Here is a 55591-nt window from a genome sequence, read left to right on the forward strand (position 1 = left end):
CTCGGCTCAGTAGTCGGACTCGGCAGCAAGCACTTCGGCGAGGAACGCGTCTGCGCCGATGCGCTGCAGTCGACTCTTCGCGAACGTCCGCACCCGCTCTCGCACCGCAGGCGTCTCACCGACGTCGACGCCGATGGTCACTGCCGTTTCGCGCCAATCACGGTTCCACGCAGCCGTTTCCGTCACCGGAACCTGGTGTTCGTCGAGCAGCTCCACTGTCGCGCTGCCCGCGCTGTCCAGCTGGCCGACACCGCGGATTCCGCCGGATTCGACCCGCACGGTGATCCCCTCCGGCGAGCGGACACCCGCGAGTTCCGTCCGCACGACCGCCGTCGCGACGGCGCCGTCGGCCTGAACCCGCCAGTCGACGGTGCCCTCGGCGGCGTCGAAAACGCGCGGAGGCACCGCGGCCCAGCGCACCGATGCGATGCCCGTCGCGATCGCCTGGCCCGCGCTGCCGGCCTGAGCAGCACCGGCGACCAGTGCGTAGTCGTTTCGCATGCCGGCCTGCGCCGCCACGACGGGCGTCTCGAACGCGACGCCGGTGTCGGCGGCGAGTTCGGCGCAGGCGGCGACGAGCTCGCCGACTCGTGGATCTCCCAGCCGCGCCACCGCATTCAGCACCTCGGCGTGGGGCGCCAGCAGCTCCCCGACGTCCGAGTCGAGCGTGCCGTCGGCGAAGTAGTCCTCGGCCGCGGCGGTCAGCAGCGCCAGTTCACCGGCGAGCAGCGCATCGTCGAGTTCGGCGATGCCGTCGCGATAGCTCGCCGGCCACCAACGCCGCAGCCAGTGGCCTAGCGCCAACCGGCGGAGCGGCCGAAGCGCATCCGCGTCGAGTTCCACACCGTCGATCTCCACGCTCCCGTCGGGCTCCGCTGCCAGACCCGATGCGATCGCGGCGTGCCCGGCCTCCCCGGCAATCCGCCAAAGCCATTCCGCCCGAACAGGATCGGTGAAGGAGACATGTACTGCGGCATCGGGATCGTCCACCGTCCAGGACAGCACCGCCCCCGACACCTCGAGAACGGCGGTCAACGGAACCGCGTCGCGTGCCGTCGCGGTGGTCCACAGCCCCGAGTCTTCGACGAACCTCATCGGATGTCCCGCGCTTCGAGCATCGCCTTGATGCGCTGGCGGTGATCCAGGCTGACCGAGCGCGACACACCTTCGAGGAGCTCGCGCACCTCGTCGACGTCGGAGCACGGTTCCTGCCACACGTCGCGGCCGTGCAGGCGCGCCCACAACCGGCTCAGATAAGGGCGGCAGAACGCAGCGAGCTCATCGACGATTCCCTGCTGGCGCGGGTGCACCGCGGCTCCGTCGGCCAGGTAGCGCCGCGCGTGCAGCACGTAGGCCTCCTTGCGCAGCCGGGCCTGGATCTGGCGGGCCAGATCGGTGCGACACTGCGCCGTCTCGTCCAGCGGTGCGAGGTCGACGGCGACGTCGATACCGGCGATGAGGGTGGCCTGCTTGTCCTCACCCATCAGCCCCCACGGAGCGCACGAGCGGTCGACCTCTTCGGCGCACAGCAGCGGAACATCGGGAAGCTCGTCGCGCGCCAGCGCACGGCGCAGAGTGGCCCGCACCCGCTCGACGACACTGCGGTCGAGGGGCCGCCCGCCCTCGGCTCCGATGATCGATGGAGGTGGCTGCGGCTCAGCCGAACTCAGCCCCAGCGCCACGATCGACCACGGCAGGCCCGCACCGTCGCCGCGGGCCGCGGCACCCAGGTTGTACGGCGTCGCATCGGCGATCAGAGCCGACCACACCCGCTGGCGGGCGACCTCGGCGTTATGCCCGTCGGCCCGACCGAGCACGGTGCCCAGCCCGGCGAGGAACGGTCCGGTGATCTCCGTCCCCGCCTGGACGTCGAGCCAGCTGTCGACCACTTGGGCCGACAGCGCCGCGACGACGTCCTCGTCGTCGATATGGCGGTTGAGCACCTCGATCGCGGTCCGGTCGCGGTCGGAGTGGACCTCCCGCAAGATCGCTTCGGCGGCGCCGTGGTCGTCCTCCCCCGGCGCGCCCCGCGTGACGGCGAGCTCGAAGCACAGCGGAAAGTACAGCTCCTGGGCGTTGCCGGTGGTGATGCGCAGTCTGCGGCGTCCCCGCTTGAGCAGATCGAACCACTGAGACGTCGCGCGCAACGTGTCCGACTGGCCGACGATCGCGTCGTGCATCTCTGCGGCGATGTCGGCTGTCACGAAGGGTGCGGAGTATTTGGTGTTCGATCGCAGTCGCAGGACCAGCGGATCGATGATGCGTTTGACGGTGCGGCTGAGGGGTCCGCCGTCGTCGGCGCTGAGCACATTGACGCCCGGGCCGATCGCCCGCCACGCACGTTCGATGACCGCGCGGCGGGGCAGCCGCACCGCTATCGACGTATCGGTTCCCGTGCTCACCGGATCAGGATAGAAGTTGGGTTCGGTAGCCGTGGGCCTCATCGACGCTGATGGCATGCCCAGCTTGTTGACCCTGATGTTCTTCAGCTTCCTTTTCGCCGGTACAGCGGCAGTGCTGCTGATGCCGACCAGCACGGTGATCAAGTCCCGCGGAGTGGTCGTCGGGCTGCGTCTGACGGGCGATTTCACGTCGGACTGCCACGAGGTGGAACTCGACGTCATGGTCAGTCGCCCCGAGGGCGGGCAGTTCCCTGCCCGCGAGACCACCATGATCCCTGAGATGTCCCTTCCGGACTTCACGCCCGGCAGCATCATCGACATGTATTACCGCCCTGGAGACGAGTCCTCGATCGCGGTGCGCGTGCCGCGCGGCCGGTGACGGTCATCGCGCACCGTCGACAGCGAAGCTGACCAGCGCGGCCCAGTACAGCGGACTTGCGGCGAGATCCCCGTCGCGCCAACGGTTCAACTGCCCACGCTGCCACGCGTTGACCGCGCGGCCCGCATCCTGCGCTTCGTGAGCGGTGTCGACGGCGATGACGGCGTCGGCCATGGGATCCGAGGAATCGGTTGCGGCACTGCAGAATTGCCGGTATCCGGCAGCTGTCGGCAGGGACCAGAGCGTGGCGGTGACGAGTTGGGCGCCGCCGAGGATCAGTGCTGCCACGAGGCCGGTGGCTTCATCGAATCGGTAATCGCCGCCCGACGAGCAGGCCAGCAGCGCCGCGCGTGGCGGGATCGGCAACTGGGCGGACATCAGATCGCCTGCAGAGAGTGGGGTCTCGTCGGCGAGGTGCACAGCCGCACGGTCTGCGTGGCCCACATCGCCGTCCGCTGCGGTCGCGTGCCCGACGAACAGCAGCCGGCTCGGGGCGTGAGTCAATTGGGTCGCCAGCCAGCCGCGGTCGGCCCGGCTGGACCGGAACAGCTCGACGGTCGCATCAACCTCGGGAAGTACGTCCCGGTGCGCCCTCAGCTCGGCGAAATGCCGTGTCAGACTGCCCTGGGGGTCGGGTCGGCCCAAAACCGATCCCAGGGCGGAGTCGGGGCGCTGCCCGGGCACCCGGGGGTCCAGGACGAGAAGTGCCGCGCCGTCGCGCCGTTCGACCCAGCTGAAGGATGCGCGAGGCGCATTGGCGATGTTCGGCGGGGCGGCGAGCAGGATGTCGGCCAGTTCGATGAGCCGGCGCGCGGGGTCAGCGGGGTGTGCGAGCAGTGCCCACGGCACCTGGGCGAGACGGCCCGTAGGGGCGACGAACAGCGCCGGGTGTGACTGTGCGGCGATCAAGTCCCAGCCTTGAGCCGGGATCAGATGCTCACCGAGAACATCGGCGAGGTTCTGCTCCGCGGCGGGGTCGGCGAAAGAGCCTGCGGTGAGTGCGCGTTCGAGTGCCTGCCGGACATCCTCGGCTGGACGCGGATCGGGGAGCGCATCGGAAAGTAGGCCAAGGGCGGTCGCGAGCGCGCCCTCCTCGACGACCCAGGCGACCGTGGCGTCCGGCTGCCCGACCACACGCAGACTGGCATAGGTCGCTACGCCGACGTCGGCGTAGCGCAGCACCAACGTCCGGGCGGTCATGGCCAGGTGCTCCACGCCGGCTCCGAGGAGGTCACGTCCCGGCCATAGCGCGCGTGCGCCAGGTCGCGGTATTTCACCAGGACCGGGTCGGCATCGGGATGCATGCGAATGGGAGGCAGAGCGCCGAGCTTCGTGAGCGTGGCGCCCGCCACGGTTCCCGGTCCGGAGGCGACCAGGGCGTACTCGTCGGCATCGTCGACGGGAACCGCGGCGGTTGCCGTGTCCGCCCAGTCGGCAGTGTGCGGCGACTGCGGAACACTGAAAGTCCCTCGTGCGCCGTGATATTCGATCAGTTCACTGAGAAGATCGGTGTTGCCCCATTCCCAGGCCACCGCGAATGCACCCGCGAGCAGTCGCGACGACACGTGCGTCGCCCAGCGCATCCGGGCATCCGCGTCGCCGATCGCGTAGCGCACCGAGTCGACGGCCAATGCGGCGGGCACTTTGAGTTCAGCGGCCTGCGCGAACTTCTCGTCGGCGGTGTCCGGGTTCGCCATCGCGTCGGCGCGCAGGATCGACCCCAGATGGTCGTCGAGTCTCGCGTACTGCAGCCAGCTGTGCCGCGGCCAGCTGTCGAGTAATTCACGGGCGGCCGTGGCCCGCTGTGTGGCAGCGGTGAAATCGCCTCGCAGGATGTCCACCCAGCTGCGCTGCACGAGAATTCGGTGGATGTGCAGGGGCTTGTTGATCTCGCGCCAGTGCCGCTCGGCGTGGCCGAGTCGCTCGTCGGCATCGTCGAGTTCTCCCACGGATATCGCGATCAGACCGAAGTAGAGCCAGCTGCGGGACACATCGTGTGCGCGGTTGCCCTCCGCGATCGCCGGATATGCCTGGTGCACCAGATCTTGTGCGTGAGCCCGGTCCCCCGCAGCCCAGGCAGCGGTGGCGCGTTCCAGTTGCGTTCGCGCCGTGGCGAGTTGCCACTCGCGGGCCTCGGCCCGGGCTCCGGCGCGGCGCAGCCACGGCTCGGCCTCGGTCAGCCGCCCGGTCTCGACACAGAAACGGCCGTACCCGATGCCGGCGAGGACGCGGAGGTTGTCGTCGAGATCCGTGCCGTTCCCGGGTCCGTCGACCGCGTCGAACACCTTCTCCCACAATGGAAGTGACTGCACATGAAGGTCATCATCGCAGAGCGCGACCGCACAGAGGATCTGCGCGTGGGTGACCAGATAGGCGTGTTCGCGATCGAGGTCACCGAACGTTCCGGGCTCGCCGGTCAACGCTTCCAGATGCATTGCAGCGGTCTCGTGTTCGCCGTGCGCGGCCGCCATACCCGTGTGCAGGAACAGGGCGCGGCGACTGTACCGGGAGATCATGTGGTCGATTTCGGCGGCCGACATGGTGACCTGTGCGGCCTCGTCCGGACGTTGGCCTGCTCTGATCTCGCGATAGATCTTCAGGCAGTCTTCGATTCTCTTCACGCCTTCGGTCACCCCGTCATAGGCCGTGCGGACCAGGTAGAGCTCGCCGAGTTGCGCGTACACCTCCAACATCAGGTCGTCGCGGTCGGCTTCCTCGATGCGGGGCATCAGAGATAGCAGGATGTCTTTGGCCGCCTCTTCTTTGGCGGCGAGGGCCAGCTGGCGTGCCCGTTCGAGGTCGTGCTCGATTCCGGGATGACCGGCACCGGTGGTCATCGCGTAATCATAGGAAGCGGCGGGCGTGTCGGGCACGCCCGCCGCTTCTTGACCTGACATGGCGTCAGCTGCAGGTCACCGTGACCGTGAACGGCTTGGTGATCATGCCGGCCATCGGATTGCTCATGTCGGCGCCGACCGCTTCGCCGGTGATGGTGTAGCTGTCTCCGTCGACGGCGACCTCGGCCTTACCGGACTGCGCGCCCATTGCGTTGGCGACGGCGAGGGCGTTGCCGTCGACCACCATGCCGAGCGATTCGACGACCGGCGTCGCCTCGTCCGTCATGACGATGCCCAGGCCCTGCTGACCGCCGATCGCGCCGCTGGCGACGGTGATCTTACCGGCCTGCTTGACGCAGGTCACCGAGTTGAGGTCGAGACCGGCCAGATCGGCGCCGTCGACCTCGACCTCGGTCTTGCCGCCGTCGGCGACCGTGGAGGTCTGCGAGCTCTCGCTTGAGCTCGAGCTGGACGTGCTGTCGGCGGTCGTGCCCTTGTCGTCCGAGCAACCCACCAGCATCGCGGCGCCTGCGGCCAGACCGACCACGCCTGCGAGTACTCGCTTCATGATGTTTCCCTTCGTCTTGCTTCGCCCCAGTGGCGTCGTCGGGGTGAAGTCAATCCGGGGGCCGTGGCTACCGATCCCAATTTTCGGTCCGCTGTCGGTGCGCGCCGGTACGGTTCCTTCTCGATGCGGACCTTCACGATCGACGAACGGCGTGCCCGTTTGGCGCGGCGCCACCAGCTGGTTTCGGGTGTCGACGATGCCGATTCGGTGAGCGCGCTGACCGCGCAGCTGGTCGGGCTGCATGCCACCGATCCGGCGACGCCGCATCTGTCGCTGTGGGCGCGGCTGCCCGGTTTCACGACAGCGGATCTGACGTCGGCGCTCCATGACGAGCGCTCGGTCGTCAAGCATCTGGCGATGCGGCGCACCCTGTGGGTGGTGCATCCGTCGGATCTGCCGGCCATCCAGTCGGCCGCCAGCGATCGGGTGGCTGTCAACGAGACGCGCAGATTGGCCGCCGACGCCCAGAACGCCGGTGTCGCTCCCGACGGCGCGGCGTGGCTGGAAACCGCGTGCGCGGCGGTGCTGCGCCATCTCGGCAACGAGGGGCCATGTACCGCACGCCAATTGCGTGAGGCGGTCCCCGAGCTGACGGGCACCTACAACCCGGCTCCCGGCAAGGCCTACGGCGGTGAAGGGCATCTGGCGCCGCGGGTGCTCACTGTGCTGTCTGCGCGTGGCCACATCGTCCGGGGTCCGAATGACGGCGGCTGGACCACGTCGCGACCCCGCTGGGTGGCCGCCGGGGACTGGCTCGGGCACGCCGAACCTGTCGACCCGGAGAAGGCCCGCGCCGAGATGGTCAGCCGTTGGCTCTACGCGTTCGGCCCGGCCACGGTCACCGACGTCAAGTGGTGGTTCGGGAACACGCTCGGCTGGGCACGGCAGTCGCTCGCCGACATCGGCGCAGTCGAAGTCGATCTCGCGGGGACGCCGGGCTTCGTGCTTCCGGGTGACGACGAGCCGGAGCCCCCGACAGCGCCGTGGTGCGCACTGCTTCCCGGTCTCGATGTGACCACGATGGGGTGGTTCGACCGGGACTGGTATCTGGGGCCGCACCGCAGCCAGGTATTTGATCGCAATGGCAATGCGGGGCCGACGATTTGGGTGGATGGGCGTGTGGTCGGCGCGTGGCGTCAGGACGTGGACGCGCGGGTCGAACTCGCGCTCCTGGAAAATGTCGGCAGGCAGCACACCAAGGTCCTCAAGGCCAAGGCGCAGGAGCTGACGGCGTGGCTGGACGGAGTGCGCATCAATCCGCGGTTTCCCTCGCCCCTGAGCAAGGGGTCGCCGTAACACGCCGAAATTGCATTGCGGACTGTGCTTTTCGCGCGATCACGGCCCTGGACGCAATCTCGGCGTACCCGAGTTAGGCGCTGACTTTGCGCCTGCTCCGCGGCCTCGGCTTGGCCCGTTGCACACCCAGCGTCTCGGCCAGGAAGTGTCCGGTGTAGCTGTCCGGGTTGGCTGCGACGTCCTCCGGAGTTCCGGTCGCGACAACGGTGCCGCCACCCGATCCCCCCTCGGGACCCATGTCGATGATCCAGTCCGACGTCTTGATCACATCGAGGTTGTGCTCGATGACTATGACCGAATTACCTTTGTCCACAAGCCCGTTGATGACGCCGAGCAATTTGCGGATGTCCTCGAAATGAAGGCCGGTGGTCGGCTCGTCGAGGATGTAGACGGTCCGGCCGGTCGACCGCTTCTGCAGCTCGGACGCCAGCTTCACGCGCTGGGCCTCGCCGCCCGACAGCGTCGGCGCGGGCTGCCCCAGCCGCACGTAGCCCAGACCGACGTCGACCAACGTCTTCAGGTACCGGTGGATCGAGCTGATCGGCGCGAAGAACTCGGCCGCCTCCTCGATCGACATGTCGAGCACCTCGGCGATGGTCTTGCCCTTGTAGTGAACCTCAAGGGTTTCACGGTTGTACCGGGCGCCCTGGCACACCTCGCAGGGCACGTACACGTCGGGCAGGAAGTTCATCTCGATCTTGATGGTGCCGTCGCCGGAGCACGCCTCGCAGCGTCCGCCCTTGACGTTGAACGAAAACCGGCCCGGCTGATACCCGCGGACTTTCGCTTCCGTCGTCGCGGCGAACAGCGTGCGGATCTTGTCGAAGACGCCGGTGTAGGTCGCCGGGTTGGAGCGCGGCGTGCGGCCGATCGGAGACTGGTCGACGCGCACCAGCTTGTCGAGGTGGTCGAGACCGTTGATGCGGGTGTGCCGACCGGGCACCTGACGGGCGCCGTTGAGCTTGTTGGCCAGCACGGAGGCCAGGATGTCGTTGACCAGGGTCGACTTGCCCGAGCCCGAAACACCCGTCACCGACGTCAGCACACCGAGTGGGAATGCGACGTCGATCTCGCGCAGGTTGTGTTCACGGGCGCCGACGACGGTGAGCTGGCGCTTCTTGTCGACGACGCGGCGCATCGTCGGGACCTCGATCTCCTCCTTGCCGGACAGGTAGGCGCCGGTGATGGATTCGGGGTTCTTCAGCAGGTCCTGGTAAGTGCCGCTGTGCACGATCTGACCACCATGCTCACCGGCGGCGGGGCCGATGTCGACGACCCAGTCAGCGTGGGCGATGGTGTCGAGGTCGTGTTCGACGACGATCAGGGTGTTGCCGAGATCGCGCAGACGCACGAGCGTGTCGATGAGCCTGCGGTTGTCGCGCTGATGCAACCCGATCGAGGGTTCGTCGAGCACGTAGAGCACGCCGACGAGCCCGGACCCGATCTGCGTGGCAAGCCGGATGCGTTGTGCCTCACCACCGGACAGTGTGCCGGCGGCGCGGGACAACGACAGGTAGTCCAGGCCGACGTCGAGGAGGAAGCCGAGCCGCGACTGGATCTCCTTGAGGACCTGGCCGGCGATCGCCGCCTCGCGGGTGCCCAGCGTCAACGCGTTGAGGAACTCCGCACAGTCCGCGATGGACAGTTCGGCGACTTGCGCGATTGACTTCGGACCGAACTTGCCCGCTGTCATCGACACGGCGAGGATCTCGGGCTTGAGGCGGGTGCCTTCGCACTCGGGGCACGGCACGTCGCGCATGAAGCCCTCGAGCCGCTCTTTCATCTGCTCGGAATCGGTCTGTTCCATGCGGCGATGCAGGAACGCCATGACGCCTTCGAAGTCGGCGTAGTAGGACCGGGTGCGGCCGTAGCGGTTCTTGTACCGGACGTGCACCTGCTCGTCGCAACCCTCGAGGATCGCCTTGCGCGCCTTGGCCGGGAGCTTCTTCCACGGAGTGTCGACGTCGAAGCCGATCTGGTCGCCGAGTCCCTTCAGCATCCTGGTGAAGTACTCGGCCGTCTGCCCCATGGCCCATGGCGCAATCGCGCCTTCGGCCAGTGTCAGGTCGGGATCGGGGATGACGAGGTCGGGGTCGACCTCTTTCTTGATGCCGAGGCCGACGCACTCGGGGCAGGCGCCGTAGGGCGAGTTGAACGAGAACGACCGCGGTTCCAGGTCGTCGACCGCCAGTGGGTGACCGTTCGGGCAGGCGAGCTTCTCGGAGAAACGCTGCTCGCGGTGCGGGTGGTCGTCTTCACGGTCGACGAACTCGAGCACGACGATGCCGTCGGCGAGGTTCAGAGCCGTCTCCACCGAGTCGGTCAGCCGTTGTTTCGACGACGCCTTGACCTGAAGCCGGTCCACGACGACCTCGATGTCGTGCTTTTCCTGCTTCTTCAGCTTCGGCGGATCGGTGAGCGGATACACCACACCGTCGACCCGCACGCGGCTGTAGCCCTGCGTGTTCAGCTTGTCGAACAGGTCGACGAACTCGCCCTTGCGGGTGCGCACGACCGGCGCGAGAACCTGGAACCGCAGACCCTCGTCCATCGCCAGCACCTGATCGACGATCTGCTGCGGGGTCTGCTTGGCAATCCGCTCCCCACACACCGGGCAGTGCGGCGTGCCGGCCCGGGCGTACAGCAGACGGAGATAGTCGTAGACCTCGGTGATGGTGCCCACGGTGGACCGCGGGTTGCGGTTCGTCGACTTCTGGTCGATCGAGACAGCGGGAGACAGTCCCTCGATGAAGTCGACGTCGGGCTTGTCCATCTGACCCAGGAACTGACGCGCATAGGCCGACAGTGATTCGACGTAGCGGCGCTGTCCCTCGGCGAAAATCGTGTCGAATGCCAGCGAGGACTTTCCCGACCCCGACAACCCGGTGAACACGATCATCGCGTCGCGCGGCAGGTCGAGGTCGACTCCGCGCAGATTGTGCTCCCGGGCACCCTTGACAACTAGGCGGTCAGACACCGATGCCCCTTCTGATTCTCAAACTCAGCCCGCTTTTCGTTCGCCGGGCGCACTTCAGGCCCAATGCTAGGTGCCCCCACCGACAAGTCCTGGACAAGTCCCTGCCAAGTCCCGGCCGAGCGCTCTGGAGCAGGCAAGTAACGTGACTCACCATGACGGTCGTCGACGACAACTACACCGGCCATGTCGAAGCGCACACCGCAGCGCGGCGGGCACTGCCCGGTGCGTCGATCGTCAAAGTTTCGGTGGGCCCGATGGACAACAACGCTTACCTGGTCACGTGTTCCCAGACCGGCGAGACGCTACTCATCGACGCGGCCAACGAACCCGCGATTCTGCTTGAGCTGATCGACCGGTATGCGCCGAAGTTGTCGTTGATCGTGACGAGCCACCAGCATCAGGATCATTGGATGGCGCTGCAGGATGTCGTGGACTCGACCGGCACACCGACCGCCGCCCACAGACTCGACGCCGGGCCGCTGCCCGTGACGCCCGACCAGCTGCTCGCCGGCGGTGACACCGTCAACATCGGCGAGCTGACATTCGACGTCATCCATCTTCGCGGCCACACCCCCGGGTCTGTGGCCTTGGCGCTGGGCGGTCCTGCCACCGACGACCGGGTGCACCTGTTCACCGGTGACTGCCTGTTCCCGGGCGGCGTCGGCAAGACCTGGCAAGAAGGCGATTTTGACCAACTGCTCGGTGATGTGAGCAGCAGGGTGTTCGACGTCTTCTCCGATTCGACCGTCGTCTATCCAGGGCACGGCGACGATACGACGCTCGGGACCGAGCGCCCTCATCTGGGCGAATGGCGTGAGCGGGGTTGGTGAAGCCCGTCAAGTGAAGGAAGTCAGAAAGGGATCATGAGCAGCGATCAGTTCAACAAGGCGCAGCGCGGCGCCGGGTTCATTGCGGCACTCGACCAGAGCGGCGGCAGCACGCCCAAGGCCTTGAAGTTGTACGGCATCGGCGAGGACGCGTACTCGGGCGACGAGGAAATGTTCGACAAGGTGCACGAGATGCGGACACGCATCATCACCAGCCCGAGCTTCGACGGCGACCGCGTGCTCGGCGCCATCCTCTTCGAGGACACGATGGACCGCCAGATCGAGGGTCGCGACACCGCCGACTACCTGTGGAACGTCAAGCAGGTCGTGCCGTTTCTCAAAGTGGACAAGGGTCTGGCCGACGAGAAGGACGGCGCCCAGGTGATGAAGCCCATCCCGGGTCTGGACGAACTGCTGGCCCGCGCCCGTGACAAGGGCGTGTTCGGTACGAAGATGCGGTCGGTCATCAAGATGCCTGGCGCCGGCCTCGACGAGGTTGTCGCGCAGCAGTTCGAGATCGGCAAGCAGATCCTCGCCGCGGGCCTCATCCCGATCATCGAGCCCGAAGTGGACATCCACAGCCCGGAGAAGGCCAAGGCCGAGGATCAGCTGAAGGCAGCGATCCTCTCCGAACTCGGCAAGCTCGGCGACGGCCAGGACGTGATGCTCAAGCTGACGCTGCCCGACGTCGACAACCACTACCGGGAACTCGTCGAGCACCCGAAGGTGCTGCGGGTGGTTGCGCTGTCCGGCGGCTACAACCGCGACGACGCCTGCGACAAGCTCGCCGCCAACCAGGGCGTCATCGCCAGCTTCTCGCGCGCCCTGACCGAGGGCCTGACGGCCCAGCAGAGCGATGAGGAGTTCAACGCCGCACTGGACGCCGCGATCACCGCGATCGCCAAGGCCTCCAACTCCTGACAGCAGAAACCCTGGGTCGGCTGTGCGCCGGCCCAGGGTTTTCGCGTTTCGTGGTCTTCGGTCTTTCGAGCGCTCCGTCAGGACGTGTGCACGATGAGCACGTCGGTCTTGGACCGACGTGCGACATTCGCGGGCACGGAGCCCAGCAGGCGGCCGGCGATCGTGCTCAGACCGACGTTGCCGACGACGAGCAGATCGGCGTTCACCTCTTCGGCCAAGTCGACGAGGGCGTCGACGGGTGCACCGACGACAGCCTTCTCCTCGATGTTCTCGGCCCCTGCTTCCTTCGCACGGTCCTTGGCCTCGCGCAGGATCGCGTAGATCGGCGCGTTGCCCGACATCTTGTAGCCCTCGTCCTTGAGCACATCAGCAGCTCGCGCATCCTCGCTCTGCGGGAAGTACGCCGTCGCCACGATGAGCCTCGCGTGCGCGCCTGCAGCGATCTGACCGGCGCGGTCCACGGCACGCAGCGACGAATCAGATCCGTCCGTACCAACCACCACCGTCTGATAGCCGGTCATCAAATTCCTCCCAGGGTCGGTTGCAACGCCATTCGAGACAGTAACCCGCTCAGAGCCGAACATGTATGCGATTCACCACACACAGGTTGCATTCGCCCAGGATCGGCGCTCTGACGCGATGGCAGCGTCACGTTGAGCACCGCGACGTGATGGCGGGTACACAACGCGGAATCGCGCACTGTGCCAAGAAGAATCGCCGTCGCCTCGAGTTGAAGCGGGGTCAGCTCAGCGTTCCGAGGACCTTGCCGGCCGCGAAGGTGGCTGCTTCATTCACCATTCCGTTCCACGGATAGGCGAAGTGGGCGAAGAAGTTGTTGCCTTTCGAGCAGTACGGGTCGCCTTCCGCGCACAGGTCGATCGCCTTGCTGCCGTACAGCGGGCTGATTTTCGTCAGCGGGCCGAGCGTCGAGATGTCACGGGATGGGTTGCCGAACACGGCGATCGCGGTGACATGGTTGACCATGGTGTCGGGCAACGGCGCCGGCGTGAAGAACCAGATCGTGCGTTTGCCGATGGTGATCAGGTCGATCACGCCCGCGCCCTGCGACATTCCACCGAGCACGATTTTGGTCTTCGGGCATGTGCCGGCGATGTACTGGACCTGTTTGTTGGCGTCGAGGGCGCCCTGGCTGGTGGATTTCGAGAAGTTCCAGTTCGCCGGATAGTTCACCGCATACACGGCGACGGTCTTGCCGGGCAGCTTCTTCTTCAGCGCCGTGACGAACTGCCTTCCCACGAATCCGATTCCCGGCGAGTCGGCCGTTCCGCGCGCGAACACCACCTCGACGTGAGGGCATTCCGCAGCTTCAGCAACGGGGGCGGTGGCGGTGGAAAACGACAGAGCCCAGGCTGTCACCACCGCTACGACTAGGACACGGGCCACCTGGCGTGCGAACACCTGACAAATTTGACACATGCCTAGCAAAGTTGAACCATGCCGCGACGCAACGGTGATCGAACAGATGCCGATCTGTGTTGAGACAAAATGTGTATTGGCGCCTGCGTGTGGATAATCCTCCGCGGCCGGTCAGTGCGCCGCGCCGATTTCGACGAGGAGTACCCCGACGACGATCAGTGCGATTCCGCCGAGCATTTTCCGGGTCAGCGGTTCGTCGAACAGCAACCGCGAGAACAGCGCTGTGAGTGCTACTCCGGCGGCGGCCCATATTCCGTAGGCGATTCCCAGCGGCATCCCGTGCCGCAGTGACGCCCACAGGAGAGTGAACGCGACGACGTAGCCGACGACGACGATCGCATAGAAGGACGTGCGACCGCGGGCGGCGACCCGGAGGGCGAGCGTGCCACTGACCTCGCAGACGATCGCTGCGATCAGCAAGAGGTACTGGATCATTCGGAGTCCACGTGGGAACCGGTCTCGACGAGGACGACGCCGCCGATGATGCAGATGAGGCCGGCCACCATGACGACGGTCAGGGCCTCGCCGAAGATCACGGCAGAGAGGACGGCCGTCAGGGCCACCCCGGTTGCTCCCCAGATGCCATATGCCACACCGAGTCCCATGCCTCTTCTGAGCACGAGAGCCAGAAAGACGAACGACGCCAGGTAGCCCAGGACCACGACGACATAGAGAGCCGACACGGTCGACGAACCCTTGAGCGACAGTGTCGCTGCCACCTCGCTGGAGATGGCGAGCAACAGCAAGATCCACGTCATCACTTCTCCCCCAGCAATTCCAGAGCGACCGAAAGAACTTGCGGCCGTTCGGCCTTGCTCAACGGGAAGGTGTTGGAGGAGTCAGCCAGCCAGACGCCGTCGGCGAGCAGGCGCGCGGCGTGCAGGCGCGCCTGCTCGACTTCGGAGACATCCGCGGGGACCTGCACCCAGCGCTGAAACCGCGTGGTCCATCGGGCCAGCATGCGGTCGGAGAGTTTCGGATCGCTGAGCATCACCAGGTCGGAGGGGCGGTGCGGACTCTGCAGTGACCACCGGACGTACGCACCGAGGCGCTGACGGGCAGATGCCTGCTCGACAGGCACGTCGAGATACGTCGACAGTTCGGCCTCTTGGGAGTCGACGACGTGGTCGACGAGAGCGTCCATCAGAGCCGACTTCGTCGGAAAGTGGTACATCAGACCGGGTTTCGTGAGACCGGCGGCCTGGGCGACAGAATCGAGCGAGACGGTCGCTCCGTTGTCGAGCAAGGCTCGGGCGGTGTCGAGGATCGACGTCGCAGACGACGGACGTCCGCGCTGAACAGCTGTCGGCACGCGCGTTACTTTACCATCCGGTTGGTAAAGTAATGCACGCGCGCAGCGCAACTGTGCGAGCGAGTGACGGGATTCGAACCCGTGTAGACGGCTTTGCAGGCCGGTGCCTAGCCACTCAGCCACACCCGCACTACAAAGAAGGCTGTCAAACGGCGGCGGCACGGCACAGGGTTGCGCTCGCGCTGATCGTTATCCCGAGCGGACGGGTCGCCCGGCCCGGAACGACGCCACCGCAGCCGAGGCCGCGAACACGGCGAACGTGGCGAACAGGACTCGGGCGGCCGTGGCTCCCCCGGTGTCCGTGACGTTGACGACCACCCCGGCCAACGCCGCCCCGAACGCCGCGGAGATCACCTGCACGGTGTTGATCGCCGCTGCCGCAGCCGGCCCCTCGGCGGGATCGTCCACCTTGCTCATCGCCCACGCCGACAGGTGCGGCCACGCCATACCGACACCGGCTCCCGTGACGAACATTCCCACCGCCCACACCGCGACGAGCACCCACGAGGCATTGTCGTGCATGGTGAGCGCGCCGACGGCCAGTCCCGTCGCCATCACCAAGGGTGCTACCGCGACCGTACGCACGATCACCCGTTCCCGGCTCAGCGACGCACTGGTGATCTCGGCCGTCGTCCAACCGATCGCCAGGCCCGCCCCGAGAAAGCCCGCAGCCACCGGCGTCAGATGTGCGAGTCGCTGGCCGAACAGCGGGACATACATGTCGACCATCGTGGCGGCCATCAGCGCGCCCAACGTGAGGTAGATCCACTTCAGCGGGCCCGTACCGAAGGCACTGGGCGGCAACACAGATGCTTTCGCGCGCCGGTCCACGACGACGAAGATCCCGACGAGGACGAAACCGGCGGCGACCAGAGCCGCCGTCGCCCGCGCGTCATGCGGAATGCCCGCGATGCTCACCAGCAGGGCGGCCGCGCCGAGGAGCAGCAGCGACCAGATCGGGATCCGGATCCGCTGAGCGGGCCCGTCGTCGAGATGTTCAGCCTCGTTGCGTGCAGGCAAAGCCAACGGAACGAGCACCGACATTGCCGTGGTCATCACCACCAGGACTCCGAAAGCCCAACGCCACGAACCATATTGAGCGAAGAGGCCGCCGGCGGCGGGACCGACCAACGTGCCGACACCCCACATCGCCGATACCAATGCCGACGCTTTCGTCCACAAGTTGCTCGGCAGCGCCGTGTTGATGACCGCGTAGCCGAGTCCGGCGAGCATTCCGCCGGCCGCCCCCTGAATCGTCCGGCCGACGAGCATCACCTCCATTGACGGCGCCACAGCACACCCGAGACTGCCCAGCCCGAAAACGCTGAGACCCAACAGGTAAGCCCAGCGCGGGCCCAGCCGCATCAGCACGGAATGCACGGTGGTCGCCGCCATCACCGACCCGACGAGATAGACCGTCGTCACCCACGCGTAGAACCGCTGGCCGCCGATCTCGGCGACGGCGCTGGGCATCAGGCTGATCGTCAAGAATTCGTTGGTCGCGTACAGGGCCACACCACCGGCGAGCACCAGAGAAGCACCGAGGTTCCTCGGGCCGAGGAGCTCCCGCCACGTACCGGTCGCGATGCTCGTGCTGTCGGTTCCTGCGTCGGTCACGACGACGACCGTAGGACCTCAACAGCGGTTGAGATCAAGTTATTTGAGCCCGGCGGCATCCATGCCACGGAGTTCCTTCTTCAAGTCCTGGATCTCGTCGCGGATCCGAGCGGCCAACTCGAACTGTAGATCGCGTGCCGCCGCCATCATCTGAGCCGTCAGATCCTTGATCAGGTCGGCCAGTTCCGCGCGTGGCATGTTCTTGGTGTCCCGGCCCTCGAAGACGCCCGCGCTGACCGCACGGCCCGGCTCACCCTGGGCGCGCCTGCCGCGCGAGGCGTTGCGGCCCGACCCGCCCACCTCGACGGCCTCGGTGTCGTCGGCCTCGCGGTACACCTGGTCGAGGATGTCGGCGATCTTCTTGCGCAGCGGTTTCGGGTCGATCCCGTTTTCCACGTTGTAGGCGATCTGCTTGGCGCGGCGGCGTTCGGTCTCGTCGATCGCCTGCTTCATCGAGTCCGTGATCTTGTCGGCGTACATGTGCACCTCGCCGGAGACGTTGCGCGCCGCGCGGCCGATGGTCTGGATCAGGCTTCGCGGGGACCGCAGGAACCCTTCCTTGTCGGCGTCGAGGATTGCCACCAGGGACACCTCAGGAAGGTCGAGGCCCTCGCGGAGCAGGTTGATGCCGATGAGCACGTCGTACTCCCCCAACCGCAGCTGGCGCAGCAGCTCGACACGGCGCAACGTGTCGACCTCGGAGTGCAGATACCGGACCCGGATCCCCATCTCCAGCAGATAGTCGGTGAGGTCCTCGGCCATCTTCTTCGTCAGCGTCGTCACCAGAACACGCTCGTCACGTTCGGTGCGCGTGCGGATCTCGCCGATCAGGTCGTCGATCTGACCCTTCGTCGGCTTGACGATGACCTGCGGGTCGACCAGCCCGGTGGGGCGGATCACCTGCTCGACGAATTCGCCTCCGCTCTGCGCCATTTCGAAGTTCCCCGGCGTCGCCGACAGGTAGACCGTCTGGCCGATGCGGTCGGCGAACTCCTCCCATGTCAGCGGTCGGTTGTCGACGGCCGAGGGCAACCGGAAACCGAAATCGACGAGGTTCCGCTTGCGCGACATGTCACCTTCGTACATACCGCCGATCTGCGGCACGGTGACATGCGACTCGTCGATGACCAGAAGGAAGTCCTCCGGGAAGTAGTCGATCAGCGTGGCGGGCGCCGTACCCGCACCACGGCCGTCGATGTGCCGCGAATAGTTCTCGATGCCGGAGCAGAACCCGACTTGGCGCATCATCTCGACGTCGTAGTTGGTGCGCATCCGCAGCCGCTGCGCCTCCAGCAGCTTGCCCTGCCCCTCGAGTTCAGCCAGCCGCTCCTCGAGCTCGGCCTCGATGGTCGAGATCGCGTGCGCCATCCGCTCGGGCCCCGCCACGTAGTGGGTGGCGGGGAAGATCCGCAGCGAGTCGACCTGCCGGATAACGTCGCCGGTCAGCGGATGCAGGTAGTAGAGCGCCTCGACCTCGTCGCCGAAGTACTCGATCCGGATGGCGAGTTCCTCGTAGGCCGGGATGATCTCGACGGTGTCGCCGCGCACCCGGAACGTCCCCCGCGTGAACGACATGTCGTTGCGCGTGTACTGCACGTCGACCAGCAGCCTCAGCAGCCCGTCGCGGGGCACCTCGTCGCCGACCTTGAGCTCCACGGAGCGATCCATGTAGGACTGCGGCGTGCCGAGGCCGTAGATGCACGACACCGATGCGACCACCACGACGTCGCGGCGGGACAGCAGATTCGACGTCGCGGAGTGCCGGAGCCGCTCCACGTCGTCATTGATCGAGCTGTCCTTCTCGATGTAGGTGTCCGTCTGCGCGATGTACGCCTCGGGCTGGTAATAGTCGTAGTACGAGACGAAGTACTCGACGGCGTTGTTGGGCAACATCTCTCGAAGCTCGTTGGCGAGCTGTGCGGCGAGCGTCTTGTTCGGCGCCATCACCAGCGTCGGCCGTTGGAGACGTTCGATCAGCCATGCGGTGGTCGCGGACTTGCCCGTACCGGTGGCACCCAACAGCACCACGTCGCGCTCACCCTCGCGGATACGGCGCTCCAGCTCGTCGATGGCGGCGGGCTGGTCCCCAGCGGGCTCGTACTCGCTGACCACCTCAAAGCGCGCACCGGAGCGCACCACCTCGTCCACAGGGCGGTACTCCGAGTGCGCAACCACCGGATACTCAGTCGCGAAAGCCATGTTCACCAGGGTAGAACCCAACGCCGACATCTTCTGTTCCGCGAGGCCTTATTCTGAGCGCATCCACCCACCCAAGCACGAGATCTTCGACGTCACGGCACGTACCAACACCGATCCGAAAGGCATCGTTCGTGCGGTCGACGTGTACACGGTCCATCCGTGGGGGCTCTACATGGCCCGGCCGACGCCCGGGCGCGCACAGTTCCACTACATCGAGTCGTGGCTGCTGCCGTCACTGCACCTACGCGCGACGGTGTTCCATTTCACTCCAGGCCACGAGCGCGACCAGGACTTCTACCTCGACGTGGGCGAGTACACCACCGACGGCGACCGCTGGCACGGTGTCGACCATTACCTCGACTTGGTCGTCCGCACCGGCCGCGACGTGCAGTTAGCCGATATAGACGAGTTGCTGGAGGCCGTCTCGACGGGCGTCCTGAGTGCCGATGCGGGAGAACGCGCTATCCGGATCGCGACCGCCACAGTCGACGGTCTCGCCAGGCACGGTTACGACCTCAACCGCTGGCTTGCAGGTAAAGGCATGGTCCTGACATGGCGCGACGCATAGACTCCCCATGTGAGCGCGAGTAGACGAACGCGGACCGCCGGCGCGGCGATCAGTGCTGCGGTGGTTGCTCTGGCGAGTATGCAGGTGTTTCCTGCCACCGCGCTGGCCCAGCCCGAACCTCAGCCGGAGGTCGAGACCCAAGCGCCCGAGTTGCTGCACAACATCACCTACCGCGCCCGCGTCGACGGGGTATCGCGCGGCGCGACGATCACCTACAAGGCCGAGGGAGATCAGATCCTGTTCGCGGAGCCGACGATGGTGCCGGGTCGCGTCTTCGAGGCAATGGCCGTACTGCCGGCGTCGGGGATCGCGAACATGCGGGTGTCGATCGAATGGCCGTACTCGGCGAATCTGCACTGCGAGATCCTGATCGACGACGCACTGGTCGCCCAGGCGGACGACTTCATCGCGCCGCGGGTGCTGCCCCAGCGCGAAGATCCCGACTACGGTGCGCTGACGTGCGAGGCGCCGGTTGCCGGGGTCGCCAACCCGACTCCTGCCGATCCGGCGGCGCTCCCGCCAGACCAGCCCGTCGAACCCCTGCCGGTCACACCGCCCGCTTAGGCGGGCCGCCACCCAGTGGTGTCCGCCCACTGCCACGCTCGCCGATACGCGTCGACAAACCACGGCTCCTTCGCCTCGGCATAGTCCGCCATCGTCGCATGGTTCTGCTGGGCCACCCGCCGTTTGAGGTCGAGATACTCGGTCGCCACATCGGGATTGGCACTCACCCAGTCGACGAACAGCAGCGCGAATTGCTGTCCCGGCCAGCCGTCGACACGCACGTGCACGTTGGTGGGTCGTCCGGGGTCCGCCGAGCAGAACAGCCGCTTCTGCCAGCGCTCGCGATCGTCGGTGTGGGCGGTGTCCTCGATATACGGGGACCGGACGTATCCGGCTGCCAGCAGCGGCTCGGTCAGCTCGTCGGCGACGTCCAGCGAGGCGACGGTGACCTGGATGTCGATGACGTCCTTGGCGTCCATCCCGGGGATCGCGGTGGACCCGATGTGGTCGATGCGCGACGCGCGATGCCCGCACGCGGTGCGTAACCGAGCGAGGATGCGTTGCGCCTCGGCCGGCCATTCAGGGTCGGACGGAACCAGCCGGGGCGCAGAGCGGGCGGGCTCCCCCGCCGTGATGTTGTCGGCGAACGGCTGGATCCGGTCGTGCCACAACGCCCGAGCCTCCTCGACCAACTCCTCTGAACTGCCCGAGTTGTCGAGCCAGATGTCGGCGACTGCCCGGCGCTCTTCCTCGGTGGCCTGGGCTGCGATGCGGGCCCGCGCATCGTCCTCGGAGAAGTTCCGGTATTCGATGAGCCGCTTGACCCGCAGGTCAGGATCGGCGTTGACGACGATCACCAGCGGGAACATCGGGGCCATCTGCGATTCGACCAGCAACGGGATGTCCTCGACGATCACGGCGTCGTCGGCAGCCGCGTCGATGAGCTCCGAACGGCGCTGTCCCACAAGAGGATGCACGATGCTGTTCAATGTCTTGCGCTTTTCGTCGTCGCTGAACGCAATCGCGGCCAAGGCCGGCCGGTTCAGTGCGCCGTCAGGCGACAGGATCTCCTCGCCGAACGCCCCCACGAGGCTCGCCAAGCCCGGGGTCCCCGGTTCGACGACTTCGCGGGCGATGACGTCGCCGTCGACGACGATGCCACCGAGCTGACTGAACGTCGACGACACCGTCGACTTGCCCGCCCCGATTCCTCCGGTCAATCCAATGCGCAGCACGGCCACAGTCTGTCAGGAGGCTTGAACGACGAACGCCCCGACCCAAAGGGGTCGGGGCGTCCGTTCTACGAACTGCTAGGCGTTGCCCGCGAGCTTCTCGCGCAGCGCGGCAAGCTGGGCATCGCTGGCCAGCGATCCACCACTCGACGGCGCCTCGGAACTCGACGACGCACCGTTGCTACCCGCCGGCTTGGCAGCCTCGGCGGCCTCGGCAGCGGCGAACTTCTCCATCTGGGCGGTGTGCATCTTGTGGCGACGCTCGGCCTCGGCGTACCGGGCCTCCCACTCGTCACGCTGCTTCTCGAAGCCTTCGAGCCACTCGTTGGTGTCGGCGTCGAAGCCCTCGGGGAAGATGTAGTTGCCCTGGTCGTCGTAGCTGTCGGCCATGCCGTACTTCCAGGCCTCGAACTCGTCGGAGTAGTCCTCGTTGGCCTGCTTGAGGCTCAGCGAGATCCGGCGACGCTCCAGGTCGATGTCGATGACCTTGACCATCGCGTCGTCGCCGACCTGGACAACCTGGTCCGGGACCTCGACGTGGCGCTCGGACAGCTCGGAGATGTGCACCAGGCCCTCGATGCCCTCTTCGACGCGAACGAACGCACCGAACGGGACGAGCTTGGTGACCTTGCCCGGCACGATCTGACCGATCGCGTGGGTACGGGCGAAGTGACGCCACGGATCTTCCTGAGTCGCCTTGAGCGACAACGAAACCCGCTCGCGATCCATGTCGACGTCGAGCACCTCGACGGTGACCTCGTCGCCCACCTGAACCACCTCGGACGGGTGATCGATGTGCTTCCAGGACAGCTCGGAGACGTGCACCAGGCCGTCGACGCCGCCGAGATCGACGAAGGCGCCGAAGTTGACGATCGAGGACACGACACCCTTGCGGATGGCGCCCTTGGTGAGCTGGTTGAGGAACTCGCTGCGCACCTCGGACTGGGTCTGCTCCAGCCAGGCGCGGCGCGACAGCACTACGTTGTTGCGGTTCTTGTCGAGCTCGATGATCTTGGCCTCGATCTCCTTGCCGATGTACGGCTGCAGATCGCGGACGCGACGCATCTCGACCAGCGACGCGGGCAGGAAGCCGCGCAGGCCGATGTCGAGGATCAGGCCGCCCTTGACGACCTCGATGACGGTGCCCTTGACGGCCTCGTCCTTCTCCTTGAGCTCTTCGATGGTGCCCCAGGCGCGCTCGTACTGAGCGCGCTTCTTGGACAGGATCAGGCGGCCTTCTTTGTCCTCTTTGGTGAGAACGAGAGCTTCGACCTCGTCGCCGACGGACACAACCTCATTGGGGTCGACGTCGTGCTTGATGGAGAGCTCGCGGGAAGGGATGACGCCTTCAGTCTTGTAGCCGATGTCGAGCAAGACTTCGTCGCGGTCAACCTTGACGATGGTCCCTTCGACGATGTCGCCATCGTTGAAGTATTTGATGGTCTTGTCGATGGCGGCGAGAAAATCTTCCGCGGAGCCGATGTCGTTGAGGGCTACTTGCGGAGACGTGACGGAGGGACTTGGCATGTGGTGGGTTGCTCCGGACAGGTTTAATCGTAGGGACAGAAATTGTTTTGTTGGCTGTACCTGCGAATGGCGCACACAGATACGCGTCAAGGCTACTCGACTGGGTCCATGCAGGACAAACCCACCTCCCCGCAGCGGTTAACCTGCACTCGTGTCTATTGCAGGCGCTCCCGGGGGGCCACACCAATTTCAACAGTACGGCGCACCTTTTGCGCGTCGAATCCGCAAGGTCGGAGCGCCGTTGGGCGTGCTCATCGGCCTGGGGACACTCGCAGGGCTGATCGTCATCGTGCTGACCTTGGCGAACCCGGTCGGGGCTGCCGTCGGGTTCGTGTTGTCGAGCATTGCGATGGCCGTCGTCATCCTGGCCTACCTCTGGCTCGACCGGTGGGAACCGGAGCCGCCCCGACTGCTGATCTTCGCTTTCATCTGGGGTACGTCGGTGGCGGTCGTCATCTCCGCGATCCTGCAGATCGTCCTGGACGCGTGGCTCAATCCCGCGGTGGATGCCGCCGAGACGGGGGTCAGCGCGTTCACGCTGGTCGTGGGCGCGCCGGTGACCGAAGAGGCCGCCAAGGGCCTGTTCCTGCTGCTGATGATGACCGGTGCGCGCCGCAACGAGCTGAATTCGCTGACCGACTGCCTGGTGTACGCGGGGCTCGTCGGCGCCGGTTTCGCCTGGCTGGAAGACATCCTCTACATCGCCAACGGGGAGTCGCTGGCCGAGTCGCTGTTCACCGCGGCGCTGCGGCTGATCATGGGGCCGTTCGCGCACTCCCTGTTCACGACCATGTTCGCGCTCGGTGTCTGGTTCGCCCTACAGAAGCGGAGCGCGTCGGCCAAGGCCGGCTGCATCCTGCTCGGTTATCTCGGTGCCGTCGTGTTGCACGCGATGTGGAACGGGTCGTCATTGCTGGGCACCGGCGCGTACTTCGGCACCTACGTGTTCTGGATGATGCCGGTCTTCGCGCTGGCGATCGTGCTGGCCGTGCGGAGCCGACGCCAGGAACAGCGCATCGTGGCCGAGAAACTGCCCGGCATGGTGGCCGCCAACATCGTCACCCCGAACGAGGCCACCTGGTTGAGCTCGCTGCCGGCCCGCAAGCAGGCGATCGCGGAGGCCACCCGGTTCGGCGGCAAGGACGCCGCCAAAACGGTGAAGCGGTTCGCACATCAGGTCATCGAGCTGGCGTTCGTGCGTGACCGGATCGACCGCGGCTTCGGCGACCCGCGCGTCACGGCGCTGCTCAACGAGGAGGCCTACGCGGTGTACGCCGCCAGGGCCGAGTCGCCGGCCCTGCAGCAGATGGCCGGGTACCGCTCCCCGATCCCGCCTGCCGCTAGGTCTTGAAGTAGACCAGCTGGTGCGTGGTGACGAGTAGTTCGCCGGTGCGGCTCCAGATCTCGGCGGACTGGTCGAAGTAGCCACGGGAGAATCGGTTGGCGTGCGCCTGGCACAGCACGAAATCGCCGCCCGCAGTAGTGAGTTCCTCGACGCCGGCGTGGAAGTACGTCGTGAGTGAGATCGTGCCGGCAGGCACCGGCGCGCCACGCCTGAGGAAGACGCGCGGATAGAAGATGTCGCTGACGGCCGCCAGTGCCGGGAAATCCAGGGGGCGGCCGACGCGGTCCCGCGCCCACAGCGTGGTGGTCGACGACGCGGCCGGGTCGGCACCCTTGCCGGGGATGGGCCCGTCGACGAAGCGCATGTCGTAGTTGCGCGCCCAGACGACCATCGGCGGCAACCCCGATGGCTCGATCTCGTCGGGCTCCGGCACAGCGGGCCGGAGCCGTTCGGTGTCCGACCACGTATCGCGGCGCAGCCCGAAGACCGCGGTGGCATTCGTGACGACCGTGCCGTCCTCCGAAAGCTCGACCATCCAGTGCTGGTTCGACCGATTGGTACGGACGACGGACGCTGTGATGTCGAACTCTCCGTCGGCGACGGGCGCCGTGAAGTTCACCGTGAGGGCGACGGGGTCGCCGATGCGGTCGGGATGGATTTCGATGGCCCGCAGCAACAGCGCGGCCGTCATCCCGCCGAACGGACCCACCATGTTGGCCCACTCGGCGCTGGTCTTGCCGCGTACCCGGCCTGGTTCGATGGTGTCGAGGCGGATGGCGTCGTCGAAAGGATGCTCAGCCAAAGTCACGTGCCTTTCGTCAGTGCCAGGTCGATCAATTGATGCAGCGACCGTCCAATGCTCTCTAGAGGTTCAGGCCCGCCGGATGCCCGTGCCAAAATAATGGCGCCCTCGATGCCGGCGAGAATCGCCACCGCAAGATCGCGCGCGGCGGGTTCCTTCAACCCCCTGTCGACCATGGCATCGATGAGTATCTCGATCCACAGCTCAAAGCCGTCGTTCGCCGCCCGGCGCAATCCGGGTGCGGACCGTGATTCGACGGCTGCTGCGGCGACGGCGCAGCCCAGGTGGTACTCGCCGTCACGCATCATCGCGATCCACATCCCGACGAAGCTGTCGAGGGCATCGTGGAGCGTGCCCCGGACCATGATCGCCCGGACGACATCAGCCATCTCTTCGGCAGCGTAGGTGGTGGCCTCGGCAGCGAGTTGCGTGCGCCCTTCGGGGAAGTGGTAATAGATGGAGCCGCGGGGGGCGCCGCTGTGGGCGATGATGTCCGAAAAACCTGTTCCGACAACCCCGGTGGACCGCTGGAGTTGCGCGGCGCTGCGAAGCATCCGGGTGCGGGCATCGGTTCCCGCGGTGTCGTCGGGCACTAGGCGCCGACCACCGCGCCGGCGTCTGCGGAGCGCAGTTTGGCGATGAACTCCTGTTCGGCCTCCGGTGTCGTCGCCGGCAAGATCATCCCGGCTTCCATCGCCCAGTTCGGCGGGAAGTCGGCCACCGCCACGAGCAATCTCGTGGGCTCGATTCCTGTCACTGTCGACACAATTTCGTAGATTCGGCGCATCAGCTCATGACGGACTTCGTCGGTACGGCCCGCGCGGATATTGCCGCGGATCAGGATCGGAGACGCGGGTTTACCTCCGGTGAACGTGCGGCCCGCTGGCAGCTCCGGGAACGCTACGTGGACGAATTCGAATGGAGCGCCGGTGATGTCGACGTGCGCGCGGGTGATGCCGTCAGCAATCTCGGCCCGCTGCTCGTCAGTGAGCGCCCCTTCGGTGGTTGCACATTCGTAGAGCGGCATTTGTTCGACCTTTCACCAATTCGAATCTGTATGACGACATACATAGTCACACCCGGCGTGCGGCAGCGTCAAGAGAAGAATGACGGAGATCCGCGGTCGCTCAGTGCGCGGCGGAGTCCCAACTGCGCCCATAGCCGACAGAGACTTCGAGCGGCACATCAAGCGCGTAGGCGCTGCCCATGTGCTCGCGGACCAACGCATCGAGGGTTTCGCGTTCCCCGTCGGCCACCTCGAACAGCAATTCGTCGTGTACCTGCAGCAGGGTGCGCGACGAGAGCCCGGCGTCCTTGATGGCCTGGTCGACGTTGATCATCGCGACCTTGATGATGTCGGCGGCGCTCCCCTGGATCGGCGCGTTGAGCGCCGCCCGCTCTGCCGCCTCGCGCACCTGCCGGTTGCTGCTGTCGAGCTCGGGCAGGTAGCGCCGGCGTCCGAACACCGTCGACGTGTAACCGTCTTTGCGGGCCTGATCCACCACGTCCCGCAGGTAGTCACGCACGCCGCCGAACCGGGCGAAATACTGCTCCATCTGCTCTTTGGCTTCTTCGGTCGAGATCTTGAGCTGCTGGGACAGACCGTAGGCGCTGAGCCCGTAGGCCAATCCGTAGGACATGGCCTTGACGCGACGCCGCAGCTCGGCGGTGACCTCGTCGATCGGCACCGAGAACGCCCGCGATGCGACGAACGAATGCAGATCCTCGCCGGTGTTGAACGCTTCGATAAGGCCCTCGTCGTGCGACAGATGGGCCATGATGCGCATCTCGATCTGGCTGTAGTCGGCCGTCATCAACTCGGAGAAACCCTTGCCGACGACGAAGCCGTCGCGGATACGGCGTCCCGCTTCGGTGCGGATCGGAATGTTCTGCAGGTTCGGCTCGGTGGACGACAGGCGGCCCGTCGCCGCGATCGTCTGGTTGAACGTCGTGTGGATGCGTCCATCGGAGGCGACCGCGTTCAGCAGTCCGTCGACGGTGACCTTCAGCCGCGTCGCGTCGCGGTGAGTCAGCAGGTGCTGCAGGAACGGATGCCCCGTTTTGTCGAACAGCGATTGGAGAGCATCGGCATCGGTGGTGTAACCGGTCTTGGTGCGCTTGGTCTTCGGCATCTCGAGCTCGTCGAACAGGACGACCTGCAGCTGCTTGGGTGACCCGAGGTTGATCTGCTTGCCGATCACGGCATAGGCCGCCTCGGCCGCGTCGCGGATCTGGCCGGCGAACTCACTCTGCAACTCGGTGAGCAGGTCCAGGTCGACGGCAATGCCCGCGGTCTCCGCCTCGGCCAGTGCCCGCTGGACCGGCAGCTCCATACTGCCCAGCAGCGCGGACGAGTCGATGCGGGCCAGCTCCTCATCGAGCGCGTCGGCCAGATCCATCACCGCGCTGGCGCGCAGCAGCAGTGTCTGTACGGCCTGTTCGTCAACGCCCTCGCCGTCATCGAGCAGGGAAAGTTGTTGCTGCTCAGGGTTATCGGCTCGCAGCTCGCGCTTCAGATAGCGCAGGGAGAGGTCATCGAGCGAGAAGCTGCGCTGCCCCGGCCGCACCAGATAGGCGGCCAGCGCGGTGTCCGAAGTGACGCCGTTGAGCGTCCATCCGCGACCGAGCAGGTCATGTTTGGCGAGCTTGGCTTCGTGCAGGGCCTTCGGCACGGCGTCGTCGGCCAGCCACGACGACAACGCCGCCTCGTCCTCGGGATCGAGGCTGGTGGTGTCGATGTACCTGCCGTCGCCATCGGGCGAGACGATCGCGATGGCCGTGGCGTCACTGTCGAAAGCGAGGTGATTGCCGACGACGGCCACACCGAAGCGCCGGCCGTGGCTGTGTTCGGCCAGCCACGCCGACAACGTGCCGGCCTCCAGAGCCCCACCGCGGACGTCGAACCCTTCCTCCACCTCCGGGTCGGCCGAAGCCAGCGTGTCGAACAGCCGGTCGCGGAGTACCCGGAACTCGAGGTCGTCGAAGAGCCGGTGGATGTGGTCGCGATCCCATGGCTGCATCCGCAAGGTGTCCGGAGTCTGCGCCAGCGGGACGTCCTTCACGAGCTCAGTCAGCTGCCGGTTGAGCAGCACGCCCGACAGGTGTGCGCGCAGCGCGTCGCCCACTTTGCCCTTAACCTTGTCGACGTTGTCGACCAACGACTGCAGTGACCCGTATTCGGCGATCCACTTGGTTGCTGTCTTCTCCCCGACTCCCGGAATTCCGGGCAGGTTGTCGCTCGGGTCGCCGCGCAGCGCCGCGAAGTCCGGGTACTGGGTCGGTGTGAGCCCGTACTTCTCCTGGACGGCCTCGGGCGTGAATCGCGTCAGCTCGCTGACCCCCTTGCGCGGATACAGCACGGTGACGTCGTCGCTGACCAGTTGCAGCGCATCGCGGTCACCGGTCACGACCAGAACCCGGTGCCCTTCGGCCTCGGCCTGCGTCGCAAGTGTGGCGATGATGTCGTCGGCTTCGAAGCCGGCCTCGGCGAGCACGGTGATGCCCAGCGCCCCGAGCACCTCCTTGGTGATGTCGATCTGACCGCGGAACTCGTCGGGTGTCGCCGAACGGCCTTCCTTGTACTCCGGGTACTTCTCCTTGCGGAACGTCTGACGGGACACGTCGAACGCGGCGGCGATGTGGCTGGGTTGCTCGTCGCGGATCAGGTTGATCAGCATGGCCGTGAAGCCGTAGACAGCGTTGGTGGTCAGCCCGCCCTGGGTCTTGAAGTTCTCGGCCGGCAGCGCGTAGAACGCACGAAACGCCAGCGAGTTGCCGTCCAGCAGCATCAGGGTCGGCTTGGTGTCGGTCTCCGATGCGGTCTTGGCAGGGCTCACGGAGTTCACTCTAGGCAGTCGGTCCGACAGCGTGACCACCCTGGGCGGGCGGTCACGCAATCACGCCTGGCGACCTGATCTGATCATCTGCCGTGCCCGCTCGCTGAGGAGGCGCGCCGCTGGTTCTGTGTTGTCACTGCGCCACGCCCACACCAGCCTTCCCCGAAGCTCGGGCGACAACCGCAATGCGTGCAGGTCACCCCTGCGGGTCATCGATTGCGGCACGATCGCGACACCCAACCCGTGACGCGCCAGCTCGGCGAGCTCGGCCGGACTGGTCGCCTCGAACGCGATGCGGGGACGCAAACCTGCCGTGGCACAGGCATTGTCGAGCCGGGATCGAAGACCGGTGCCGACAGGAAGCGAAATCAGCGGGTAGTCGCAGAGCTTCTGCAGCGACACCACTTTCCGGCGGGCGAGCGGATGCTGGGTGGCGACGGTGGCTTCGAGCGCCTCATCGGTGATCACCTCGAACTCCAGCCCCGCGGGTTCTTCGTCGATGCCGATCGACACGATCGCGGCGTCGAGGCGGCCGTCGTCCAGTTTGGCGAGCAGCACGTCAGAATTGTCAGCGCCGAGCGTGACCTCGACGGCGGGATGGTCGGCGTGGAAGCCGGCGATCAGGCCCGCGACGTCCACCGGGTGAAGGGTCACGGTGCCGATCGATACCGATCCGCGAACGAGGTTCGACACCTCGTCCACGGCCGCCTGAGCGGAGCGCACCGCCGACAGTGCCGCCTTGGCGTGCGGCAGCAGAGCCGCGCCGGCCTGCGTCAGCTGGACATCGCGACTCGATCTCGTCAGCAACGGCTGCCCCACCTGCCGTTCGAGGCGTCGGATCTGCGCGCTGACGGCGGGTTGCGCGACGTGTTCGCGCTCGGCAGCCCTGGTGAAGCTGCGTTCCTCCACCACCGCCACGAAATATTCGAGCTGACGTAGCTCCATAAGCAAAGCTTATCGAAAGCAGACTCAGACGGTATTGGACTTATGCAAGTGTCTTTCGCAGGGTGGGAGTCATGACAACAACACCGACTGTGATGATCGCCGGTGCCGGAATCGGTGGACTCACCGCCGCGCTGGCGCTCCATCAACGCGGCATCGAGGTGACTGTCCTCGATAAGGCGACGACCCTCAAGCCGCTCGGGGTGGGCATCAACCTGCTGCCGCACGCGGTTCGCGAGCTCGACAGCCTCGGATTCGGCCGGCAACTGGAGTCGATATCGGTTGCCCCGAAAGCGATTTCGTACTACGACAGTCGCGGCGAGCACCTGTTTCGCGAGCCACGAGGAATCGCAGGGGGGTATTCGCATCCCCAACGTTCGGTGCACCGCGGCTGCCTGCACGCGATGCTCGTCGAGGCGGTGACCGAGCGGCTCGGCCCCTCCGCCCTCCGCGCCGGCGCCGGCCTGACCCGGTTCACGCCGTCCGGCGACGGCGTCACCGCCCATACCGCCGACGGTGACCACCACGCCGACATCCTTGTCGGCGCCGACGGCGTCAATTCCGTCGTCCGGGCCCAACTTCACCCCGGACCCGACCCGCTGCTGTGGTCCGGCGTGCGAATGTATCGCGGCGCCGCGCGCATGCAGCCGTTCCTGGACGGCCTGACGATGGCCATCGTCCAGGGCGGAAACGGCGTCGACCTCGTCACGTACCCGATCGGCGGCGGTCTGGTGAACTGGGTTCTTCAGGTCGACGACGGCGCACCCGGGCCGCTCCCCGGCGACGTCGGGTGGAACGAAGCGGCCGATCCCGGCCTGGTCGCGTCCTACGTCGCAGACTGGGATCTCGACTGGCTCGACGCAGCCAGACTCCCCCACCTCAGTGACGCCGTGTTCGAGTACCCGATGGTCGACCGCGACGTCCTGCCGCGCTGGGGCAACGACGCCGTGACGCTGCTCGGCGACGCCGCCCACCCGATGTACCCGGTCGGCGCCAACGGTGCGTCCCAGGCCATCGTCGACGCCCGGGTCCTGGCCGACGAACTGCACCGCGACCCACGCCACGGACTGCGCTCCTACGAGGCGCAGCGTCGGCCCGAAACCGCCGAGGTCATCGCCGCGAACCGGAAGTTGCACGCCGCAGGCACGAAGAGTCCCGACGACATCGCCCGCGTCACCGCCACCTACCGCACCGACACAGCAAGGAGCAGCTGATGAGCACCTATGTCTTGATCCCCGGAATGTGCCACGGCGCATGGTGTTTCGACGACCTCGCCACCTCACTGCGCGCCGCCGGGCACCACGTCCTGGCGATCACGCTGACCGGCGTGGCCGAGCGGTCACACCTGATGCCCGGCGCAGTGAACCTCGACACCCATATCGCCGACGTCCTCGCAGCCATCGACAACGACGACAAGGCGGGTGACGACCTGATCCTCGTCGGGCACAGTTACGGCGGCGCGGTGATCACCGGCGTCGCCGACCGGATTGCCGACCGCGTCGACTCACTGATCTTCCTCGACGCCGTGGTTCTGCGCGACGGCGAAGCGTGCTGGGACGTCGTCAACGACGAGGAACGCGCCTGGTACGTCAAGGTCGATGAGACCGGATTTGGTGTCCCACCGATGCCGTTCTTCGATTCGCGGGCCACTGCGCATCCGCTCGCGACAGTGCTGCAACCGCTGCGCCTCACCGGTGACCTGAACCGGTTCCGCCGGCGCGTCTTCGTCTACGCCTTGGACTGGCCGGGAAAGTCGCCCCTTCAGGCGTCGTATGACCGCGTCCGCGACGATCCGGGCTGGATCTGTCACGAACTCGACGGCAAGCACAACCTGATGCGGGACAACCCCGAGGACCTGCTGCGGATCCTGTTGGACGCGGCGGATTCTCACACTTGAGACGTGCGGATCCAGTCGATCGCCATGTCGTGGGGATTCTGCGGGTCGACGTACACTGCGAGTGCCGCGCCCGGCTGCACCCGTGCGAGGTGCATGTGGGCGACGACTTCGTCAAAAACCGCTCCGTAGGAGGGTGTTCCGTCATCGCGGCGCACCTGCGCCTGGATGCGCACGACGGGCGACATGTTCATGTACGAGCCGACGGTCCAGACGCCCTCGACGGTTACGGTGCCCGGCAGACCTGCACCGTTCGTCAGCTGGGAGTGCCGCATCATCTTCAGGCCGATCTCGGAGGCGTCCGCGGCCTCGTGGATCCGGTTGGGGATGTCGCCGATCTGGCCGAAGAACGAGGACGGACGTCCCTGCGACTCCAGGTATTGCTTGTTGGCGCCATATATCCGCGCCCAGTCCTTGAACGGGTTCGGCATCAGTAGCCCAACAGCTTGCGGAACTGCTGGCCGACCGCCATCGACTGGCCCATCCGCTGCACCCAGCCTTCGAGGGCTGCCTTGGCGTCGGTCGGATTCCAGCCGCGCTCCTGGGCGAGGGTGATCATGCCTGCCTCGGTGTTGATTCCGCGTGCCTGCGCGTCGCGGGCGAGGTCGGCGTAGTCCTGCAGCGAGATGCCGTTGATCGGCTCCCAAATCGGGTCGTCGGTGGCAACCGAGCGGGTCGAGGGCCCGCCGAACGCCGCCGGATCGATCAGCCCGGCGCCCCGCACGTGCACGGCTCCCGGCTGCTGCGGCTGGTTAAACGCCTGCTGCGTCTGCTGTGCGGCTTCTTTGGCTTTCTTGAGGAATCCCATTGTTGTCTCCTTGGTCGTTGGCCTGGGTGGCTTCGACCAAGTCCACACCTGGGTGCCTGCTACCGATCCCAACTACGGGAAAACTGGAACACGTTTCAGAATTCGGCCATGGACTCGGTACGCTGACCGCGTGTCAGCTTCTGTGCAACCAGCGATTGACGGGTGGTTCGCCACTGATGGGTCGGGTGATCCGTACCTGATCGGCGGCAAATGCCACCAGTGCGGGACCTACGTCTTCCCGCCGCGGGCCAACAACTGCCCCAACCCCGGCTGCGACGGCGACGACCTCGCGCAGGTGCCGCTGTCGCGTCGCGGCACGCTCTGGAGCTACACCGAGAACCGCTACGCTCCCCCGCCGCCCTATCCGTCACCGGACCCGTTCGAGCCGTTCGCGGTCGCCGCGGTCGAGCTGGCCGACGAGGGCCTGATCGTGCTCGGCAAGGTCGTCGAGGGCACCCTGGCCGCCGACCTCAAGGTCGGCATGGAGATGGAACTGGCCACCATGCCGCTCTACGTCGATGACGACGGCGTTGAGCGCATCGTCTACGCCTGGAGAATCGCATGAGCCCTGAGCCCGTCTACATCCTCGGTGCCGGCATGCACCCGTGGGGCAAGTGGGGACGCGACTTCACCGAGTACGGCGTCGTCGCCGCCCGTGCCGCGCTGGCCGAGGCAGGCCTCGACTGGCGCCAGGTCCAGCTCGTCGCCGGCGCCGACACCATCCGCAACGGCTACCCCGGCTTCGTCGCCGGCGCCACGTTCGCGCAGAAGCTCGGCTGGAACGGCGTGCCCGTCACCTCCTCGTACGCGGCGTGTGCCAGCGGCTCGCAGGCGCTGCAGAGTGCCCGCGCCCAGATCCTGGCCGGACTGTGCGACGTCGCGCTCGTCATCGGCGCCGACACCACACCCAAGGGCTTCTTCGCACCGGTCGGCGGCGAACGCAAGAACGACCCCGACTGGCAGCGCTTCCACCTGATCGGCGCCACCAACACCGTCTACTTCGCGATGCTGGCGCGTCGCCGCATGGACCTCTACGGGGCGACGCTCGAAGACTTCGCGAATGTGAAGGTCAAAAACGCCCGCCATGGCTTGGACAACCCGTACGCGCGTTACCGCAAGGAAGCCTCCGTCGAAGACGTGCTCGCCAGCCCGGTCGTCTCCGATCCGCTGCGCCTGCTCGACATCTGCGCCACCTCCGACGGTGCGGCCGCGCTGATCGTCGCGTCGAAGTCGTTCGCCGAGAAGCACCTCGGCTCCGTCGAGGGTGTCCCGTCGGTGCGGGCCATCAGCCTGCAGTCGCCGCAGTACCCGCAGCACCTGCCCGAGCTTCCCGACATCGCCACCGATTCCACGGCCGTCGTGAACGCGCCCACGCGGGTCTTCAAGGATCAGATCCTCGATGCCGCCTACGCCGAAGCGGGCATCGGCCCCGAGGACCTGTCGTTGGCGGAGGTCTACGACCTGTCAACGGCGTTGGAGCTCGACTGGTACGAGCATCTGGGGTTGTGCGCCAAGGGCGAAGCCGAGCAGCTGCTGCGCAGTGGCGCCACAACCATCGGCGGCCGGATCCCGGTCAACGCCTCCGGTGGGCTCGCGTCCTTCGGTGAGGCCATCCCGGCCCAGGCGATCGCCCAGGTGTGTGAGTTGACCTGGCAGCTCAAGGGTCAGGCGACCGGTCGTCAGGTCGAAGGCGCCACCGTCGGCGTCACCGCCAACCAAGGCCTGTTCGGCCACGGCTCTTCGGTCGTCGTCGCCCGCTGAGTCAGTAGTTCCGGGACTTGCACCGCGAGCGCGCGTGTCTGCACAGCGGCGCGCCGCGGAAACTGGCATTTTGCGCGCGCTCGTGGAGTTCAATAGAGCTGTGGCTGAACTTGTTTCGGTTCGCGTGAAGCCAGGGAGCCTTAAGGGCCCGCTGGTGCAAACCGGCGACGACGGCTCGTTGACGATCTACGTTCGCGAGCCCGCCGTCGACGGCAAGGCCACAGCGGCCGTCATCCGCATTCTCGCCGAACATCTCGGCGTGCCGCGAAGTCACGTCGAGCTGATCTCCGGCGCGACATCGCGAGTGAAACGCTTCCGCATTGCATAGTGCGCCGTCGCGCTGAGGCGAGTTCGGTCGATACTCCGCATAATCCGCGTCTGCGGCGAACACTGACGGTTGTGACGACAGTCCAGGGCGTGCCGGCGGAGCGCTTCGTCGACGGATTCATCTACGGCGAGGGCCCGAGGTGGCACGGCGGGCGACTGTGGTTCACCGACGGCCTCGCAGGCAAGGTCTACTCAGTCGGCGAAACCGGCGACGTCACAACCGAAGCCGAGATTCCGCACCCCTCAGGTCTAGGGTGGCTACCCGACGGAACACTCGTGGTGTCCGCGCTCTTCGAGTCGAAGGTGCACTGGGTCAAGGCCGACGGCGCCGTCGAGACCGTCGACCTCAGCGACGACGGCTTCACCACGAACGACCTCGTCGTCGGGTACGGCCGGGCCTATGTCGATCTCTATCACCTCGGCGAGTCCGGTTTGACCGGCGACGTTGTCCTCGTGGAGGCCGGTGGCAGTCATCGCGTCGTCGCAGCCGGACTTGCCGTGCCGAACGGGCTCGGGTTCGTCGACGATGGCGCCACCCTTCTCGTCAACGAGATGAACGGATCCCGCATCCTCGCATTTCCCGTCGAGGCGGACGGAAGTTTGGGCGTACCTGATGTTTTCGCCGAGCTTTCGACCGAACGCCACCCCGACGGCCTGTGTGTCGACGCCGAAGGGGCGGTCTGGATCGGCAGCTATGACAGTGGCGAGTTTCTCCGGGTTGTCCGCGGCGGCACGGTGACCCACCGCGTGCCGATCGAGGACGGTTGGGCGGTGGCACCGGCGCTCGGCGGGGCTGATGGACGGACCCTTTTCATGGTGGTCGACCACACCACGCTGGAGGATCTGCCGAATGGCGAGTCCACGTGCGAGGTCTTGCGGGCGCGGGTCGATGTGCCCGGTGCGGGCTCGCCGTGAGCGCTCGGCGCCACCGAGCGCGCGCGAAATGCCAGCATTGAGCGGCGATTCGGCGTACAGACACGCGCGCTCGCGGTGCAAAGGGACCGTCAGGCCACGCCGAGATAGGCGGCACGAATACTGTCGTCTGCCAACAGCTCTCGGGCGTTCCCGGTTCGGGTGACCTCACCGGTCTCCAGGATGTAGGCGCGGTCCGAGCGGCTCAGCGCCTGCTGAGCGTTCTGCTCGACAAGCAGCACCGTAGTGCCGCTCTTGTTGATCTCGGCGATGATCTTGAAGATCTGCGAGATCACCATCGGGGCCAGACCCATGGACGGCTCGTCGAGCAGAAGCACTTTGGGTCGAGCCATCAGCGAGCGCCCGATGGCGAGCATCTGCTGCTCGCCGCCGGAGAGGGTGCCGCCGACCTGGCTCCGACGCTCGGCCAGTCGCGGAAACGTCTCCAGCACCCAGTCGAGCCGCTCCGCGTGCTCCGACTTGGATTCGAACTTCCGCCCGTAACAACCCATTTCGAGGTTCTCGATGATCGTCATCCCGGGGAAGACGCCGCGTCCCTCCGGCGCCTGGATGAGGCCCTGGGTGACGCGCTTGTGCGCCTTGACGCGGCTGATGTCGTTGCCGTCGAACCACACCGAGCCCGACGTGAGCGGAAGCAGGCCCGAGATCGCCCGCATCATCGTGGTCTTTCCCGCGCCGTTAGAGCCGAGCAGCGTGACGAGCTCGCCCTCGTGCACGGTCAGCGAGACGGAGTGCAGCGCCTTGATGCGGCCGTAGTGCACGACGACGTCGCGCACCTCGAGCAGCACGGGGCGGGAATCGGCTTCAGCTGACGTCATCGTCTGGCACCCCCAGGTAGGCGGCGATGACCTTCGGGTCTTCGCGGATTTCGGCGGGCAGGCCGTCGGCGATCTTGCGACCGAACTCGAGCACGACGATCCGGTCGGTCACGCCCATCACCAGTCGCATGTCGTGCTCGATGAGCAGCACGGTGTAGCCGTCGTCGCGGATCTTCTGGATGAGCTCGATCAACGCCGACTTCTCGCTCGGGTTGAAGCCAGCGGCGGGTTCGTCGAGGCACAGCAGCTTCGGCTCGGTCGCCAGCGCGCGGGCGATCTCGAGCCTGCGCTGATCGCCGTAGGGCAGGTTCTTGGCCTTCTCCTCGCCGCGATGCGCGATGCCCACGAAGTGCAGGAGTGCAGCCGATCGCTCGATCGCCGACTTCTCCTCGCGACGATGCCGCGGCGAGCGGAACAGCGCCCCCGGCACCGAGGTGTGGTGCCGGGCGTCCGTGCCGACCATCACGTTCTCCAACGCGGTCATCTCACCGAACAGCCGGATGTTCTGGAAGGTGCGGGCGATCCCGAGGCGGGTGATCTGGTGGCGCTTGATGCGCCCGATCGGTGCGCCGTCGAACGTGACGACGCCCGACGTGGGTCGGTAGACACCCGTGATCGCGTTGAAGCACGTGGTCTTTCCCGCGCCGTTGGGCCCGATCAGGCCGAGGATCTCCCCGCGACGGATGTTGAACGTCACGGCGTCCAGCGCCGTCAGGCCGCCGAACTTCATCGTCAGATCGGTGGTCTGCAGCAGGACTTCGCCCTCGTCGGCGTGGATCTCGCGGTGCACACTCGCGATCTCGGCCACGTTGTCCTCAAAGTCGTCAACGACTTCGTTCTCCGGCGCGGTCATTTCGCGGGCTCCGTGTCCGTGGGCTTGGCGCGCAACAATTCCCGTGCCGCCCTGCCGTAGGTGAGCAGCTGCTGGCGAACGGGGAACAGTCCCTGCGGGCGGAAGATCATCAACACCACGAGGGCGATGCCGAAGAACAGATACTTCAGATTGCCCATGTCGATGCCGAGGAAGTGCACTCCGAGAAGACGATTCGGCAGGTACACGATGATGAAGGCGCCCAGGATGACACCCAGTTTGTTGCCCTGCCCGCCGAGCACCACGGCGCACAGGAACAGCATCGAGTTGATGATGTTGAACGTCGGTGGCGCCACATACTGCACCTGCCCGGCGTAGAGGGCCCCGGACAGGCCGCCGATGGCCGCACCGATCGTGAAGGCCCACAGCTTGAACTTGAACGTGTTGACGCCCATGACTTCTGCGGCGTCCTCGTCCTCGCGGACGGCGATCCAGGCGCGTCCGACGCGGCTGCGTTCGAGGTTCCCGACGAACAGCAGGATCACGATGATCAGGATCAGCCCGAGCCAGAACCACCACGTGCCGTAGTTGGCGTCACCGCTCGAATTCGACACCGAGAACACCCCTTCGGGGTGCTGGTCGTTCTCCAGGAAGTGCGGGAACGCGACCTCGTTGAGGCCGCGTGGACCGTTGGTGATGTCGGCGAGGTTGTCGGCGAGCAGCCGGATGATCTCGCCGAATCCCAGCGTGACGATGGCCAGGTAGTCGCCGCGCAGCCGCAGTGTCGGGAATCCGAGGATCAGTCCGGTCAGTGCCGTGAACGCCATGGCCAGCGGGACGCAGGACAGCCACGCCCACGGCGTGCTGAAGAACCCGTCGGGGCTCATCTGGTTCCACGGGCTTTCCGGGCTGGTGAGCAGCGCGACGGTGTAGGCGCCGACGGCGTAGAAACCGACGTAGCCGAGGTCGAGCAGACCTGCCTGCCCGACAACGACATTGAGGCCGATCGCGATGATCGCGATCATCGCGAACTGCGCCATCGTGCCGCCGAAGCTGATGCCCGGGGTATCGATGAAGCCGGGCGTGAACAACGGTGACAACGCGACCCCGCTGAACACGACGATCCCGAAAATCCATTTCTGTGGCCGGCTCAGCCCGTCCCACCAGGACATCACTTTGTTCCATGTGGTGCTCATGCGCGCGCCTTCCCGAGGCTCTCGCCGAGGATGCCTGTCGGCCTGATCAACAGCACCAGCACCAACAGGGCGAACGCGACCACGTCACGCCATTGGGTACCGAATACGGCCTGGCCGTAGTTCTCCATCACTCCCAACAGCAACCCACCCAGGAGCGCGCCGCGCAAGTTACCGATTCCACCGAGCACCGCCGCCGAGAATGCCTTGATTCCCAACAGGAATCCACCCGAGTAGATGATTCCCTGCGGCACCTTCAGGGTGTAGAGCAGCGCAGCAGCGCCTGCCAGGAGCCCGCCTATCAGGAACGTCGTCATGATGATGCGTTCCCGCGACACCCCCATCAGGGTGGCCGTCGTCGGATCCTGCGCGACGGCGCGGATGCCGCGACCGAACTTGGTGCGGTTGATCGCGAGATCGGTCAGCACGGCCAGGACCAGCGCCGAAGCGACGATGACGATGGTGATGTTCGAGATGGCGACGCCGAAGAATTCGAACTGCGTCTTCGGCTGAACCAGGACGATGGGCTGCTGTGCGTTCGGGCCGCCGTAGCCGGGGATCAGCTTCGGCAGGATGAACAGCACGAACTGCTGCAGCACGAACGACATGCCGATCGCGGTGATCAGGAATGTCAGTGACCGCGCATTGCGTTTGCGCAGCGGGCGGTAGGCGATGAACTCCAAACCGACTGCCGCGCCGCCCGATACGAGCATCGCGAACAGCATCGCGATGCCCAGATACAGGATTGTCAGCGCGACACCCTTGTTGTAGGCGTTGCCGCTGGGGGTGAATCCCAGGATCATGTCGAGCGCGAAGTAGGCGCCGAACATGCCGAGCATGAAGATCTCGGAGTGCGCGAAGTTGATCAACCGCAGCACGCCGAACACGAGGGTGTAGCCGACCGCGACCAGGGCGTAGATCGCTCCCCAGGACAGGCCGTCGATAGTCAACTGCCAGAAACTGTCGACCAGCGCTCCGACGTTGAAGTTGATATTTGCGGCCAGGTTCATCCGGCGGGGAACTCCTCAGGGACGTCGATCAGGTGGACACTGAAGCGAAAACGCGTCCGAGCCAAGCACTCTCGGACGCGTTTCGCATCAGTTGTTACTGGACGTCGTAGATCCAGATGAGGGTGGTGGTCAGCTCACCCTCCGGGGTCCACTGGTACTTGCGGGCGATGCCCTGTCCGTCGTAGTTGCGGACGAAGTCCAGCAGCGCCGGCCGGGTGATGGCACCCGAGTCGATGCCCTTGAGCAGGATCGTGCCGAGGTCGTAGCCCTCGGCGCTGTAGGTGCCTGCCTCCTGGCCGAACTTCGTTTCGTACTCCTCGGCGAAGGTGCCGGTGGCCGGGCCGCAGGGGCACGCCAGGACGGCGCCCTTCGACGACTCACCGGCCTGCTTAACGAACTCGGGGTCCTTGGTGCCGTCGGCGCTGGCGAAGATGCCTTCGTACCCGCCGTCGCGCAGCTGCTGCACCAGCGGTGCCGCCTCGGCGTAGTAGCCGCCGAAGAACACCGAATCCGGGGCCGCACCCTTGATCTGCGTGACCGCCGCCGAGAAGTCCTTGTCGCCCTTCTTCACGGAGATGTTGCACGCCGAGTCGGCGACGGGGCCGAGGGTGTCGCGGACGGCCTGCGAGAGGCCGAGGCCGTAGTCGGTGGAGTCGTCGACGACGCACACCTTCTTGTGGCCCAGGGTGTTCTTCAGGTAGTTGGCGACCGACGGACCCTGCACGCCGTCGTTGGCCAGGCCGCGGAAGAAGGTCTTCCAACCGTTCTCCGACAGCGTGACGTTGGTGGCTGACGCCGTGGTGGCGACGAGACCGGCCTGGTCGAAGACGCCGCCGGTGGCCTTGGTCTCGCCGGAGAAGGCGGGGCCGACGAGGCCGATCGTGTACTGGTCGTCGACGATCTGCGGGGCGATGGCGGTGGCCTTCTGCGGGTCACCCTCGGTGTCGAACGGCTTGAGCTGCACCTGGCAGCCGGGGTTGGCTTCGTTGTGCTTGTCGATCGCGAGCTGGACGCCGTTTTTGATGTTGATGCCGAGCGCCGCGTCGGGGCCGTTGAGTGCGCCGGCCATGGCGATGGACACCGGCGGGCAGGTGGCCTTGCCGTCGCCGGCAGGATCTGCGGGTGCGGCACCCGTCTCCGCGGCGACCTCGGCGCCGGCCTCGTCGATCTGCACCTTCTCGACGATGCTCAGATTCGATTGCGCTGCCTCTTCCTCGGGCGCGCCCTGATTACAGCCGGCAACAGCCAGCGCAATCAGACCGGCGCCCCCGAGAGCAAATGCCTTGCGTGCCATACCACCGCGCACGTCCCACCTCCGGTTCAGTGTTTTGCTCGGCATCGCCGGGTGTCCGTCGGGGAACCGATGGCGACCTGGTCGGCGATGCTTCGCCGACGACCTTAACCAACGCGGTGCCCTGTCGCGTGATGTTGGAAAACGCGTGGCGCGGATAAACCAGGTGAACCGGTCAAACGTCGGGGGCGGAAACGCAGACTTAACGGGCAGCGCTCGGCGAAAGCGTTATTTCTGCGCGTCTTCGGGCGTGTCGGCGGGTGGGTCCAAGGTCTCGAGGACCACCTCGGCAACCCGCTTCATCGTGGTGCGACGGTCCATGGCCGCACGCTGGATCCACTTGAACGCCTCGGGCTCCGACATGTTCTGCTTCGATTGCAGCAAACCCTTGGCGCGCTCGACGAGCTTGCGGGTCTCCAAGCGGTCCGTCAGCCCGGCAACTTCTTTCTCCAGCTCGGCGATCTCGCTGAACCGGCTGACGGCCACCTCGATCGCGGGGATCAGGTCGGTGATGCTGAACGGCTTGACCAGGTAGGCCATCGCGCCGGCGTCGCGCGCCTTTTCGACGAGTTCGCGCTGGCTGAACGCGGTGAGGATGACGATGGGCGCGATGCGCTTGCTGGCGATTTCGGCGGCGGCGTCGATGCCGTCGCGCCGCGGCATCTTGACGTCCATGATGACGAGATCGGGGCGCAGTGACTCTGCGAGATCGACCGCCTCCTGGCCGTCGCCGGCCTCGCCGACGATCTCGTAGCCCTCCTCGCGCAGCATCTCAGCCAGATCCATCCGGATGAGTGCCTCGTCCTCGGCGATGAGGACGCGATGTGGCGTGGCGGCGGCGTCTGACGGCGACGCGGGAGCGGTAGACCCGGAAGACATGGAAGACATTGTGAAGCCCGCAGGCGATATGAGCGAGCGCGGGGCCATCCTCTATGGTGATAGGCCGCGAGCCCTCGTATCCCAATTGGCAGAGGAAACGGATTCAAAACCCGTCCAGTGTGAGTTCGAGTCTCACCGAGGGCACCATCAAACTCACGCAAACCACAGTTTCTCCTCAGCTACCGCGCGTCCCCCGGAGCTACCGTCTCCACCAGGGAGGAGAACGAGACGGTGAAATATCAGCTCAAAGTGGTGCTTTTCGCGGCGGCGCTCATGGTGGTGGTATCGGGCGCCATTCTGGGGTCCTGGCTGTATCTGGAATATGAGCATCTGAAGGAACAGAACCAACTCGAGGCAAGCATCACCGACTGCGGGCCTTGAGCGTTCACAGCGGATCGAACGTGGCGACGAGCCAGGACTTTCCGACCTTTTCGAGCCCCATCCGCACCGAACTGGTGGTGTTCGTCGGCTCTTCTGTGCCGATCGTGACGCTCTGATCGATGAATGCGATCAACGTGGCTGTGTCCGTGTCCAAAGATTCCACGGCGATCGCAGGCACCTGCGCCTCGGACCGGATCTGCTTCGCGGTTGCGCCGGGGATGACCACTTGGTTGATCAGCTTGGTGAAGCGGTCTTTGAACGCTCCCGTGGTCAGCTCCTCGCCGGCCGCCGTGAGCTCGCGCTGCGCACTCTGCGGTGTGTAGCTGAGGAGTCGTACGGCGGCCTCGCGGCCGAACTTCTGGACCTCGTTGCGCCGTTGCGCGGAATCGGCGGCGGGCGGAGGCGTCGCCGCCGGCCCGGAAAGTCCGGCAGCCGCCGGCGTCGGTGCCGCATCCAGTTGCCGAACACCAAGCGCCAGGACGACGACCGACGCGAGGGTCAGTGCGACAGTCAGGATCCACCACACGGCCTTCATGGCACGTACTCCACGCTGTCGGCCCGGTAGCCGTCGGCACCGTGTGCGACTCCGATACGCATGCGCCAGAATCGCGGTGCCGCGGGAGGGCCATCACCGTTGGCGGTTTCCACGCTGACCGCGACCAGCACGTCGGCATGGTCGTCGCGAATGCGCTCGAGGCCGGCTCCGGTGACGGTGCCCGTCGATACGGACCGGATGTCACGGGTGAGATCTATGAATCCCGGTGCAGTCTCGGCGAAGTCGCGATGGAACTGCCCGGTCGACGTGTCCAGGATGCGCTGGACGTCGGCGTCGATCGTTCGATGGTCGTAGGACGCCAGGCTCTCGGCGAACTCCTTGCCCGCATCGACATACGGCTGCCAGTCAGGTGCGGAAGGGGGCGGCGCGGGATCGTTGGTCGGCGTCGGAGCTGCGGCGTGTGACCCAGCCGGGCGCAGATAGGCCCACGCGGTGAACACGCCGGCGCCGACGAAAACGACCGCAGCAACGACGAACGCCAAGAGCGCGAACGACTTTGGGGAAGGTGACGTCGGTCCGCCCGCGGGCCCACTGGTTGGATACAGCATGGGTTTCGACGTTACCGCGCGCCGTCCCACCCCATGGTCACCAATTCGAAGCCTCAGTACAGATCGAGCCGACGATCGGCCAGCAGGTCGACGTGCTCGGAGATCTTCTTGTTGCGACTGAGCGCCAGGTCGACATCGGCCACCGCCATTCCGACGCCCGGCCCCACCGATGCGACCACCCAGCCGTCCTGATCGACGATCGCCGAGCCGGCCGTCCACGCCTGCCCGCGCTCCATCCCGGCCCGGTCGCACGCCGCGACCGCCACCCTGTTGAGCCGCGCCGTCGACATCGCCGTGATCACCTCGCCCGGCCGCTCCCCCTCCGGCCGCGGGAACAGGGGCCAGTTCACCGGTGCCACGATCAGCTCCGCACCACCGATCACGACCTGCCGTGTGAGCTCACCGAATTCCAGGTCGTAACAGACCATTACCGCGATCTTGCCGTGGCGCGTGTCGAGCACCGGTGGACGCTCACATCCCGGCGTGAAGATCAGCTTCTCCCGATCCCACAGATGCGTCTTGCGGTAGACGGCGACGACGCCGCCGGAGTCGACGACGGCGGCGCTGTTGTAGATCACCCCGTCGTCACCGAGCTCGCAGAACCCGAAGGCCGCCAGCGAATCTCCAACTGCTGCAGCCCATTGCGCAAATCGCGGATCCGCGGGCGACACTGCCGCCGCCCGAGCCTCGTCGCTGCCGGAGAACATGTAGCCGGATGTCGCGAGTTCCGGCAGCACCACCACGTCCGCTCCCGCTGCCACCGCGTCCCTGATCGCCCCGGCGATGAGTTCGGCATTTGCATCAAGATCGCCGAGCACAGGGTCGAGCTGGCAGCACGCGATACGGGTCATTCCAGCAGGTTAGTTGCCGTCTCGGCGATAGGCTCGGGCGTGCTCAACGTAAGGCCCGCCTGCGTACCCGAGGTCACCCCGGGTGGCCAGGCCTGGTCGCCGAGCCTGCACCGCGACGACCGGGTGGGACGGCGCCTCCGTGTCCTGATGATCGCCAGTTGGATCGCGGCAGCCGTGTCGGCAGCGTTCGGCGTCTTTCAGCTGACGCTCGGTGGCGACCTCTGGTGGCTGGGGGCCGTCAACGTGATGTGCGGCCTGGTGTTCCTGTCGATCCCTCGCCTGTGCCCGCTCGGTGAACTCGTCGCACCGCTGACGTTCGTGACGTTCGCCTATGTGTCGGTGACGTTCATCTGCTACACCATCGGCACGGGATCGGGCCTGCAGTTCTACTTCATCGTGGCGTCGTCACTGGCCGTCCTCGTGCTCGGCATCGAGCGCATCGCCCTGGCGTCGGCGGTCGCCGCCGTCGGCGTCGTGATCACCATCGTCCTCGAAGTGACGGTGCCCGAGGACCGCGGGCTCGGACCGGCGTGGACGCTGACCGCCGGATTCTTCAGCGCCGTCATCTCGTCGGCGGTCATGCTCGTTGCGACGATCTGGTACACGCTGCGTGAAATCGACCGCGCCGAAGAGGCGATGGAGGCGGAGTACGAACGCTCTGAACGCCTGCTGTCGAACATCCTTCCCGCAACGATCGCCGATCGACTCAAGGAGCCGACGCGCACGATCATCGCCGACAAGTACGACGACGCATCCATTCTGTTCGCCGACATCGCCGGCTACACCAAACGTGCCAGCGACACCCCTCCCGCCGAACTCGTCCAGTTCCTGGATCGCCTCTACACCGACCTCGACGCGCTCGTCGATCGCCACGAGTTGGAGAAGGTGAAGACGAGCGGCGACTCCTACATGGTCGTCAGCGGCGTCCCGAATCCCCGCGCCGACCACACCGAGGCGCTGGCCCGTTTAGCGCTCGACATGGCCGACGCGGTCGCCGACCTGAAAGATCCACAGGGACGCGATGTTCCGCTGCGAATCGGGATGGCCACCGGGCCCGTGGTCGCCGGCGTCGTCGGTGCGAAGAAGTTCTTCTACGACGTCTGGGGCGACGCCGTCAACGTCGCGTCACGGATGGAGACGACGGACGTCGAGGGTCGAATCCAGGTGCCCGACAGCGTGTATCAGCGTCTGCGGCACGCGTTCGAGTTCGAGGAACGCGGCTTGGTCGACGTGAAAGGCAAAGGCCCGATGCACACCTGGTATCTGGTCGGCCAGCGGGCCGATGCGACTACACCTTCCGGTTCTCCGACTTGAGCAGCCACGCCAGCTTCTCCAGTCCATCGATGAGCTGGTGCAGGATGTCGGCGGTGCTCGGATCTTCCGCGTCGACGGGGTCGTGCACGGTCCGCAGGGTGTCGACGACGGCGTAGATCCGCGTCGTGATCAGGTCGACCACCTCGCCGGTGCTGCGCTCGTAGGCCGGGAATTCCGGGAGCGATGTCGTCGCGGCGACAGTGTCCGAACGGCCGTCCGGGACGGCGTCGAGGGCTCGCATCCGCTCGGCGACGGTGTCGCTGGCCTCGCGGGCGAAGTCGACGACCTCGTCGAGTTGCAGGTGCAGGTCGCGGAAGTTCGTCCCGACGACGTTCCAGTGCGCCTGCTTGCCCTGAAGGTGCAGTTCGATGAGGTCGACGAGAACGCGCTGCAGTGCCGCACTCAGTTCGGCGGACGCGACCGCCCAGGTGACTTCTGCTTCGGTCCGACGTGTGTTCGTTGTGGTTCCCATGCTCATGACAACGCCTCCTAATCTGGAATGAGTCCAGAATAGCTCAGATTATTCGGTGGGGGTTGTCACAGCCTGCTTGTCCTGCTTTTCCAGCAGCCGGGCGTAACCGGCGCCCATACCGAGCAGGATCAACCCGACGACGATGAACACCACGACCCGGAAGATCCCGTCGAGCGTTCCGAGGTCGAACAGGAAAAGCTTGGCCATCGCTGCGGCGACAAGCCCCAGACCGCCACCGATCGGCACCGAGCGGTCGTCGCGCGGCAGCCGCGCGGCGTAGGCGAACAGTCCGGCGGCCACCGCGATCCAGATGATGGTCGCAGCCATGTGGCCGGCGTAGAAACCGCCCTCATCCCCGGAGATCAGCATTCCGGCCGTCACCGTGAACGACGTCACGGCGTAGACGAACACGGCGGTGGCTCCGACCCACAGCACACTTTCGGTGCGGTCCCACGCCCACACGATCGCCACCGCGGCCGCGGCCAGCAGCACACTGGACACCAGTGTGGAAACGCCTGTGGCCGTGCTGATTCGGGTGGCTTCCAACAGCGCACCCGGGGGCGAGTAGCTCAGGTGCGCTGCGGCACCCACCAAGGCGAACCCGATACCCGCGCAACGGGCAACCACATCGTGACGGCCCGCCAGCGACACCACCACCGCCATCGCCAACAGCACCGGGCCGGCGATCTTGCCGTCGAAGGCGACGGTGACGGCGATCAGCGCGGACACCGCCGCCATCGCCGACAACACTTGTCGCACAACACCAGGGACGCCTGGAAGGCGGTCCCCGATGAACACGATCGCCAACAGCGCGGCAGCCAGGGCTGCGGCCATCAGCGACGCGACGACGCGATCGACGGCCAGGTTCACACACAACACCGGCAGCACGCCCACCGCGGTCAGTACCGCCATCGCGGCCCGATTCCTGGTGTTGGGCAACAGGATCAGCGCCGCCGCCAGAGCCACCACCGCGGCGATGCCGCAGGCACCCACCAGCCACAGGTCGTGACGCGAGTCGAAGTACCGGGCGGCCAAAGCCACGAGCAGCGGCAGCACCGATGCTGCGATGCGCGCGGCGTGCAGCCAGATCCAGTCCTTGCCCAGCTGCACGGGCAGCGACACCACGGCCAGCGCCAGCATGAAACCGACCAGCAGCAGCGAGATCCCGTCGGCGACGATCGGCGCCAACACGATGAGTGGCACGAGCACCAGCAGCCCGAGGTGCTGGGAGTCCCAGCGGCGCGCCAGCGTCAGGCCCGCGCCCGCGATCACCGCGGCGACGATCAATCCGACCGGCGCAGACACCCACTCATAGATGGTGGTGAGCGCGATGACGTCCATGTACGCGGCCGCAATGCCGGTGGCGACCAGGGCGATCGCTCCGACGCGTCCACCGGGACGCCGGTTGAGCCACCAGCCGGCGCCCACCAACGCGCCGGCCAGCACAGCACCGGCCGCGACCCGGAACTCCGGCCGCAGGATGCCCGCCTGGGCGGCCAGCACCAGCAGCAGAACGACACCGATCAGCGTGACGGCGACACCTGCGACGGCCAGCAGCTTGCCGATCCAGCCTTCCGAGCGCTCTTTGCGCGGCTTGGGCGCCGGTGCGTTCGGCCACGGCTGGAACGCCACCGCCGGCGGTTGCGGCTGCGGCGGGTAGTGCTGCGGCCAGTACGGCATCACCGGGGGCCGCACCGGCTGCGGGACGGGCACCGGAGCGGGGTGCGCGACCGGCGCGGGAGCCGCAGCCGGCGGGCGTTCCGCCAAAATCCGGTCGAGCTCGGTGAGGTCCGTCGAGACCCTGGCCAACTGCTGCGAGATCGCGGCGAAGTCCGCGGAGAGCCGGGTGATGACGGCAGTGTGCGGTTCGGTCATGCAAGCATCGTCGCAGCAAAATCACCGAAAATGACTGAGTACTACTACTCGTCCAGTCCGTGTTCGATCGCGTAGCGGGCCAGCTCCACCCGGTTGCCGATCTGCAGCTTTCGGAACGTCGCCTGCACATGGTTCTCCACAGTGCGGTGGCTCAGCGACAGCCGGGTCGCGATCTGCTTGGCGGTCAACCCCTTGGCGACGTGCCGCAGGATCTCGGTCTCGCGCTCGGTCAGCGTCGGACCGGCCGGGGTGTCGCGCTCGATGCGCCGGAACTCCCCCAGCACCAGACCTGCCAGGCCGGGCGTGAACACCGCCCGGCCCTGCGCGGTCGCGCGCACCGCGTCGCCGAGTTCCTGTTTCGACGCGCTCTTCACCAGATAGCCGGTCGCGCCCGCCTTGACCGCCTCCAGCACATCGTCGCGTTCGTCGGACGCCGACAGCACCAAGACGCGCGACGACGGCGACACCGCAAGGACTTCGGTCGTGGCTTGCGCGCCGTCGCCGTCGCCCAGCCGCATGTCCATCAGCACCACCGCGGGCTGCACGACCGCGGCTCGCCGCTTGGCCGACGCCACCCCGTCGGCGGTGGCGACCACATCGAAGCCGTCATCGGCGAGATCCCGCGCGACCGCGTCGCGCCAGATCGGATGGTCATCGACGACCATCACCGAGGTACGGTCAGCTCCCATTCCGTCCCCATTCCCGGCCCGGTACTGAGCTCAGCCCGGCCACCCAGCCAATTCATCCGTCCGACAATCGATTTCGCGATGCCGATGCGCCCCTCACCTACCGCAGCCTCAAGCCGACCCTCGGGAATACCGGCTCCGTCGTCACGCACGCTCACTGTGACGGAGTCGCCGAGGTCCTCCAGAAGAACGTACGCGCGGGCCTGCGCTCCGGCGTGCGCCTCGGCGTTGTCGAGCGCGTTGGTCACCGCCGCGAAGAACTCCTCGGCGACCGCGGCGTCGAGCAGCACCGGGTCAGCGGGCACGCTGACCGACACCCGGTCAGACGCTCGTCGCCTAAGCATTGCGCCGATGTCGGAGGTCGCGCCGTCGCGGGGCGCTGCATCGTTTGCGCTGACCAGCCGGCGCAGCGCCCGCTCCTGCTCCCCCGCCAGCTCCGCCAGTTGTGCCGTGTCCCCGCCGATCTCGCGTCCGCGCCGCGCCACCAGTGCCAGCACCTGGATCGCGCCGTCGTGCACCTGACGGGACAGCCGCTCGCGCTCCTCCAGCGATGCCGACAAGCGGGCTGCACGCTCCAGTTCGGCGTGCGCGCGACGGGCGGTCTGCGCAGCCATCCCGACGGCAAGGCCGACGGCCAACTCGATCACGACTGTGGCGTTGCGGCCGAGATCGATGCTGACGTAACCCTTGAGCACCGCGCTCGCGGCGACGATGACCAGACCGGCAAGCATTCCTGTGATAGGTCCCGACAGGATCGCCGCCGAGATGGTGGCGTTGGTCGCCCACAACGTGGTGGGCCACGACTGGTTGTCCAGCGCCCACTGGTCAGACGCTATGAACTCCGTCGACAGCATCAAGGCGACCACGACGACGATCTCGGCCAACACCCACGCCGGGCGTCGACCGAACCCCTGCAGATACGCCACCGCGCAGACCGCGCTCCACGCGATCAACACCGCGAACAGCAGCCATCCGGTGACCGGGGATTCCAGATCGTCGTTGATCGCCAGCTGGAATCCGAACGCGTAGACACAGCTGAGCAGACGGAACACCTGAGCGGCCCGCCACAACGGCGTGACCGGGTCAGGTGTCACATCACCTTGGAGAGAAACGCTTTCGTCCGTTCGTGTTGCGGGTTCGCCATGATCTCGCGGGGGTTGCCCCGCTCGACCACGACGCCACCGTCCATGAACACCAGTTCGTCGGCGACCTCTCGGGCAAAACCCATTTCGTGGGTCACGACCACCATCGTCATGCCTTGGGAGGCAAGCTTTTTCATGACGGTGAGGACTTCGCCGACCAGTTCGGGATCGAGCGCCGAGGTGGGCTCGTCGAACAGCATCAGCTTGGGTTCCATCGCGAGCGCCCTCGCGATGGCGACGCGCTGCTGCTGACCACCGGAGAGCTGTGCGGGGTAGGCCTCGGCCTTGTCTGCCAGACCGACCGTCGCCAGGAGCTCCTTGCCCCGCGCCACCGCCTCGCTCTTGTTGACGCCCTTCACCTGGACGGGTGCCTCGATGACGTTGCCCAGGGCGGTCCGGTGCGGGAACAGATTGAAGTGCTGGAACACCATGCCGACGTCTCGGCGCTGCTTTGCCACGTCACGCGGCTTCATTTCGTGCAACTTGCCGCCGCGCTCGTGATAGCCGACCAGTGAGCCGTCGACGTAGAGCCGTCCGGCGCTGACGCTTTCGAGGTGGTTGATGCAGCGCAGGAACGTCGACTTGCCCGAACCCGAAGGCCCGACCAGAACCAGCACCTGCCCCTTCTGCACTTCGAGGGTGATGCCTTTGAGAACCTTCAGCGCGCCGAAGTCTTTGCAGACGAGTTCGGCCTTGACCATCGGATGGCCGTTGGTGTCAGTCACCATGCACCGCCTCTCACCCTGCCGCCGGCTGCTGGGCCAGCGCCAACGCCTCGAGTTGCTTGGACGTCAGCTTGCGTGACGCACCCCGGGAGAAGTAGCGCTCCAGGTAGTACTGGCCCACCATCAGAATGCTCGTGATCACCAGATACCAGGTCGCGGCGACCATCAACAACGGTACGGGTTCGAAGATGCGTGCCGCGATCTCGCGGGTCGCGATGCTGTACAGGTCGAAGGCGTAGGGCACGGCGGTGACCAGCGAGGTGGTCTTCAGGAGGCTGATCACCTCGTTGCCCGTCGGCGGAATGATGACCCGCATGGCCTGGGGCAGAACGGTACGGCGCATCGCCTTACCCCACGACATGCCCAGTGCTGTCGACGCTTCCAGCTGCCCTTCGGGAACCGACGTGATGCCGGCGCGCACGATCTCTGCCATGTAGGCCGCCTCGTTGAGCGCCAGACCGATCACCGCCAGCGCGAACGGGAACGACAGATCCTGAAGGTCCATGTGGAACAGCGACGGCCCCCACGGGACACCGAGTTGCACGTTCTGGTAAATCGTCGGCATCAGCCCCCAGAACGCCAGCTGCACATACACCGGGGTGCCGCGGAAGATCCAGAGAAACACCCATGCCACCGACGACAGCACCGGATTGTCCGACAACCGCATGACGGTGAGGATGACCCCGAGCACGATGCCGATGACCATCGAGTACACCGTCAGCTGCAGGGTGTTGAAGACCCCCAACAGAATCCGCTCGTTGAAGAGGTATTCGACGAACGTCGGCCAGCCGTACGCGTCGTTGGTGGCCGCCCCCCACAGGAACAGACCGACCAGGATGATGATGACGGCCGCCGCCACCCACCGCCAAGGATGGCGCAGAGGAACTGCATCGATGGACTGTGGCGGCGTACCGGCATCACTCATATCGGTCAGGAAATCGCGCCGTTGATCACCGGCTTGTCGATCAGTCCTTCTTCAAGTCCCCAGTTGGCGGCGATCTCCTTGTACTTGCCCGACTCGATCAGATGCTCGAGGGCCTGCAGCAGCGACTGCGCCAGCGGCGAGCCCTTCTCAACCGGCCAACCGTACGGCGCGGCGTCGAACACCTCGCCGGCCTGCTCGAGTTTGCCGTTCGTCTGCTTGATCGCGTACAGCGTCACCGGCGAGTCCGCGGACATGGCATCGGCCTGGCCGAGCACCACGGCGTTGGTGGCCGCGTCCTGGCTGTCGAAGGGCACGATCTCGATGGCCGGCTGACCCTCGTCAGTGCACTTCTTGCTCCGCCCGGGAAGCTCGTCGGTCTCCTGATAGGTCGTCGCCTGCACTGCGACCTTCTTGCCGCAGGCGGCGTCGGGGCTGATGTCACCGCCGGCGGGCTGAGCCCACAGGGTGCCCGCAGAGAAGTAGGTGACGAAGTCGACCTGTTCCTCGCGCTCCTTCGTGTCGGTGAACGACGACATGCCGACGTTGAAGGTGCCGCCCTGGATGGACGGGATGATCTTGGCGAAGTCGGCCTCGCGATACTCGGCGGTCAGGCCCAGGGTTCCGGCGACGGCATTCATCAGGTCGACGTCGAAGCCGACGAGCTTGCCCTCGGGGTCTTTGAACTCGTTCGGCGCGTACGGCACGTTGACGCCGACAACGAGTGTGCCGGTCGACTTGATGGCCTCGGGGACGGTGTTTGCGATCGCGTCGACCTTCTCGGCGGGGGCCGCCGCGGTCGGGGAGCCCTCTTCGCTCGGCGCTTCCGAGCTGCTCGAACAACCGGACAGGGCCATCGCGCCTGTCGCGGCGAACACCGCGGCGATGCGCCAGAACTTGGTCCGGCGATCTTGGTTTCCAGCCAGCACTCGTCTGCCTCTACTTTCTTCTTCGGGTCGTATGCGCTTCCGCCTGAGTTCACTCACCAGGCATCCCCAGCCAGGAACGTTAACGACCGATGACCCGACGCGCAGCGCCGGTAACGGAACATTAACGACACGATTGAGACATCACAGCCGTACTGCGAAATCTGCCGGGGCGTGTCGCAGGTGTGCCAGACTTCGCGCATGGAAACCGCTGCTCCCCCAAGCATGTTGCAGCATCTCTGGAAGTCCGCACTGGCCTCCGGGATACTCGCGATCATCGTCGGTGCGATGGTCTGGTTCTGGCCGGCCATCAGCATCTTCGTGGCGGCGATCTTCTTCGCCGCATACCTGTTGATCACCGGCATCTCCCAGGTGATCTTCGCGTTCGCCCTGCATGTTTCAGCGGGCGGGCGCGTCCTGTTGTTCCTCAGCGGCGCCGCCGCGTTGATCCTCGCCGTGATGTGCTTCCGCAACTTCGGCAACGCCATTCTTCTCCTGGCCATTTGGATAGGAATCGGCTTCATCTTCCGAGGCGTCGCAACGGCCGTCTCGGCCATCAGCGACCCGACATTGCCGGGACGGGCGTGGGAGATCTTCATCGGTGTGATCAGTCTGATCGCCGGCGTGATCATGCTCGCCTCGCCGTTCGACTCGATCGAGACGCTGACGATGGTTGTCGGTATCTGGCTCGTCGTTCTCGGCGTGTTCGAGGTGATCTCGGCGTTCGGCATCCGGTCGGCGAGCAAGGACCTGTTGGCGACGAAGTCGGCGCCGACGGAGGAAGTGACAGCTCCAGCACCGGAATGAAGGCCGAAAGTCCCTAGTGCTGGGGCCGAGGAAAACTACTACAATCTGTCGTAGACGTTGTGGTAGTTCGTTTCGGCAGAGCCTGGGAGTGGGCGCATGGACGCACTTGATGTGTCGCGGTGGCAGTTCGGGATCACGACGGTCTACCACTTCATCTTCGTTCCACTGACGATCGGCCTCGCACCGCTGATCGCCGTCATGCAGACGATCTGGCACGTCACCGGCAACACGGCGTGGTACCGGCTGACGAAGTTCTTCGGCAAGCTGTTCCTGATCAACTTCGCCATCGGCGTCGCGACCGGCATCGTCCAGGAGTTCCAGTTCGGAATGAACTGGAGCGAATACTCGAAGTTCGTCGGCGACATCTTCGGCGCCCCGCTGGCGTTCGAGGGCCTGATCGCGTTCTTCTTCGAGTCCACGTTCATCGGGCTTTGGATCTTCGGCTGGAGCCGCCTGCCTCGGGCGGTGCACCTGGCGTGCATCTGGATCGTCGCGTTCGGCGTCAACGCCTCGGCGTACTTCATCATCGCCGCGAACTCGTTCATGCAGCACCCGGTCGGCGCGATCTACAACCCCGAGAGCGGCCGCGCCGAACTCGTCGACTTCGGTGCGCTGCTGACCAACAACACCGCGGTCTGGGCGTTCTTCCACGCGATCGCCGGGGCGCTGCTGACCGCCGGTGCGTTCGCCGCAGGCATCTCGGCGTGGTTGATGGTGCGCGAACGGCGCCGCGACGCCGACGACGCCACACCCGCGGACGCCGCGTCGATGTTCCGGCCCGCCGCGATCCTCGGCAGCCTTGTCGCACTCGCCGCCGCCGCAGGCCTGTTCTTTACCGGCGACGTCCAGGGCAAGCTGATGTTCGTCCAACAGCCGATGAAGATGGCCTCGGCAGAGTCGTTGTGCCACACCGAGACCGATCCGGACTTCTCGATCCTGACCGTCGGCACGCACAACAACTGCGACAGCGTCACCCACCTCATCGAGGTGCCGTACGTGCTCCCGTTCCTGGCCGAGAGCAAGTTCAGCGGCGTGACACTGCAAGGCGTGCAGGACCTTCAGCAGGAGTACGAGGCGAAGTTCGGCCCGGGCGACTACCGGCCCAACCTGTTCGTCACGTACTGGGCGTTCCGCGCGATGATCGGATTACTGCTCGTCCCAGTGGCGTTCGCGCTGCTGACACTGTGGCTGACGCGGCGGGGCCGGATCCCCGACCACCGCTGGTACGGACTGTTCGGCCTTCTCGCCATCCCGGCGCCGTTTCTCGCGAACTCCGCCGGCTGGATCTTCACCGAGATGGGGCGGCAACCGTGGGTTGTGGTCCCGAACCCGACCGGGGACCCGATGATCCGGATGACGGTGCAGGACGGCGTCTCCAACCATGCGGCGGGCACAGTCTGGTTCTCGCTGGCGGTGTTCACCCTGCTGTACGGGGCGCTCGCGGTGGTGTGGTTCTACCTGATGCGACGCTATGTGGCCGAAGGGCCGCTGGAGCACGACTCCGAACCCGCGCCGCCCGCGCCGCCCGACAAGGACGACGTCGCCCCACTGTCGTTCGCCTACTAGGAGATTGGTCATGGCACTCCAGGAACTGTGGTTTCTCCTGATCGCCGTGCTGTTCCTCGGCTTTCTGGTTCTGGAAGGGTTCGATTTCGGCGTCGGTATGTTGATGGCGCCGATGGGTTCTCGCGGGCCGGGTGATCCGGAGAACCGGCGCCGCGCCGTGCTCAACACCATCGGTCCCGTGTGGGACGCCAACGAGGTGTGGCTGATCACCGCCGGTGCAGCGATGTTCGCGGCGTACCCGAACTGGTATGGCACGTTGTTCTCCGCGCTGTATCTGCCGCTGCTGGCGATCCTGTTCGGCATGATCCTGCGCATCGTCGGCATCGAGTGGCGCGGCAAGATCAACGACCCGCAGTGGCGGCGCTGGGCCGACATCGGTATCGCACTGGGCTCCTGGCTGCCCGCCATCCTGTGGGGTGTAGCTTTCGCGATTCTGTTGCGTGGCCTACCGATCGACGCCGACGGCCAGACGCATGTCGCGATCGGCGACGTGCTGAGTCCCTATACCCTGCTGGGCGGTCTCGCGACCGCGTCCCTGTTCTTGTTCTACGGCTCGGTGTATCTCGCGCTGAAGACTTCCGGTGCCCTGCACGACGACTCGTTCCGCGTCGGCCGGCTGCTCACCGTCCCCGTCATCGTGCTCGCCGGCGGTTTCGGTCTGTGGACCCAACTCGCCTACGGCAAGACGTGGACATGGATCCCCCTCGCCGTGGCCGTCGTCGCTCTGCTGGGGTCGGTCGCTTTGATGTGGCAGAAGACCCGCGAGGGGTTCGCGTTCGTGTCGATGATCGTCGTGATCGCCGCCGTGGCGGTGCTGATCTTCGGGTCCATGTATCCGAACCTGCTGCCGTCGACGCTGAATCCGGAGTGGAGCGTCACCATCTACAACGGGTCGTCGACGCCGTACACGCTGCGCATCATGACGTGGGCGTCGCTCGCGCTGCTGCCGCTGGTGCTTGGGTACCAGGCGTGGTCGTACTGGGTGTTCCGTAAACGCATCACCGCCGACGCCATCCCGGCCTCGATCGGCCTTTCGAGGCGAGCGTCCTGACCGACAGCACGCGCGCCCCGGTAGACCCGCGACTGTGGCGGGCCTCGGCGGCGATGCGCCGATTCGTGGTCGCCACGACGGTCTGCGGCGTGCTGATCGCGACGTGCACCATCGGCTCGGCTGTGGTGCTCGCGTCCATCGTCGCGCGGGTCATCACCGACCCGGCATCGCGCACTGTCGGTGCGCTGGCCATCCCCATCGTAATGCTGATGGGGCTGTGGACCATTCGCGTCGTCGCGCACTGGCGACAGGGGGCGCTGGCGCAACGCGGAGCGAGCGACGTGATCGCCGACCTCACCGACCAGGTGCTGACGACAGCCACCTCGCTGCCCCCGCGGCAGCTCACCGCACAACGCGACGACGCTGCCGTCGTCGTGACCCGCGGACTGGACGGACTGCGGGTGTACTTCACCACATACCTCCCGTCATTGGCCCTGGCCGCGATTCTCACCCCGGCGACAGCGGTCGTGATCGCCTGGTACGACTGGAGATCGGCGGTCATCGTGGCGATCGCGC

Annotated in this window: 58 protein-coding genes and 2 tRNA genes (2 of these 60 only partly in view); 21 read left to right on the forward strand and 39 right to left on the reverse strand. The window is 66.2% G+C overall.

The annotated features are described in order from the left end of the window. A protein-coding gene (locus P9A17_RS29520; RefSeq protein WP_278042335.1) for a hypothetical protein crosses the window boundary here: on the forward strand, positions 1-13 show its final stretch. The gene continues 266 nt to the left of window position 1, outside the view; the window shows 13 of its 279 coding nt (coding positions 267-279); its start codon lies off the left edge, out of view; its stop codon occupies positions 11-13. Here P9A17_RS29520 and P9A17_RS29525 read toward each other — a convergent pair. Then, complete coding sequence (locus P9A17_RS29525) at positions 7-1095, reverse strand: hypothetical protein (RefSeq protein ID WP_278042336.1); 1089 nt, start codon at positions 1093-1095, stop codon at positions 7-9. The two genes, P9A17_RS29520 and P9A17_RS29525, sit on opposite strands and share 7 nt — an antisense overlap. Continuing rightward, a complete protein-coding gene (locus P9A17_RS29530; RefSeq protein WP_278042337.1) occupies positions 1092-2402 on the reverse strand; it encodes a hypothetical protein in 1311 nt (436 codons plus the stop codon). The genes P9A17_RS29525 and P9A17_RS29530 overlap by 4 nt, the downstream gene beginning before the upstream one ends. Positions 2403-2457: 55 nt before the next feature. Here P9A17_RS29530 and P9A17_RS29535 point away from each other — a divergent pair, with 55 nt between their 5' ends. Then, positions 2458-2781 carry a hypothetical protein gene (locus tag P9A17_RS29535; protein WP_278042338.1) on the forward strand — a complete coding sequence of 108 codons (324 nt, stop codon included), beginning with the start codon at positions 2458-2460 and terminating at the stop codon, positions 2779-2781. Positions 2782-2784: 3 nt separating this feature from the next. Here P9A17_RS29535 and P9A17_RS29540 read toward each other — a convergent pair whose 3' ends face one another. The 3 genes from P9A17_RS29540 to P9A17_RS29550 all read right to left on the reverse strand — a co-directional run bounded on the left by P9A17_RS29540 (position 2785) and on the right by P9A17_RS29550 (position 6186). Beyond that, a complete protein-coding gene (locus P9A17_RS29540; RefSeq protein WP_278042339.1) occupies positions 2785-3996 on the reverse strand; it encodes a CHAT domain-containing protein in 1212 nt (403 codons plus the stop codon). Further along, entirely contained in the window at positions 3978-5618 is a 1641-nt protein-coding gene (locus tag P9A17_RS29545) for a hypothetical protein (RefSeq protein WP_278042340.1), read from the reverse strand. Before P9A17_RS29545 ends, P9A17_RS29540 begins: the two co-directional genes overlap by 19 nt. A gap of 64 nt (positions 5619-5682) precedes the next feature. Then, positions 5683-6186 (reverse strand): lipoprotein LpqH, encoded by a 504-nt coding sequence (locus tag P9A17_RS29550; protein ID WP_278042341.1) that lies wholly within the window; start codon positions 6184-6186, stop codon positions 5683-5685. Positions 6187-6309: 123 nt separating this feature from the next. On the opposite strand from P9A17_RS29550, the gene P9A17_RS29555 reads away from it, so the two are divergent. Next, the gene (locus P9A17_RS29555) at positions 6310-7482 is read left to right on the forward strand and encodes a winged helix DNA-binding domain-containing protein (RefSeq protein WP_278042342.1); all 1173 of its coding nucleotides are present in this window, start codon (positions 6310-6312) and stop codon (positions 7480-7482) included. Between the two features lie 73 nt (positions 7483-7555). Here P9A17_RS29555 and uvrA read toward each other — a convergent pair whose 3' ends face one another. After that, on the reverse strand, positions 7556-10459 hold the full coding sequence (gene uvrA / locus P9A17_RS29560; RefSeq protein ID WP_278042343.1) for an excinuclease ABC subunit UvrA: 2904 nt from the start codon (positions 10457-10459) through the stop codon (positions 7556-7558). Between the two features lie 152 nt (positions 10460-10611). On the opposite strand from uvrA, the gene P9A17_RS29565 reads away from it, so the two are divergent. Next, entirely contained in the window at positions 10612-11289 is a 678-nt protein-coding gene (locus P9A17_RS29565) for an MBL fold metallo-hydrolase (RefSeq protein WP_278042344.1), read from the forward strand. A 33-nt stretch (positions 11290-11322) separates the two neighbouring features. Continuing rightward, positions 11323-12207, forward strand: coding sequence for a fructose bisphosphate aldolase (locus P9A17_RS29570; protein WP_278042345.1), 885 nt, complete (start codon positions 11323-11325; stop codon positions 12205-12207). A 77-nt stretch (positions 12208-12284) separates the two neighbouring features. On the opposite strand, the gene P9A17_RS29575 is transcribed toward P9A17_RS29570, so the two are convergent. From P9A17_RS29575 to uvrB, 8 genes are all read right to left on the reverse strand, one after another. Continuing rightward, the gene (locus P9A17_RS29575; RefSeq protein ID WP_278042346.1) at positions 12285-12728 is read right to left on the reverse strand and encodes a universal stress protein; all 444 of its coding nucleotides are present in this window, start codon (positions 12726-12728) and stop codon (positions 12285-12287) included. Positions 12729-12948: 220 nt separating this feature from the next. After that, a complete protein-coding gene (locus tag P9A17_RS29580; protein ID WP_278042347.1) occupies positions 12949-13584 on the reverse strand; it encodes a cutinase family protein in 636 nt (211 codons plus the stop codon). A gap of 171 nt (positions 13585-13755) precedes the next feature. Continuing rightward, positions 13756-14079, reverse strand: coding sequence for an SMR family transporter (locus P9A17_RS29585; protein WP_278042348.1), 324 nt, complete (start codon positions 14077-14079; stop codon positions 13756-13758). Beyond that, positions 14076-14402: an SMR family transporter gene (locus P9A17_RS29590; RefSeq protein ID WP_278042349.1), complete on the reverse strand. Its 327-nt coding sequence runs from the start codon at positions 14400-14402 to the stop codon at positions 14076-14078. The genes P9A17_RS29585 and P9A17_RS29590 overlap by 4 nt, the downstream gene beginning before the upstream one ends. Next, the gene (locus P9A17_RS29595; protein WP_278042350.1) at positions 14402-14956 is read right to left on the reverse strand and encodes a TetR/AcrR family transcriptional regulator; all 555 of its coding nucleotides are present in this window, start codon (positions 14954-14956) and stop codon (positions 14402-14404) included. Before P9A17_RS29595 ends, P9A17_RS29590 begins: the two co-directional genes overlap by 1 nt. A 58-nt stretch (positions 14957-15014) precedes the next feature. Then, a tRNA-Cys gene (locus P9A17_RS29600) sits at positions 15015-15085 on the reverse strand. Positions 15086-15145: 60 nt separating this feature from the next. Then, entirely contained in the window at positions 15146-16573 is a 1428-nt protein-coding gene (locus P9A17_RS29605) for an MFS transporter (RefSeq protein WP_278042351.1), read from the reverse strand. A 39-nt stretch (positions 16574-16612) separates the two neighbouring features. Continuing rightward, positions 16613-18772, reverse strand: a complete 2160-nt coding sequence (gene uvrB / locus P9A17_RS29610) for an excinuclease ABC subunit UvrB (protein WP_278042352.1) — start codon at positions 18770-18772, stop codon at positions 16613-16615. Between the two features lie 61 nt (positions 18773-18833). Here uvrB and P9A17_RS29615 point away from each other — a divergent pair, with 61 nt between their 5' ends. Next, a complete protein-coding gene (locus P9A17_RS29615) occupies positions 18834-19340 on the forward strand; it encodes a DUF402 domain-containing protein (RefSeq protein ID WP_278042484.1) in 507 nt (168 codons plus the stop codon). A gap of 9 nt (positions 19341-19349) precedes the next feature. Further along, complete coding sequence (locus tag P9A17_RS29620) at positions 19350-19904, forward strand: hypothetical protein (protein ID WP_278042353.1); 555 nt, start codon at positions 19350-19352, stop codon at positions 19902-19904. Here P9A17_RS29620 and coaE read toward each other — a convergent pair. Beyond that, positions 19901-21079, reverse strand: a complete 1179-nt coding sequence (gene coaE, locus P9A17_RS29625; protein WP_278042354.1) for a dephospho-CoA kinase — start codon at positions 21077-21079, stop codon at positions 19901-19903. The genes P9A17_RS29620 and coaE overlap by 4 nt on opposite strands. Positions 21080-21154: 75 nt before the next feature. Next, positions 21155-22603, reverse strand: a complete 1449-nt coding sequence (gene rpsA / locus P9A17_RS29630; protein ID WP_278042355.1) for a 30S ribosomal protein S1 — start codon at positions 22601-22603, stop codon at positions 21155-21157. 151 nt (positions 22604-22754) lie between these two features. Between rpsA and P9A17_RS29635 the strand changes: the two genes are divergently transcribed. Continuing rightward, entirely contained in the window at positions 22755-23954 is a 1200-nt protein-coding gene (locus P9A17_RS29635) for a PrsW family intramembrane metalloprotease (protein WP_278042356.1), read from the forward strand. Here the strand turns inward: P9A17_RS29635 and P9A17_RS29640 are convergent. The 5 genes from P9A17_RS29640 to P9A17_RS29660 all read right to left on the reverse strand — a co-directional run bounded on the left by P9A17_RS29640 (position 23944) and on the right by P9A17_RS29660 (position 29531). Continuing rightward, complete coding sequence (locus P9A17_RS29640) at positions 23944-24750, reverse strand: thioesterase family protein (protein ID WP_278042485.1); 807 nt, start codon at positions 24748-24750, stop codon at positions 23944-23946. The two genes, P9A17_RS29635 and P9A17_RS29640, sit on opposite strands and share 11 nt — an antisense overlap. 2 nt (positions 24751-24752) lie before the next feature. Then, positions 24753-25343 (reverse strand): TetR/AcrR family transcriptional regulator, encoded by a 591-nt coding sequence (locus P9A17_RS29645; RefSeq protein ID WP_278042357.1) that lies wholly within the window; start codon positions 25341-25343, stop codon positions 24753-24755. Next, complete coding sequence (locus P9A17_RS29650) at positions 25343-25777, reverse strand: tautomerase family protein (RefSeq protein ID WP_278042358.1); 435 nt, start codon at positions 25775-25777, stop codon at positions 25343-25345. Before P9A17_RS29650 ends, P9A17_RS29645 begins: the two co-directional genes overlap by 1 nt. 100 nt (positions 25778-25877) lie before the next feature. Further along, entirely contained in the window at positions 25878-28538 is a 2661-nt protein-coding gene (gene polA, locus P9A17_RS29655; RefSeq protein WP_278042486.1) for a DNA polymerase I, read from the reverse strand. Positions 28539-28646: 108 nt separating this feature from the next. Further along, complete coding sequence (locus P9A17_RS29660; RefSeq protein ID WP_278042359.1) at positions 28647-29531, reverse strand: LysR family transcriptional regulator; 885 nt, start codon at positions 29529-29531, stop codon at positions 28647-28649. 71 nt (positions 29532-29602) lie between these two features. Between P9A17_RS29660 and P9A17_RS29665 the strand changes: the two genes are divergently transcribed. Both P9A17_RS29665 and P9A17_RS29670 read left to right on the forward strand, forming a co-directional pair. Then, positions 29603-30742 (forward strand): FAD-dependent monooxygenase, encoded by a 1140-nt coding sequence (locus P9A17_RS29665; protein ID WP_278042360.1) that lies wholly within the window; start codon positions 29603-29605, stop codon positions 30740-30742. Further along, complete coding sequence (locus tag P9A17_RS29670; protein ID WP_278042361.1) at positions 30742-31425, forward strand: alpha/beta fold hydrolase; 684 nt, start codon at positions 30742-30744, stop codon at positions 31423-31425. The genes P9A17_RS29665 and P9A17_RS29670 overlap by 1 nt, the downstream gene beginning before the upstream one ends. Here P9A17_RS29670 and P9A17_RS29675 read toward each other — a convergent pair. Together P9A17_RS29675 and P9A17_RS29680 are read right to left on the reverse strand one after the other, a co-directional pair. Next, positions 31416-31853: a hypothetical protein gene (locus P9A17_RS29675; RefSeq protein ID WP_278042362.1), complete on the reverse strand. Its 438-nt coding sequence runs from the start codon at positions 31851-31853 to the stop codon at positions 31416-31418. The two genes, P9A17_RS29670 and P9A17_RS29675, sit on opposite strands and share 10 nt — an antisense overlap. Beyond that, positions 31853-32230, reverse strand: a complete 378-nt coding sequence (locus P9A17_RS29680; protein ID WP_278042363.1) for a hypothetical protein — start codon at positions 32228-32230, stop codon at positions 31853-31855. Before P9A17_RS29680 ends, P9A17_RS29675 begins: the two co-directional genes overlap by 1 nt. Before the next feature lie 130 nt (positions 32231-32360). Between P9A17_RS29680 and P9A17_RS29685 the strand changes: the two genes are divergently transcribed. The 4 genes from P9A17_RS29685 to P9A17_RS29700 all read left to right on the forward strand — a co-directional run bounded on the left by P9A17_RS29685 (position 32361) and on the right by P9A17_RS29700 (position 35233). Then, positions 32361-32795 carry an OB-fold domain-containing protein gene (locus P9A17_RS29685; RefSeq protein ID WP_278042364.1) on the forward strand — a complete coding sequence of 145 codons (435 nt, stop codon included), beginning with the start codon at positions 32361-32363 and terminating at the stop codon, positions 32793-32795. After that, on the forward strand, positions 32792-33991 hold the full coding sequence (locus P9A17_RS29690) for a lipid-transfer protein (protein WP_278042365.1): 1200 nt from the start codon (positions 32792-32794) through the stop codon (positions 33989-33991). The genes P9A17_RS29685 and P9A17_RS29690 overlap by 4 nt, the downstream gene beginning before the upstream one ends. Before the next feature lie 100 nt (positions 33992-34091). Continuing rightward, positions 34092-34319 (forward strand): DUF167 domain-containing protein, encoded by a 228-nt coding sequence (locus P9A17_RS29695; RefSeq protein ID WP_278042366.1) that lies wholly within the window; start codon positions 34092-34094, stop codon positions 34317-34319. Positions 34320-34390: 71 nt separating this feature from the next. Beyond that, positions 34391-35233 carry an SMP-30/gluconolactonase/LRE family protein gene (locus P9A17_RS29700; protein WP_278042367.1) on the forward strand — a complete coding sequence of 281 codons (843 nt, stop codon included), beginning with the start codon at positions 34391-34393 and terminating at the stop codon, positions 35231-35233. An 89-nt stretch (positions 35234-35322) separates the two neighbouring features. Here the strand turns inward: P9A17_RS29700 and P9A17_RS29705 are convergent, their stop codons facing one another. The 6 genes from P9A17_RS29705 to P9A17_RS29730 all read right to left on the reverse strand — a co-directional run bounded on the left by P9A17_RS29705 (position 35323) and on the right by P9A17_RS29730 (position 41253). Continuing rightward, positions 35323-36069: an ABC transporter ATP-binding protein gene (locus tag P9A17_RS29705; RefSeq protein WP_278042368.1), complete on the reverse strand. Its 747-nt coding sequence runs from the start codon at positions 36067-36069 to the stop codon at positions 35323-35325. Next, complete coding sequence (locus P9A17_RS29710; protein ID WP_278042369.1) at positions 36056-36922, reverse strand: ABC transporter ATP-binding protein; 867 nt, start codon at positions 36920-36922, stop codon at positions 36056-36058. The genes P9A17_RS29705 and P9A17_RS29710 overlap by 14 nt, the downstream gene beginning before the upstream one ends. Continuing rightward, positions 36919-38076 carry a branched-chain amino acid ABC transporter permease gene (locus P9A17_RS29715; RefSeq protein ID WP_278042370.1) on the reverse strand — a complete coding sequence of 386 codons (1158 nt, stop codon included), beginning with the start codon at positions 38074-38076 and terminating at the stop codon, positions 36919-36921. Before P9A17_RS29715 ends, P9A17_RS29710 begins: the two co-directional genes overlap by 4 nt. Next, positions 38073-39083 (reverse strand): branched-chain amino acid ABC transporter permease, encoded by a 1011-nt coding sequence (locus P9A17_RS29720; protein WP_278042372.1) that lies wholly within the window; start codon positions 39081-39083, stop codon positions 38073-38075. Before P9A17_RS29720 ends, P9A17_RS29715 begins: the two co-directional genes overlap by 4 nt. 94 nt (positions 39084-39177) lie before the next feature. Next, positions 39178-40389: a branched-chain amino acid ABC transporter substrate-binding protein gene (locus tag P9A17_RS29725; RefSeq protein WP_278042487.1), complete on the reverse strand. Its 1212-nt coding sequence runs from the start codon at positions 40387-40389 to the stop codon at positions 39178-39180. A 213-nt stretch (positions 40390-40602) separates the two neighbouring features. Beyond that, positions 40603-41253, reverse strand: a complete 651-nt coding sequence (locus P9A17_RS29730; protein WP_278042373.1) for an ANTAR domain-containing response regulator — start codon at positions 41251-41253, stop codon at positions 40603-40605. A 70-nt stretch (positions 41254-41323) separates the two neighbouring features. Between P9A17_RS29730 and P9A17_RS29735 the strand changes: the two genes are divergently transcribed. Continuing rightward, positions 41324-41400: transfer RNA gene (locus P9A17_RS29735), tRNA-Leu, on the forward strand. An 84-nt stretch (positions 41401-41484) separates the two neighbouring features. Then, a complete protein-coding gene (locus P9A17_RS29740; RefSeq protein ID WP_278042374.1) occupies positions 41485-41634 on the forward strand; it encodes a hypothetical protein in 150 nt (49 codons plus the stop codon). Between the two features lie 4 nt (positions 41635-41638). On the opposite strand, the gene P9A17_RS29745 is transcribed toward P9A17_RS29740, so the two are convergent. The 3 genes from P9A17_RS29745 to P9A17_RS29755 are packed head-to-tail and all read right to left on the reverse strand — an operon-like array spanning position 41639 to position 43589. Continuing rightward, on the reverse strand, positions 41639-42169 hold the full coding sequence (locus tag P9A17_RS29745; protein WP_278042375.1) for a hypothetical protein: 531 nt from the start codon (positions 42167-42169) through the stop codon (positions 41639-41641). After that, positions 42166-42738: a hypothetical protein gene (locus tag P9A17_RS29750; RefSeq protein WP_278042376.1), complete on the reverse strand. Its 573-nt coding sequence runs from the start codon at positions 42736-42738 to the stop codon at positions 42166-42168. The genes P9A17_RS29745 and P9A17_RS29750 overlap by 4 nt, the downstream gene beginning before the upstream one ends. A 53-nt stretch (positions 42739-42791) precedes the next feature. Continuing rightward, positions 42792-43589 (reverse strand): nitrilase-related carbon-nitrogen hydrolase, encoded by a 798-nt coding sequence (locus P9A17_RS29755; RefSeq protein WP_278042377.1) that lies wholly within the window; start codon positions 43587-43589, stop codon positions 42792-42794. 105 nt (positions 43590-43694) lie between these two features. On the opposite strand from P9A17_RS29755, the gene P9A17_RS29760 reads away from it, so the two are divergent. Next, positions 43695-44903 carry an adenylate/guanylate cyclase domain-containing protein gene (locus P9A17_RS29760; protein WP_278042488.1) on the forward strand — a complete coding sequence of 403 codons (1209 nt, stop codon included), beginning with the start codon at positions 43695-43697 and terminating at the stop codon, positions 44901-44903. Here P9A17_RS29760 and P9A17_RS29765 read toward each other — a convergent pair. From P9A17_RS29765 to P9A17_RS29795, 7 genes are read right to left on the reverse strand one after another with little or no spacing between them, the layout of a single operon-like run. Continuing rightward, complete coding sequence (locus P9A17_RS29765; protein ID WP_278042378.1) at positions 44878-45381, reverse strand: DNA starvation/stationary phase protection protein; 504 nt, start codon at positions 45379-45381, stop codon at positions 44878-44880. The genes P9A17_RS29760 and P9A17_RS29765 overlap by 26 nt on opposite strands. 42 nt (positions 45382-45423) lie before the next feature. Beyond that, positions 45424-47250 (reverse strand): DUF2339 domain-containing protein, encoded by a 1827-nt coding sequence (locus P9A17_RS29770; protein WP_278042379.1) that lies wholly within the window; start codon positions 47248-47250, stop codon positions 45424-45426. 44 nt (positions 47251-47294) lie between these two features. After that, positions 47295-47939, reverse strand: coding sequence for a response regulator transcription factor (locus P9A17_RS29775; protein WP_278042380.1), 645 nt, complete (start codon positions 47937-47939; stop codon positions 47295-47297). Beyond that, positions 47915-49030, reverse strand: coding sequence for a DUF5931 domain-containing protein (locus tag P9A17_RS29780; RefSeq protein ID WP_278042381.1), 1116 nt, complete (start codon positions 49028-49030; stop codon positions 47915-47917). The genes P9A17_RS29775 and P9A17_RS29780 overlap by 25 nt, the downstream gene beginning before the upstream one ends. Further along, positions 49027-49779 (reverse strand): amino acid ABC transporter ATP-binding protein, encoded by a 753-nt coding sequence (locus tag P9A17_RS29785; protein WP_278042489.1) that lies wholly within the window; start codon positions 49777-49779, stop codon positions 49027-49029. The genes P9A17_RS29780 and P9A17_RS29785 overlap by 4 nt, the downstream gene beginning before the upstream one ends. 37 nt (positions 49780-49816) lie before the next feature. Then, positions 49817-50728, reverse strand: a complete 912-nt coding sequence (locus P9A17_RS29790) for an amino acid ABC transporter permease (RefSeq protein ID WP_278042382.1) — start codon at positions 50726-50728, stop codon at positions 49817-49819. 5 nt (positions 50729-50733) lie between these two features. Beyond that, positions 50734-51654, reverse strand: coding sequence for an ABC transporter substrate-binding protein (locus tag P9A17_RS29795; RefSeq protein ID WP_278042383.1), 921 nt, complete (start codon positions 51652-51654; stop codon positions 50734-50736). A 198-nt stretch (positions 51655-51852) separates the two neighbouring features. On the opposite strand from P9A17_RS29795, the gene P9A17_RS29800 reads away from it, so the two are divergent. The 4 genes from P9A17_RS29800 to cydD form a co-directional block, all read left to right on the forward strand. Then, complete coding sequence (locus P9A17_RS29800; RefSeq protein ID WP_278042384.1) at positions 51853-52458, forward strand: HdeD family acid-resistance protein; 606 nt, start codon at positions 51853-51855, stop codon at positions 52456-52458. A gap of 96 nt (positions 52459-52554) precedes the next feature. Next, on the forward strand, positions 52555-54024 hold the full coding sequence (locus tag P9A17_RS29805) for a cytochrome ubiquinol oxidase subunit I (protein WP_278042385.1): 1470 nt from the start codon (positions 52555-52557) through the stop codon (positions 54022-54024). A gap of 10 nt (positions 54025-54034) precedes the next feature. Beyond that, a complete protein-coding gene (gene cydB / locus P9A17_RS29810; protein WP_278042386.1) occupies positions 54035-55075 on the forward strand; it encodes a cytochrome d ubiquinol oxidase subunit II in 1041 nt (346 codons plus the stop codon). A 53-nt stretch (positions 55076-55128) separates the two neighbouring features. Then, positions 55129-55591, forward strand: the beginning of a protein-coding gene (gene cydD / locus P9A17_RS29815) for a thiol reductant ABC exporter subunit CydD (protein ID WP_278042387.1). The gene runs 1100 nt beyond the window's last position; 463 of the gene's 1563 nt are visible here — the first part of the coding sequence; it begins with the start codon at positions 55129-55131; its stop codon lies off the right edge, out of view.

The sequence above is a fragment of the Mycobacterium sp. 236(2023) genome, from assembly GCF_029623955.1.
Taxonomy (GTDB): Bacteria; Actinomycetota; Actinomycetes; order Mycobacteriales; family Mycobacteriaceae; genus Mycobacterium.

Excerpts from the sequence above, each read along its gene's own strand:
- P9A17_RS29805 (WP_278042385.1), top strand. The coding sequence starts at position 52,555 with ATGGACGCACTTGATGTGTCGCGGTGGCAGTTCGGGATCACGACGGTC.
- P9A17_RS29765 (WP_278042378.1), bottom strand. The coding sequence starts at position 45,381 with ATGAGCATGGGAACCACAACGAACACACGTCGGACCGAAGCAGAAGTC.
- P9A17_RS29800 (WP_278042384.1), top strand. The coding sequence starts at position 51,853 with ATGGAAACCGCTGCTCCCCCAAGCATGTTGCAGCATCTCTGGAAGTCC.
- P9A17_RS29555 (WP_278042342.1), top strand. The coding sequence starts at position 6,310 with ATGCGGACCTTCACGATCGACGAACGGCGTGCCCGTTTGGCGCGGCGC.
- P9A17_RS29535 (WP_278042338.1), top strand. The coding sequence starts at position 2,458 with ATGCCCAGCTTGTTGACCCTGATGTTCTTCAGCTTCCTTTTCGCCGGT.
- P9A17_RS29590 (WP_278042349.1), bottom strand. The coding sequence starts at position 14,402 with ATGACGTGGATCTTGCTGTTGCTCGCCATCTCCAGCGAGGTGGCAGCG.
- P9A17_RS29730 (WP_278042373.1), bottom strand. The coding sequence starts at position 41,253 with ATGTCTTCCGGGTCTACCGCTCCCGCGTCGCCGTCAGACGCCGCCGCC.
- P9A17_RS29720 (WP_278042372.1), bottom strand. The coding sequence starts at position 39,083 with ATGAACCTGGCCGCAAATATCAACTTCAACGTCGGAGCGCTGGTCGAC.
- P9A17_RS29705 (WP_278042368.1), bottom strand. The coding sequence starts at position 36,069 with ATGACGTCAGCTGAAGCCGATTCCCGCCCCGTGCTGCTCGAGGTGCGC.
- cydB (WP_278042386.1), top strand. The coding sequence starts at position 54,035 with ATGGCACTCCAGGAACTGTGGTTTCTCCTGATCGCCGTGCTGTTCCTC.
- P9A17_RS29550 (WP_278042341.1), bottom strand. The coding sequence starts at position 6,186 with ATGAAGCGAGTACTCGCAGGCGTGGTCGGTCTGGCCGCAGGCGCCGCG.
- P9A17_RS29525 (WP_278042336.1), bottom strand. The coding sequence starts at position 1,095 with ATGAGGTTCGTCGAAGACTCGGGGCTGTGGACCACCGCGACGGCACGC.
- P9A17_RS29650 (WP_278042358.1), bottom strand. The coding sequence starts at position 25,777 with ATGCCGCTCTACGAATGTGCAACCACCGAAGGGGCGCTCACTGACGAG.
- P9A17_RS29665 (WP_278042360.1), top strand. The coding sequence starts at position 29,603 with ATGACAACAACACCGACTGTGATGATCGCCGGTGCCGGAATCGGTGGA.
- rpsA (WP_278042355.1), bottom strand. The coding sequence starts at position 22,603 with ATGCCAAGTCCCTCCGTCACGTCTCCGCAAGTAGCCCTCAACGACATC.
- P9A17_RS29670 (WP_278042361.1), top strand. The coding sequence starts at position 30,742 with ATGAGCACCTATGTCTTGATCCCCGGAATGTGCCACGGCGCATGGTGT.
- P9A17_RS29680 (WP_278042363.1), bottom strand. The coding sequence starts at position 32,230 with ATGGGATTCCTCAAGAAAGCCAAAGAAGCCGCACAGCAGACGCAGCAG.
- P9A17_RS29545 (WP_278042340.1), bottom strand. The coding sequence starts at position 5,618 with ATGACCACCGGTGCCGGTCATCCCGGAATCGAGCACGACCTCGAACGG.
- P9A17_RS29570 (WP_278042345.1), top strand. The coding sequence starts at position 11,323 with ATGAGCAGCGATCAGTTCAACAAGGCGCAGCGCGGCGCCGGGTTCATT.
- P9A17_RS29675 (WP_278042362.1), bottom strand. The coding sequence starts at position 31,853 with ATGCCGAACCCGTTCAAGGACTGGGCGCGGATATATGGCGCCAACAAG.
- P9A17_RS29660 (WP_278042359.1), bottom strand. The coding sequence starts at position 29,531 with ATGGAGCTACGTCAGCTCGAATATTTCGTGGCGGTGGTGGAGGAACGC.
- P9A17_RS29715 (WP_278042370.1), bottom strand. The coding sequence starts at position 38,076 with ATGAGCACCACATGGAACAAAGTGATGTCCTGGTGGGACGGGCTGAGC.
- P9A17_RS29745 (WP_278042375.1), bottom strand. The coding sequence starts at position 42,169 with ATGAAGGCCGTGTGGTGGATCCTGACTGTCGCACTGACCCTCGCGTCG.
- P9A17_RS29750 (WP_278042376.1), bottom strand. The coding sequence starts at position 42,738 with ATGCTGTATCCAACCAGTGGGCCCGCGGGCGGACCGACGTCACCTTCC.
- P9A17_RS29755 (WP_278042377.1), bottom strand. The coding sequence starts at position 43,589 with ATGACCCGTATCGCGTGCTGCCAGCTCGACCCTGTGCTCGGCGATCTT.
- P9A17_RS29775 (WP_278042380.1), bottom strand. The coding sequence starts at position 47,939 with ATGGGAGCTGACCGTACCTCGGTGATGGTCGTCGATGACCATCCGATC.
- P9A17_RS29575 (WP_278042346.1), bottom strand. The coding sequence starts at position 12,728 with ATGACCGGCTATCAGACGGTGGTGGTTGGTACGGACGGATCTGATTCG.
- P9A17_RS29565 (WP_278042344.1), top strand. The coding sequence starts at position 10,612 with ATGACGGTCGTCGACGACAACTACACCGGCCATGTCGAAGCGCACACC.
- P9A17_RS29690 (WP_278042365.1), top strand. The coding sequence starts at position 32,792 with ATGAGCCCTGAGCCCGTCTACATCCTCGGTGCCGGCATGCACCCGTGG.
- P9A17_RS29585 (WP_278042348.1), bottom strand. The coding sequence starts at position 14,079 with ATGATCCAGTACCTCTTGCTGATCGCAGCGATCGTCTGCGAGGTCAGT.
- polA (WP_278042486.1), bottom strand. The coding sequence starts at position 28,538 with ATGCTGCTGGACGGCAACTCGCTGGCGTTTCGTGCGTTCTACGCGCTG.
- P9A17_RS29790 (WP_278042382.1), bottom strand. The coding sequence starts at position 50,728 with ATGAGTGATGCCGGTACGCCGCCACAGTCCATCGATGCAGTTCCTCTG.
- P9A17_RS29710 (WP_278042369.1), bottom strand. The coding sequence starts at position 36,922 with ATGACCGCGCCGGAGAACGAAGTCGTTGACGACTTTGAGGACAACGTG.
- P9A17_RS29785 (WP_278042489.1), bottom strand. The coding sequence starts at position 49,779 with ATGGTCAAGGCCGAACTCGTCTGCAAAGACTTCGGCGCGCTGAAGGTT.
- uvrB (WP_278042352.1), bottom strand. The coding sequence starts at position 18,772 with ATGGCTTTCGCGACTGAGTATCCGGTGGTTGCGCACTCGGAGTACCGC.
- P9A17_RS29770 (WP_278042379.1), bottom strand. The coding sequence starts at position 47,250 with ATGACCGAACCGCACACTGCCGTCATCACCCGGCTCTCCGCGGACTTC.